54 protein-coding genes and 1 tRNA gene (2 of these 55 only partly in view) are annotated in these 56,734 nt (G+C 62.2%); 21 read left to right on the plus strand and 34 right to left on the minus strand.

All coding sequences use genetic code 11. The features are described from left to right. The 4 genes from Q4G20_RS00380 to Q4G20_RS00395 form a co-directional block, all read left to right on the plus strand. On the plus strand, positions 1-1,055 hold the 3' portion of the coding sequence (locus tag Q4G20_RS00380; protein WP_303341013.1) for an oligopeptide/dipeptide ABC transporter ATP-binding protein. The gene continues 52 nt to the left of window position 1, outside the view; 1,055 of the gene's 1,107 nt are visible here — the last part of the coding sequence; its start codon lies off the left edge, out of view; the stop codon is at positions 1,053-1,055. Next, positions 1,048-2,067, plus strand: coding sequence for an oligopeptide/dipeptide ABC transporter ATP-binding protein (locus Q4G20_RS00385; protein WP_303341014.1), 1,020 nt, complete (start codon positions 1,048-1,050; stop codon positions 2,065-2,067). The genes Q4G20_RS00380 and Q4G20_RS00385 overlap by 8 nt, the downstream gene beginning before the upstream one ends. Further along, positions 2,067-3,917 (plus strand): ABC transporter ATP-binding protein, encoded by a 1,851-nt coding sequence (locus Q4G20_RS00390; RefSeq protein ID WP_303341016.1) that lies wholly within the window; start codon positions 2,067-2,069, stop codon positions 3,915-3,917. Before Q4G20_RS00385 ends, Q4G20_RS00390 begins: the two co-directional genes overlap by 1 nt. Positions 3,918-3,988: 71 nt before the next feature. Next, complete coding sequence (locus Q4G20_RS00395) at positions 3,989-4,525, plus strand: GNAT family N-acetyltransferase (RefSeq protein WP_303341018.1); 537 nt, start codon at positions 3,989-3,991, stop codon at positions 4,523-4,525. On the opposite strand, the gene Q4G20_RS00400 is transcribed toward Q4G20_RS00395, so the two are convergent. Further along, a complete protein-coding gene (locus Q4G20_RS00400; RefSeq protein ID WP_303341020.1) occupies positions 4,526-6,109 on the minus strand; it encodes a lysine--tRNA ligase in 1,584 nt (527 codons plus the stop codon). Between the two features lie 84 nt (positions 6,110-6,193). On the opposite strand from Q4G20_RS00400, the gene Q4G20_RS00405 reads away from it, so the two are divergent. After that, a complete protein-coding gene (locus tag Q4G20_RS00405; RefSeq protein WP_303341021.1) occupies positions 6,194-6,616 on the plus strand; it encodes a tellurite resistance TerB family protein in 423 nt (140 codons plus the stop codon). Here the strand turns inward: Q4G20_RS00405 and Q4G20_RS00410 are convergent. The 5 genes from Q4G20_RS00410 to Q4G20_RS00430 form a co-directional block, all read right to left on the minus strand. Then, positions 6,613-7,977 carry a D-alanyl-D-alanine carboxypeptidase gene (locus Q4G20_RS00410; RefSeq protein ID WP_303341022.1) on the minus strand — a complete coding sequence of 455 codons (1,365 nt, stop codon included), beginning with the start codon at positions 7,975-7,977 and terminating at the stop codon, positions 6,613-6,615. The genes Q4G20_RS00405 and Q4G20_RS00410 overlap by 4 nt on opposite strands. Further along, on the minus strand, positions 7,974-8,573 hold the full coding sequence (locus Q4G20_RS00415) for a nicotinate-nucleotide adenylyltransferase (RefSeq protein ID WP_303341023.1): 600 nt from the start codon (positions 8,571-8,573) through the stop codon (positions 7,974-7,976). The genes Q4G20_RS00410 and Q4G20_RS00415 overlap by 4 nt, the downstream gene beginning before the upstream one ends. Before the next feature lie 57 nt (positions 8,574-8,630). Further along, positions 8,631-9,632, minus strand: coding sequence for a GGDEF domain-containing protein (locus tag Q4G20_RS00420; protein ID WP_303341024.1), 1,002 nt, complete (start codon positions 9,630-9,632; stop codon positions 8,631-8,633). Further along, entirely contained in the window at positions 9,632-10,186 is a 555-nt protein-coding gene (locus Q4G20_RS00425; protein WP_303341025.1) for a heme NO-binding domain-containing protein, read from the minus strand. The genes Q4G20_RS00420 and Q4G20_RS00425 overlap by 1 nt, the downstream gene beginning before the upstream one ends. Positions 10,187-10,280: 94 nt before the next feature. Further along, positions 10,281-10,571: a DUF3572 family protein gene (locus Q4G20_RS00430; protein ID WP_303341027.1), complete on the minus strand. Its 291-nt coding sequence runs from the start codon at positions 10,569-10,571 to the stop codon at positions 10,281-10,283. Between the two features lie 89 nt (positions 10,572-10,660). Here Q4G20_RS00430 and Q4G20_RS00435 point away from each other — a divergent pair, with 89 nt between their 5' ends. The 3 genes from Q4G20_RS00435 to Q4G20_RS00445 all read left to right on the plus strand — a co-directional run bounded on the left by Q4G20_RS00435 (position 10,661) and on the right by Q4G20_RS00445 (position 13,181). After that, entirely contained in the window at positions 10,661-12,010 is a 1,350-nt protein-coding gene (locus Q4G20_RS00435) for a diguanylate cyclase (RefSeq protein ID WP_303341028.1), read from the plus strand. Positions 12,011-12,084: 74 nt separating this feature from the next. Beyond that, on the plus strand, positions 12,085-12,489 hold the full coding sequence (locus Q4G20_RS00440; RefSeq protein WP_303341029.1) for a DUF983 domain-containing protein: 405 nt from the start codon (positions 12,085-12,087) through the stop codon (positions 12,487-12,489). Further along, positions 12,486-13,181 carry an NUDIX domain-containing protein gene (locus tag Q4G20_RS00445; RefSeq protein WP_303341031.1) on the plus strand — a complete coding sequence of 232 codons (696 nt, stop codon included), beginning with the start codon at positions 12,486-12,488 and terminating at the stop codon, positions 13,179-13,181. The genes Q4G20_RS00440 and Q4G20_RS00445 overlap by 4 nt, the downstream gene beginning before the upstream one ends. On the opposite strand, the gene Q4G20_RS00450 is transcribed toward Q4G20_RS00445, so the two are convergent. The 8 genes from Q4G20_RS00450 to Q4G20_RS00485 form a co-directional block, all read right to left on the minus strand. Beyond that, positions 13,178-13,945 (minus strand): enoyl-CoA hydratase-related protein, encoded by a 768-nt coding sequence (locus tag Q4G20_RS00450; protein ID WP_303341033.1) that lies wholly within the window; start codon positions 13,943-13,945, stop codon positions 13,178-13,180. The genes Q4G20_RS00445 and Q4G20_RS00450 overlap by 4 nt on opposite strands. A gap of 12 nt (positions 13,946-13,957) precedes the next feature. Continuing rightward, complete coding sequence (locus tag Q4G20_RS00455; protein WP_303341035.1) at positions 13,958-14,422, minus strand: cytochrome c-type biogenesis protein; 465 nt, start codon at positions 14,420-14,422, stop codon at positions 13,958-13,960. Further along, positions 14,419-16,383: a heme lyase CcmF/NrfE family subunit gene (locus tag Q4G20_RS00460; protein WP_303341038.1), complete on the minus strand. Its 1,965-nt coding sequence runs from the start codon at positions 16,381-16,383 to the stop codon at positions 14,419-14,421. The genes Q4G20_RS00455 and Q4G20_RS00460 overlap by 4 nt, the downstream gene beginning before the upstream one ends. Positions 16,384-16,474: 91 nt before the next feature. Beyond that, positions 16,475-16,978 carry a holin family protein gene (locus tag Q4G20_RS00465; RefSeq protein ID WP_303341040.1) on the minus strand — a complete coding sequence of 168 codons (504 nt, stop codon included), beginning with the start codon at positions 16,976-16,978 and terminating at the stop codon, positions 16,475-16,477. Beyond that, a complete protein-coding gene (locus tag Q4G20_RS00470; protein ID WP_303341042.1) occupies positions 16,969-17,580 on the minus strand; it encodes a holin-associated N-acetylmuramidase in 612 nt (203 codons plus the stop codon). Before Q4G20_RS00470 ends, Q4G20_RS00465 begins: the two co-directional genes overlap by 10 nt. 71 nt (positions 17,581-17,651) lie before the next feature. Continuing rightward, positions 17,652-18,107, minus strand: coding sequence for a cytochrome c maturation protein CcmE (gene ccmE, locus Q4G20_RS00475; RefSeq protein WP_303341418.1), 456 nt, complete (start codon positions 18,105-18,107; stop codon positions 17,652-17,654). A gap of 25 nt (positions 18,108-18,132) precedes the next feature. Beyond that, a complete protein-coding gene (locus Q4G20_RS00480; protein WP_303341044.1) occupies positions 18,133-18,945 on the minus strand; it encodes a glutamate racemase in 813 nt (270 codons plus the stop codon). 64 nt (positions 18,946-19,009) lie between these two features. Continuing rightward, positions 19,010-22,399, minus strand: coding sequence for an indolepyruvate ferredoxin oxidoreductase family protein (locus tag Q4G20_RS00485; protein ID WP_303341047.1), 3,390 nt, complete (start codon positions 22,397-22,399; stop codon positions 19,010-19,012). 157 nt (positions 22,400-22,556) lie between these two features. On the opposite strand from Q4G20_RS00485, the gene Q4G20_RS00490 reads away from it, so the two are divergent. From Q4G20_RS00490 to Q4G20_RS00510, 5 genes are all read left to right on the plus strand, one after another. Next, a complete protein-coding gene (locus tag Q4G20_RS00490; RefSeq protein WP_303341050.1) occupies positions 22,557-23,465 on the plus strand; it encodes a LysR family transcriptional regulator in 909 nt (302 codons plus the stop codon). A 246-nt stretch (positions 23,466-23,711) separates the two neighbouring features. Then, positions 23,712-25,892: a phosphoribosylformylglycinamidine synthase subunit PurL gene (gene purL / locus Q4G20_RS00495; protein WP_303341052.1), complete on the plus strand. Its 2,181-nt coding sequence runs from the start codon at positions 23,712-23,714 to the stop codon at positions 25,890-25,892. Then, the gene (locus Q4G20_RS00500; RefSeq protein ID WP_303341054.1) at positions 25,889-27,034 is read left to right on the plus strand and encodes a bifunctional 2-C-methyl-D-erythritol 4-phosphate cytidylyltransferase/2-C-methyl-D-erythritol 2,4-cyclodiphosphate synthase; all 1,146 of its coding nucleotides are present in this window, start codon (positions 25,889-25,891) and stop codon (positions 27,032-27,034) included. The genes purL and Q4G20_RS00500 overlap by 4 nt, the downstream gene beginning before the upstream one ends. A 1-nt stretch (position 27,035) precedes the next feature. Continuing rightward, positions 27,036-27,527 (plus strand): phosphatidylglycerophosphatase A, encoded by a 492-nt coding sequence (locus Q4G20_RS00505; RefSeq protein WP_303341057.1) that lies wholly within the window; start codon positions 27,036-27,038, stop codon positions 27,525-27,527. Then, entirely contained in the window at positions 27,524-28,009 is a 486-nt protein-coding gene (locus tag Q4G20_RS00510) for a CinA family protein (protein WP_303341059.1), read from the plus strand. The genes Q4G20_RS00505 and Q4G20_RS00510 overlap by 4 nt, the downstream gene beginning before the upstream one ends. Here Q4G20_RS00510 and Q4G20_RS00515 read toward each other — a convergent pair. The 12 genes from Q4G20_RS00515 to Q4G20_RS00570 all read right to left on the minus strand — a co-directional run bounded on the left by Q4G20_RS00515 (position 27,985) and on the right by Q4G20_RS00570 (position 39,205). Beyond that, positions 27,985-29,022 carry a low specificity L-threonine aldolase gene (locus Q4G20_RS00515; RefSeq protein ID WP_303341061.1) on the minus strand — a complete coding sequence of 346 codons (1,038 nt, stop codon included), beginning with the start codon at positions 29,020-29,022 and terminating at the stop codon, positions 27,985-27,987. The genes Q4G20_RS00510 and Q4G20_RS00515 overlap by 25 nt on opposite strands. Continuing rightward, the gene (locus Q4G20_RS00520) at positions 29,019-29,459 is read right to left on the minus strand and encodes a YcgN family cysteine cluster protein (protein ID WP_303341063.1); all 441 of its coding nucleotides are present in this window, start codon (positions 29,457-29,459) and stop codon (positions 29,019-29,021) included. Before Q4G20_RS00520 ends, Q4G20_RS00515 begins: the two co-directional genes overlap by 4 nt. Further along, complete coding sequence (locus tag Q4G20_RS00525) at positions 29,459-30,388, minus strand: bifunctional riboflavin kinase/FAD synthetase (protein WP_303341065.1); 930 nt, start codon at positions 30,386-30,388, stop codon at positions 29,459-29,461. Before Q4G20_RS00525 ends, Q4G20_RS00520 begins: the two co-directional genes overlap by 1 nt. Positions 30,389-30,418: 30 nt before the next feature. Continuing rightward, positions 30,419-30,862, minus strand: a complete 444-nt coding sequence (locus Q4G20_RS00530; protein WP_303341066.1) for a MaoC family dehydratase — start codon at positions 30,860-30,862, stop codon at positions 30,419-30,421. A 158-nt stretch (positions 30,863-31,020) separates the two neighbouring features. After that, complete coding sequence (locus tag Q4G20_RS00535) at positions 31,021-31,890, minus strand: TIGR01459 family HAD-type hydrolase (protein WP_303341068.1); 870 nt, start codon at positions 31,888-31,890, stop codon at positions 31,021-31,023. After that, positions 31,890-32,810, minus strand: a complete 921-nt coding sequence (locus Q4G20_RS00540) for a manganese-dependent inorganic pyrophosphatase (RefSeq protein ID WP_303341070.1) — start codon at positions 32,808-32,810, stop codon at positions 31,890-31,892. The genes Q4G20_RS00535 and Q4G20_RS00540 overlap by 1 nt, the downstream gene beginning before the upstream one ends. A 78-nt stretch (positions 32,811-32,888) precedes the next feature. Continuing rightward, complete coding sequence (locus Q4G20_RS00545) at positions 32,889-34,193, minus strand: Hint domain-containing protein (protein ID WP_303341072.1); 1,305 nt, start codon at positions 34,191-34,193, stop codon at positions 32,889-32,891. A 140-nt stretch (positions 34,194-34,333) separates the two neighbouring features. Further along, positions 34,334-34,843 (minus strand): CarD family transcriptional regulator, encoded by a 510-nt coding sequence (locus Q4G20_RS00550; protein ID WP_303341074.1) that lies wholly within the window; start codon positions 34,841-34,843, stop codon positions 34,334-34,336. Positions 34,844-35,134: 291 nt separating this feature from the next. Next, positions 35,135-35,473 (minus strand): ferredoxin FdxA, encoded by a 339-nt coding sequence (fdxA, locus tag Q4G20_RS00555; RefSeq protein ID WP_303341077.1) that lies wholly within the window; start codon positions 35,471-35,473, stop codon positions 35,135-35,137. A 26-nt stretch (positions 35,474-35,499) separates the two neighbouring features. Beyond that, positions 35,500-35,802 carry an RNA-binding S4 domain-containing protein gene (locus Q4G20_RS00560; RefSeq protein WP_303341080.1) on the minus strand — a complete coding sequence of 101 codons (303 nt, stop codon included), beginning with the start codon at positions 35,800-35,802 and terminating at the stop codon, positions 35,500-35,502. Then, the gene (locus Q4G20_RS00565; RefSeq protein ID WP_303341081.1) at positions 35,799-38,684 is read right to left on the minus strand and encodes a helicase-related protein; all 2,886 of its coding nucleotides are present in this window, start codon (positions 38,682-38,684) and stop codon (positions 35,799-35,801) included. The genes Q4G20_RS00560 and Q4G20_RS00565 overlap by 4 nt, the downstream gene beginning before the upstream one ends. Continuing rightward, positions 38,684-39,205, minus strand: a complete 522-nt coding sequence (locus Q4G20_RS00570) for a hypothetical protein (RefSeq protein ID WP_303341083.1) — start codon at positions 39,203-39,205, stop codon at positions 38,684-38,686. The genes Q4G20_RS00565 and Q4G20_RS00570 overlap by 1 nt, the downstream gene beginning before the upstream one ends. Positions 39,206-39,323: 118 nt before the next feature. Between Q4G20_RS00570 and Q4G20_RS00575 the strand changes: the two genes are divergently transcribed. Both Q4G20_RS00575 and Q4G20_RS00580 read left to right on the plus strand, forming a co-directional pair. Further along, the gene (locus Q4G20_RS00575) at positions 39,324-39,608 is read left to right on the plus strand and encodes an SCP2 sterol-binding domain-containing protein (RefSeq protein WP_303341084.1); all 285 of its coding nucleotides are present in this window, start codon (positions 39,324-39,326) and stop codon (positions 39,606-39,608) included. 19 nt (positions 39,609-39,627) lie between these two features. Then, positions 39,628-40,566 (plus strand): alpha/beta fold hydrolase, encoded by a 939-nt coding sequence (locus Q4G20_RS00580; RefSeq protein ID WP_303341086.1) that lies wholly within the window; start codon positions 39,628-39,630, stop codon positions 40,564-40,566. Between the two features lie 398 nt (positions 40,567-40,964). On the opposite strand, the gene glmS is transcribed toward Q4G20_RS00580, so the two are convergent. Beyond that, on the minus strand, positions 40,965-42,782 hold the full coding sequence (gene glmS, locus Q4G20_RS00585; RefSeq protein ID WP_303341088.1) for a glutamine--fructose-6-phosphate transaminase (isomerizing): 1,818 nt from the start codon (positions 42,780-42,782) through the stop codon (positions 40,965-40,967). After that, the gene (glmU, locus tag Q4G20_RS00590; protein ID WP_303341090.1) at positions 42,782-44,125 is read right to left on the minus strand and encodes a bifunctional UDP-N-acetylglucosamine diphosphorylase/glucosamine-1-phosphate N-acetyltransferase GlmU; all 1,344 of its coding nucleotides are present in this window, start codon (positions 44,123-44,125) and stop codon (positions 42,782-42,784) included. Before glmU ends, glmS begins: the two co-directional genes overlap by 1 nt. Before the next feature lie 113 nt (positions 44,126-44,238). Between glmU and Q4G20_RS00595 the strand changes: the two genes are divergently transcribed. Further along, positions 44,239-44,919, plus strand: coding sequence for an HAD-IA family hydrolase (locus Q4G20_RS00595; RefSeq protein ID WP_303341091.1), 681 nt, complete (start codon positions 44,239-44,241; stop codon positions 44,917-44,919). Here Q4G20_RS00595 and Q4G20_RS00600 read toward each other — a convergent pair. Next, the gene (locus Q4G20_RS00600; protein ID WP_303341092.1) at positions 44,903-45,223 is read right to left on the minus strand and encodes an antibiotic ABC transporter; all 321 of its coding nucleotides are present in this window, start codon (positions 45,221-45,223) and stop codon (positions 44,903-44,905) included. The two genes, Q4G20_RS00595 and Q4G20_RS00600, sit on opposite strands and share 17 nt — an antisense overlap. 150 nt (positions 45,224-45,373) lie before the next feature. Between Q4G20_RS00600 and pyrC the strand changes: the two genes are divergently transcribed. From pyrC to Q4G20_RS00615, 3 genes are all read left to right on the plus strand, one after another. Beyond that, complete coding sequence (gene pyrC / locus Q4G20_RS00605) at positions 45,374-46,417, plus strand: dihydroorotase (RefSeq protein WP_303341093.1); 1,044 nt, start codon at positions 45,374-45,376, stop codon at positions 46,415-46,417. Continuing rightward, a complete protein-coding gene (locus Q4G20_RS00610) occupies positions 46,414-47,085 on the plus strand; it encodes an orotate phosphoribosyltransferase (protein WP_303341094.1) in 672 nt (223 codons plus the stop codon). The genes pyrC and Q4G20_RS00610 overlap by 4 nt, the downstream gene beginning before the upstream one ends. Before the next feature lie 100 nt (positions 47,086-47,185). Beyond that, a complete protein-coding gene (locus tag Q4G20_RS00615) occupies positions 47,186-48,670 on the plus strand; it encodes a replicative DNA helicase (RefSeq protein ID WP_303341095.1) in 1,485 nt (494 codons plus the stop codon). Here Q4G20_RS00615 and Q4G20_RS00620 read toward each other — a convergent pair. From Q4G20_RS00620 to Q4G20_RS00640, 5 genes are all read right to left on the minus strand, one after another. Then, a complete protein-coding gene (locus Q4G20_RS00620; protein WP_303341097.1) occupies positions 48,667-49,443 on the minus strand; it encodes a transglutaminase family protein in 777 nt (258 codons plus the stop codon). The two genes, Q4G20_RS00615 and Q4G20_RS00620, sit on opposite strands and share 4 nt — an antisense overlap. Before the next feature lie 10 nt (positions 49,444-49,453). Continuing rightward, entirely contained in the window at positions 49,454-50,548 is a 1,095-nt protein-coding gene (locus tag Q4G20_RS00625) for a sensor histidine kinase (RefSeq protein WP_303341099.1), read from the minus strand. A gap of 127 nt (positions 50,549-50,675) precedes the next feature. Further along, positions 50,676-52,964: a Tex family protein gene (locus Q4G20_RS00630; protein WP_303341101.1), complete on the minus strand. Its 2,289-nt coding sequence runs from the start codon at positions 52,962-52,964 to the stop codon at positions 50,676-50,678. Positions 52,965-53,059: 95 nt separating this feature from the next. Further along, positions 53,060-54,466, minus strand: a complete 1,407-nt coding sequence (glnA, locus tag Q4G20_RS00635) for a type I glutamate--ammonia ligase (protein WP_303341102.1) — start codon at positions 54,464-54,466, stop codon at positions 53,060-53,062. Between the two features lie 53 nt (positions 54,467-54,519). Beyond that, a complete protein-coding gene (locus Q4G20_RS00640) occupies positions 54,520-54,858 on the minus strand; it encodes a P-II family nitrogen regulator (RefSeq protein WP_303341104.1) in 339 nt (112 codons plus the stop codon). 150 nt (positions 54,859-55,008) lie between these two features. Here Q4G20_RS00640 and Q4G20_RS00645 point away from each other — a divergent pair, with 150 nt between their 5' ends. Continuing rightward, entirely contained in the window at positions 55,009-56,661 is a 1,653-nt protein-coding gene (locus tag Q4G20_RS00645; RefSeq protein ID WP_303341105.1) for an NAD(P)H-hydrate epimerase, read from the plus strand. A gap of 45 nt (positions 56,662-56,706) precedes the next feature. Beyond that, positions 56,707-56,734 (plus strand) — tRNA-Leu (locus Q4G20_RS00650) (it continues 57 nt past the right edge of the window).

Here is a 56,734-nt window from a genome sequence, read left to right on the forward strand (position 1 = left end):
GCGAAGTGCGCGCCGTTAACAACGTCAACCTGTCGGTTCAGGCCGGGGAAACCATCGGCATTGTGGGCGAATCCGGCAGCGGCAAATCGCAATTGTCGTTTTCGATCATGGGCCTTCTGGCCCGCAACGGCCGCGCCACGGGCAGCGTCACATTCGACGGGCAGGAAATCCTGAACGCCCCGCCCAAGGTGCTGAACAAAATCCGGGCCGAACAGATCGCCATGATCTTTCAGGATCCGATGACCAGCCTGAACCCCTATATGCGGGTGGCCGACCAGATGGCCGAGGTGCTGACCCTGCACAAAGGCATCAGCCAGCGTCAGGCCGTGGCCGAATCCGTGCAGATGCTGGACGCGGTGAAAATCCCCGACGCCAAGGGGCGGGTGCGGCTCTATCCGCATGAATTTTCGGGCGGGATGCGGCAGCGGGTGATGATCGCCATGGCGCTGCTGTGCCGCCCGCGTCTGTTGATTGCGGACGAACCGACCACTGCGCTTGACGTGACGGTTCAGGCGCAGATCATGGCCCTGCTGGCCGATCTGCAACGCGATTTCGGCATGGCGATGATCCTGATCACGCATGATCTGGGCGTGGTTGCCGGGTCATGCGAACGGGTCGCGGTGATGTATGGCGGGCGCGTGCGGGAAACCGGGCCGGTGGGTCCGATCTTTGCCGAACCGACCCATCCCTATACCCAAGGCTTGCTGGACGCGATCCCGCGTGTGGATCAGGACGACGACCAATTGCGCGCCATTCCCGGATCGCCGCCCAATATGTCTCGCCCGCCCGCAGGCTGTGCGTTTGAACCGCGCTGCCCCTATCGTCACGGTCCCTGCGACACGCAAGACCCGGTTCTGACCGAATTTGCGCCGGGCCGCGCGCGGGCCTGTCATGCCTCGATCGCCGATGTGACCGCGCGTCGTCTGGCGGCGCAACTGCCCGATGCCGACCCTGTGGCCGATGGCGATGCACCGACCGAACAGGCCATTCCGCGCGGCGCCGTGGCCGGCGCAGGCGTTGCCGGAACCCCCAGCAAGGTGGACAGCCATGACTAAGCCATTGCTTGATGTGCGCGATCTGCGCGTGACCTTTCACATCCGCCGCGAAGGTGACATGCCGTGGACCAAACCCCGCGCGCTGCACGCCGTGGGAGGGGTGGATTTCACGCTGAACCCCGGCGAAACGCTGGGCGTTGTCGGCGAATCCGGTTGTGGCAAATCCACGCTGGCCCGTGCGCTGATCGGGCTGGTCCCGGCATCGGGTCAGGCGGAATGGATCGACGGGCGCGACCTCTTGTCGCTGTCGGCCAGCCAGATGATGAAATACCGCAGCGATATTCAGATGGTGTTCCAAGACCCCTTGGCGTCGCTGAATCCGCGCATGACCGTGGGCCAGATCATCGCCGAACCGCTGACCACGCATCACCCCGGCCTGTCGCGGGACGAGGTGAAAACCCGCGTCAAGGGAATGATGGAAAAGGTCGGCCTGCTGCCGAACCAGATCAACCGTTACCCGCATGAATTTTCGGGCGGCCAGTGTCAGCGGATCGGCATTGCCCGCGCGCTGATCGTGCAGCCCAAACTGATTATCTGCGACGAACCGGTGTCGGCGCTTGATGTGTCGATTCAGGCGCAGGTCATCAACCTGTTGATTGATTTGCAAAAAGAACTGGGGCTGTCGCTGGTCTTTATCGCGCATGACCTGTCGGTTGTGAAACATATCAGCGACCGGGTGATGGTGCTGTATCTGGGCAAGGTGATGGAGATCGCGTCGTCCGATGATCTCTATGCCGATCCGCAGCACCCCTATACGCAGGCGCTGTTGTCGGCGGTTCCCGTCCCCGATCCGGTGGTCGAGGCCGCGAAAACCGTCGTTCCGCTGCGGGGCGATTTGCCGTCGCCGCTGTCTCCGCCTTCGGGTTGTGTGTTCCGCACCCGCTGCCCGCGCGCGGCGGCGGAATGTGCGCAATCGGCGCCGCCTCTGCGCGGTGACGGCCATCAGGTCGCCTGCCATTTCCCCGGCCCCCTGACCCAAGCCGAGCTAACCCCCGAGGCCGCGACCGCCTGATGCGGCCCGACCCAACCGCGCCCAGCTATTCCGCACGCTGGGCGGCGCTGAAGAACATCCCGCCCTTTTTGCGCATGGTCTGGCAGGCCAGTGCGGGGCTGACGCTGGCCATGATCGTGCTGCGTCTGTGCCGGGCGGTCATGCCGGTGGCGATGCTGTGGGTCGGCAAGCTGATCATCGACACGGTGCTGGCGCTGTCGGCGCTGCCCGACGCGCCGGGCGATCTGGCCGGGTGGTGGACCAGCGGGCTGGCCGCGCCGCTGATCTGGCTGGTCGTGATCGAATTGGGTCTGGCCTTGGCGCAGGATATTCTGGGCCGGTTGGTCAGCTTTACCGACACGCTGTTGCAGGAAAAGCTGGTCATCGCCATCTCTACCCGGCTGATGGACCACGCCGCGCGTCTGGATCTGGCCACGTTCGAGGACGCGGGGTTTCAGGACCGTCTGGACCGCGCGCGGCGTCAGACGATGGGCCGCATCCCGCTGGTCAATCAGATCATGGGCCAGATGCAGGACGCCGTGACCGTCGCCAGCTTTGCCGTGGGCTTGGTGATCTACAATCCGTGGCTGGTGGTGCTGTTGGCGGTCGCGCTGATCCCGTCGCTGTTTGGGGAAATGCACTTTAACGCGCAAAGCTATGCCCTGAATTTCCGGCGCGCGCATGACCGGCGGGAACGCGATTATCTGCGCATGATCGGCGCCAGTGCCGAGACCGCAAAAGAGGTGAAGATTTTCGGCCTCAACCCATTCCTGCGCGACCGATACCTGACGCTGGCGCGACGGTTTTACGTCGAAAACCGCGCGATTCAGGCGCGGCAATTGTCGGTGATGGCGGTGCTGACGGCGGTTGGCACGCTGGCTTATTACGGGGCCTTTGTCTGGATCGTGGCGCAGGCGCTGACCGGCGGGCTGTCGATTGGCGATCTGACGTTTTTGTCGGGCAGCTTTCTGCGCCTGCGCGGCCTGATCGAAGGGTTGCTGAACGCCTTTTCCAACATGGCCGGTCAGGCAATGTATCTGGATGATTTGTTTCGGTTTTTCACCGAAAAACCCCGGATCGACAGCCCGCCCGACGCCCTGCCCGTTCCGAACCCCATCCGTCAGGGCTTTCGGTTTGAAAATGTCGGATTCCGCTATCCGGGGCGCGATGCGTGGGCGATTCGCGGGATGAGCTTTGACCTGACCGCCGGGGAAACCGTCGCCTTGGTCGGCGAAAACGGCGCGGGCAAAACGACCATCGTTAAGCTGCTGGCGCGGCTCTATGACCCCGACGAAGGGCGCATTACGCTGGACGGGCGCGATCTGCGCGACTATGATCTGGACCAGTTGCGCGACAGTATTGGCGTTATTTTTCAGGACTTTGTGCGGTTTTCACTGACGGCATCGGATAACATCGCCACCGGTCGCATTGACGCGCGCGACGACCGCCCGCGTATTCGCGCCGCCGCCGAACGCGGTCTGGCCGATCAGGTGATCGCGCGCCTGCCCGGCGGCTATGACCAAATGGTCGGCAAACGATTCGCGCATGGCTTGGACCTGTCAGGCGGGGAATGGCAGAAACTGGCGATTGCCCGCGCCTATATGCGTGACGCGCAGCTGCTGATTCTGGACGAACCGACCGCCGCACTGGACGCCCGCGCCGAATATGAGGTGTTTCAGCGGTTCAAAGACCTGATGACCGGCAAAACCGCCCTGTTGATTTCGCATCGTTTTTCATCGGTGCGCATGGCCGACCGGATCATCATGCTGGAAAATGGTCGCGTTGAATCGCAGGGCAGCCATGACGAATTGATCGCCGCATCAGGGCGTTACCGCGAATTGTTCGAATTGCAGGCGCAGGGCTATCGCTGATGCGGCGATATGCCCGCTTGATTGGTCAGGTTTTCTGTCCTATTTAACGCGCGTAACCCGATGGTGATGCCATGTCATTTCTGCGCCGCATTTTCTACGGTGAACCGCGCGGGCGCGCGTTAACCACCGACCGCCGGGTTGAACTGCGCGGCCTGACCCCGCATGATCAACCCCAGCACATCGACCACCTGTTGCGCCTGTCCGACAGCGACCGTTTTTCACGGTTTCATCACCGGATGGATGACGACCGCGTGCGCGCCTATTCCAATGGCTTGGATTGGCATAACGTGTTGATGTTCGGCGTTTTTGTGGATGGGACGCTGCGCGGTGTGGCGGAATTGCTGTTCAGCGGCAATCGCGACAACGCCGAAATCGCCATTTCCGTTGAACGCGATTGGCAGCACGAAGGCTTTGGCAAATTGCTGGTCCTGTCCGCGACCTTGGCCGCGCGCCGCATCGGGATCGCGGATTTGCATATGTCGTTTTTGCAAAACAATCACGGGATGCGTGGGCTGGCCCGTGATCTGGGCGCCGAGTTCGAGGCCGCCGATGGCGTCATCCTGACCCATCGGCACCTTGATGCGTTAACCAACCAGCCGCAGGCGTAATTACGCCCCGGCCAGTTCCCCACGCAGACCGCGCGCGATCAATTCGCGTGTTTCATCAACACCATAGAGCGCGACGAACCCGCCAAAACGCGGCCCCTGATCAGCACCCAGCAGCACCTGATACAGCGCCGCGAACCAATCGCGCAGGTTTTCGTAACCGTGATCTTTGCCCACGGCAAAGACCATCGACTGCAACGCCTCGGCATCGGCGGGTTGATCCCACGCCGCCAGACGGTCGGCCAGATCCTGCATCGCGGTTCGTTCGGCATCGGTCGGGGCGCGGAATTGGCGCGTCGGCGCGACGAAATCGGTGAAATAGCGCACGGCAAAACCCGCCGCCTGATCCAGTCCCGGATGCGTTTCCGGCGTTGCCTCGGGCGCATAACGGCGGATGAATCCCCACAGCCCGTCTTTGTCGCTGGCCCCGGCCACCGATGCCAGATTCAGCAACATTTGAAACGGCACCACCATATCGGACGTCGGCACCTGCCCGCTGTGAATATGAAAAACCGGGTTTGCCAATTGCTGATCCGGGTTTTGCGCCGGATAGGCGCGCAATTGCTGATGATATTCGTCAACCGCCTTGGGGATAACGTCGAAATACATGCGCTTTGCCGTTTTCGGCTTTTGATACATGAAATACGACAGGCTTTCCGTTGCGGCATAGGTCAGCCATTCATCAATCGACAACCCATTGCCTTTTGATTTACTGATTTTCTGGCCGTGCTGATCCAAAAACAGTTCATAGGTGAAATGTTCCGGCTTTTTCCCGCCCAGAATTTCACAAATACGGTCGTAAATCGGCGTATTTGTGCTGTGGTCTTTGCCATACATTTCAAAATCAACGTCCAGAGCCGCCCAACGAGCGCCAAAGTCCGGTTTCCACTGCAATTTCACATTCCCGCCGGTCACGGGCAGCGTGGTTTCCGTGCCGTCTTCGTCGTCGAAGGTGATCGTGCCGGCGCGCGGGTCGATGTTTTTGATCGGCACATACAGAACGCGGCCCGTGGTCGGGCTGATCGGCAGGAAACAGGAATAGGTTTGCTGCCGTTCTTCGCGCAGCGATGCCAACATCACCGCCATAATATCGTCGTATTTTTCGGTCGCCCGCATCAGCGTTTCGTCAAACTGACCGGATTTATAAAATTCAGTCGCGCTGATGAATTCATATTCAAACCCGAACGTATCCAAAAACCGGCGCAGCATGGCGTTATTATGATCGCCAAAGCTGTTATATTCACCAAAAGGATCGGGAACCGCCGTCAGCGGCAATTGCAGGTTTTTGTGCAACATGTCCTGTTGCGGGACGTTTTCCGGCACTTTGCGCATGCCGTCCATATCGTCGGAAAAACAAAAAAGACGCGTCGGAATATCGGAAATCATTTCAAAGGCGCGGCGGATCATCGTGGTGCGCGCCACCTCGCCAAAGGTGCCGATATGCGGCAGGCCGGACGGGCCGTAACCCGTTTCAAACAGGACATAGCCCTTGGCCGGGTCTTTCTTTTCATAGCGTTTCAGCACCCGGCGCGCCTCTTCGAACGGCCAAGCCTTCGACGTCATCGCGGCATCGCGCAAGGTGGTCATCGCAAATCTCCTGATTGTGGTGGGGTCGGCTTATTGAAACGGGCGCGCATCGTCAATAATCTGGCGTGGTGAAAGGAGCCGCCCATGACCGTTGAACTGCCCTCTTTGTCCCCGTGCGATGCTTTGGTCGCGGTGATGGTCGCTGTGTCGGCGTCGAATGCGACCATGCATATGTCGGAATTGGTCGCGATTCAGCGCATGGTCGATCACGCGCCGGTCTTTGCGACCTATGATCAGGACCGAATTCGCGCCGTCAGTCAAACCGTCATGACCCTGTTCGAGGAAGAAGAAGGCTTGGACGCCCTGTTTGGTCTGATTCTGGATGGACTGCCGGAAAAGCTGTATGAAACCGCCTATGCCTTGGCCTGTGATGTGGCGGCGGCGGATGCCCATCTGGACGAAACCGAGGCCGAGATGCTGGCCGAAATCCGGCATCAGCTGAACATTTCCCGCCTGCATGCGGCGGCGATCGAATTGTCGGCGCGGGTGCGTCATCTGACCGTCTAAAGCTTTGCTGCGAAACTGGTTAACAAATCCCGATGCAGCGCGCGCGCCTGACGGGTCCAGCTGACGACGCCCGCCGGATTTTCCTGCCCAATCGCTGCCGCACGCCGCGCCGGATCGGCGCAAATCAGGGCAAAGGCCGCGCTGCCGCCATCTGGTGCGGTCACATAACCCGCCAGATTTGATACGAAATTCAGCGTCCCTGATTTTGATGCCACCTGTGCGGCCAGCGGCCCATCATCCGGCAAACGCGTTTGCCGCAGCAGGGCCGCGATCCCCAATTCGCGCCCCGGCCCCTGCATCACCGCCGCCATGTCGCGCGCCGTCACGCGGCTGGCCTCCGACAGGCCGGAATGATCGGCCAGATGCAGGCCGCTGGCCACCGGTCCCAGCCACGCCTGCATCGCCGCCGCAGACGCGCCTAAATCCGCCGCGCCGCTGGCGTAGAGGCCCAAAGCCTCGGCCGTGATGTTGGTTGAAAACTCCAACATGTCGCGCAGCAGGATACCGGTTTCCGGGCTGGTATGATATGCGATTTCAACGCCTTGGGGCGGGTCGCGGGTGATTTCGGGCGCAGGCAGTGCCAGCCCCTGCGCGCGGCACAGCGTTTGAAACACATCGCCCGCGTAAACGGCGGGCAGGCGCACCGGCAACCACCGGCTGCCCGGCTGCGCCATGGCCGCGCGCGAAACGGTCCAGTATTCGCGCGCCTCATCCGCGCGATACCGAAACAGATCGCCATGATCCGCCGCCGCTGCGTTAATGGTAAAGGCGCGCGGGGTGTGACGTGCGGCCCGCGCCTCGACCGTCAGATCGGTGCCGCGCGCGCGCCAGCCCAGATGCACGCGGTTGAAATTCAGCATCATCCCCGAAATCGAGGGGTTATAGGGCAAATGCGCCGCCTGTTCCGGCGCAATCTGCGTCAGTTGCGGCAAGGCTCCGCCCCAGACCAGAAACCGGCGCGGCGGGGTGTCCCGCAAGCGCGGCGCGATATCAGCGGCCAGCACCGCCAGATCATCGGTGGACAGCACCGGATCGCCGCCGCCCGCCAAAATCAGAGCATCCCCCGCCAGAAAAACCCGCGTGCGGAACCGATGCGCGGCCCCCAACCGGTCCAGAACATACATCGCCGTCAATGCCTTCAGCGTGCTGGCGGGCGGCAGGGGCGTGTCGGCGTCACGCAACAGCGCATCGCCTCGCAGCGGCAAAACGGCATAGCTGACGATCCCGCGCAGTCCCGCCCGCGCCAGCACCTGATCCGGCGACGGCACGGGCCGCAGGGGCGGACGCATCGCCAGCGGATCGGCCCAAGCCGTGACGGGCGCGGCAATCACACCGCCCAAAAACAACCGCCGTGAAATCATGTTGCCCCCCGTTCCTGCCGGATCCGCGTTGATGATTCATCCGACATCGGCAGGTTGATCTGCACCCAGGCAGGGGGCGAGCGCATCGCCAGACTGCGCGCCTCGGCCTCTGGGACACGCGCATCGGCCAGCATCCGCGCCGTCACCGAAAACCGCGCGGCCATGCGCGAACCGGGGCGTGCCAAAACGCCAATCGGCACCCGTGCGGCAATGTCGTGCCAGCGGTCCCATTCGTGAAACTGCACCAGATTATCCGACCCCATCAGCCACACAAACCGAACCCCGGGATAGAGGCCCTGCAACGCCGCGATTGTGTCGGCGGTCATGCGGGTGCCAAGGCGCTGTTCAATCCCCGTCACAATCACGCGCGGGTCGTGCAGGATCGCGCGCGCCGCTGCAATGCGATCCTCCATCGGCGCAGGCCCGTGCGTTTTCAGCGGGTTGCCCGGCGAGACCAGCCACCACAGCCGGTCCAGCCCGAACCGACGCAGCGCAACCCGGCTGATCAGCACATGGCCGCTATGGGCGGGATCAAACGATCCGCCCAGCAGCCCGATCCGCTGCCCCGGCAGCGCCAAAGGAAGGTCATACCGCATCACATCCGCCTCTGAATCGTGCCCTTCAGATGGTCGCCCGCGCCGGAAAAGTAAAGGTTAACCATGTTTCGGCGGCACAATCACCGCGCGGCTGCGCCCTGCCCGTTTGGCCTGATACAGCGCGTCATCCGCATCGGACAGCATACATTCCGCCGCATCCGGGCCATATCCGCAAGACAGAACCACCCCAATACTGGCCGATACCGGCGGATAGCCCATATTCGCCGCCGCACGGTTGTTGATCGCGCTAATGATGCGCTGCGTCAGCCGGTCAAGCTCATGGGGGGTGTCCATGTCGCGCAGAATCAACACAAATTCGTCGCCGCCAATCCGTGCCGCCGTATCGGCTCCGCGCACGGCACCCTGCAACACCTCGGCCACCTGACGCAGCATGTCGTCACCAGCCGCATGGCCCAGCGTGTCGTTCACCGCCTTGAAGTTATCCAAATCCAGATGCGCCAAAGCGAACGGAACCGCCTCATGGCTGTTGGACGCATGCAGGGCCATATTCAGCGCGTTTTCCAAGCCCCGCCGGTTGGTTAACCCGGTCAGCGGGTCGGTCAGCGCCTCATCTAAGGCCGCGGCGCGCGCGCGTTCCAGTTGCGAGGTGAAATTTGACAATTCGGCCAAGGCGGCGCGGTTCGCCTCAAAGAGAAACAGAAACTCCATAGCCAAATCCGACGGCGCAAAATCGCCATCCGTCAGCTGCCCCTGCCGCACCGCATCGCGCAGTCCCAGACCAAAGCCCAAATTCACCAGAATCGACCCGTTGGCCACATTCGCGGCATGTCCACGCAGGGTCAGATTGCCCCCCACCGGGCGCAGAAACAGACGGTCGCCTTTGTCCGCAGCACGGCGGATATCGGCCATAATATCCTGATTTCGCGTCGGTCGGGCGTTGCTGACCATCCGGCTGATATGGCCCGCAGCTGGGGTGAATTTTGCCAGCAAGGGGCCGATGCTGTGCACCGTGCCGTCGGGATCAACCGCCATATGCATGGGCAGGACCGTTTGCAATGTCTGCACCGACAGGCAGACCCCGTTTTTTGAAATCATCATTATGAAACCGTTGCCTCTGACCCGCAGATGCGGAAATCCCGACCCGAACTAAAGCTGTCATCCAAGACCTGAACATGCACCTGAAACCCGATGGACTGGATCAGCCCCAATGCGCCAAAGTCATCGGCCATCGTGCGAACAACCCCCGCCAGCACCGGAGTCCAGGCGGTCGTGCTTTCCTCGACCGTCAGGGTGACGAATTGACCGCTGACCCGAAACACGCGCAGTTTGGGAAAGGCCAGACCCACCGCGATCAGCCGGACGCGGTCGGGCAGTTCCTCAAGGCTCAGCAAAAAGTCGATGAAATCGCGCCCCGAAAACCGCAACAGCCGGCGCACCGGTTCCAGCCGAGCCAGCCAGGCGCCGAAATCTTCGGACAGTTCCGCGCCGGGTTTGTTCAGCAGACAGGCCGCCGTCGCCAGCGTTTCCAGCCCCGCGATTCGCGCCACGTCATGCGCGGGGGCATAGGACGGGTTGACCGCTTTCTGCCACAGCGCATCGCCGTAGTTATTCTTGATGAATTCTTCGATTGCGCGCCCGACAAGTCTGTTCATGGTCCACCTTTCTGTCGGGACCAGTCCTAGCCGGATTCGGTAAACAAAGCCGTAACACCCGCCGGGAAAACGCTTAAAATCTTATCGAATTGGGTCAGTCGGCATCCCAGCCGAAACTGCCGGGACCGGCCAGCACCGTGCGCGCGGCCACGATATCGGCGGGTTTATGGCCCAGCTGGGCGGCGGCGGCCAGCAGGCGTTCGTCCTGTTCGATAAAGAAATCCAGCAGGTTCACAACCGCGTGCGGATCGCGGGCCATAGCGCGCAGATCCGCCAGATCGGCACCCGTCTGGGCCAGAAATTGCCCAGTCAGATCAGGGTCTTGCAGCAAATGCAGCAACAGATCGACGCCCAACCCCTGCGCCTGGGTTGCGGAATAGGCCATAGGAAATTCTTTCACAACAGGATGCTTCTAAACGGTTTGTTAACGATTTTGTGGAATGACTACCACCTGACAAACAGAGGATCGTCCGAATGACGGCGCGTATCATAGTGGCGGATGGCAACCCCACAACCCGCATCACCTTAAAGGTCAGGCTGGCAGCGGCCTGTTATCATGTGGCCGTGGCGCGTGACGCGGCGCAGGTGTTGGAAATGATGCGGGATTTTCAGCCCGACCTGTTGATTCTGGGGCGCGACCTGCCCGATGCCCGCCCGTCCGATATCTGCGCCGCGATCATGGCGGCGCCCGATACCGCCACGGTGCCGGTGGTCATGCTGGCATCCGCGACCGATCGCGGCGACGCGCTGAACAGCGGTGCGGCGGCGGTTCTGGACCCCAACATCAATGATCAGATGCTGTTGGCGCGCATCCGGGGCCTGCTGCGCGATTGCGATTTGCCGCGCGGCATGGCGGAACATGGCGCGGGTTTTCAGCATCACAACCCGTCGGTGACGCTGGTGGGGGATTGCGTGGCCCGCGCGCTTCGGTGGCGGCAGATGCTGGCGGGTGAACTGCCGTGGCGGTTTACCATCGCAACGCCGGATGAAACGCTGCAAACCGCCGCCTCGGGGGACACCACCGACCTCTATCTGATCGCGGCCGAGATTGACGGCCGCAGCCATGGACTGCGCTTGTTGTCGGAACTGCGCTCGCGGCCCGGATCGCGTCATTCGGCCTTTGTGATTGCGACGCCGCCGGAGCGCGACGATCTGGCGGCGATTGCCCTGGATCTGGGCGCGGGGGATGTGGTCGATCTGGACTGGCCGCGCAGTCGTGACACGGCGGTTGCGTTGCGCCGGCAGCTGGGGCGCAAAACCTCGAACGATCATCGCCGGGCCGAGGCCGCGCGCGACCGCGAATGGGCCATGACCGACCCGCTTACGGGATTGCGAAACCGCCGCTATGCCCTGCCCGGACTGGTGCAGATGGTCCAATCCGCGACGCAGCGCGTGGCGGTTCTGGTGGTCGATCTGGATCACTTCAAACTGGTGAATGACCGCTATGGCCACGCCGCCGGCGATCAGGTTCTGGTCGAGATCGCCCGTCGAATCGATGCCACAGCCGGGCGACGGGCGCTGACCGCGCGCCTTGGCGGGGAAGAATTTCTGATCGCCATGCCCGATGTGACACCGGCGCAGGCGCTGCAACTGGCCGAAACCTTGCGCCACGCTGTGGGTGGGCGCGCCGTCGATCTGGCCCCCGGATCGGGGGGTGGGCGCATCCATGTGACGCTGTCGATCGGCGTGGCGCTGTGCGACCATCATCCCGACGCCCAACAGGCCGTTGATGCCGTCGTCGAGCAGGCCGATCAGGCGCTGCGTCTGGCGAAATCGCTGGGGCGCAATCAGGTTCGGGTGTCAAATTCAAAATGTGCCGCCTGATGGTGCAAAACAAACTGGCGGGGCGCGATGAAATACCGCAATAATGGGCGACACCACATTTACGCAGGCTGACGATGACGGCACCCCAAATCACAAATGACCGCCCGACAAAACCGGCCTTGTTGCGCGGCGCGGTCGGGCGCTGTCCGGCCTGCGGTCAGGGGCGGATGTTCACCAGCTATCTGAAGGTCGCGGATCACTGCCCCGACTGCAACGAAGCCCTGCACCATCAGCGCGCCGATGACGGGCCGGCCTATCTGACGATCCTGATTGTGTCGCATATCATGGCGCCGCTGTTGCTGGCGTCCTATATGGCGTGGCGTCCGGGTGCGTTTACCATGATTGCGACCTTTGGGATTGGCTGTGTCGCGCTGTCGCTGGCGCTGCTGCCGGTGCTCAAGGGCGGGATGATCGGGTTCCAATGGGCGCGGCGGATGCACGGATTTGGCGGGCCGACGGGGTCGGGGGTGGCATCGTGACCATTGATCCCAAACAGCAAATTCGCAACGCGGCGACCATTATTTTGTTGCGCCGCCAGCCCGAAGGCGTGTCGGTCCTGATGGGAATGCGCGGTGCGGCGGCGGCCTTTATGCCGTCGAAATTCGTGTTTCCGGGCGGCGCGGTTGATGCCGATGACGGCGACCTGCCCCTGTCGCGTCCCTTGGCGCAGGTGCATCGCGACCGGCTGTTAACCGAACAGCGCGGCGATCATCCGATCAACCCCGACGCCGTGGCCGCCGCCGCCCTGCGCGAACTGGCCGAGGAAACCGGCCTGCTGATCGGCCAGCCCAGTGACGCGCCCGCCCATTGCGCGGGCTATCAAAACAGCGGACTGGCCCCCGACGCATCGGCGCTGAGCTTTGTGTTCCGCGCGATTACCCCGCCGGGCCGTCCGCGCCGGTTTGATGCGTTTTTCTTTGCCGCCGATGCCGCGCGTTTGTCGGTGGACGCGGACGATTTCAGCCGTGCCTGCGACGAACTTTCCCATCTGCATTGGGTGCCGCTGGCAGATGCGCGCGCCCTGAACCTGCCCTTTATTACCGAGGTGGTTCTGGCCGAACTGGCGCAGCTGGTGGCCGGAGTGCCGCATGACGCCGCCCTGCCGGTTCCCGCAACGGTGCCGTTTTTCGATAACCGCACCGAACAGCCGCGCTTTGCCCAGATTTCTTAACGCCCGGTAAAACGCGCAGGGCGTTTTTGCAGAAACGCCGCCACCCCTTCGGCAAAGTCGGCACTGGCCCCGGCGCGGCTTTGCAGGTCAGCCTCTAACGCCAGTTGCGCGGTCAGGTCGTTGTTGAACGACGCGCGCACGGCCTGACGCACGGACAGCAGCGCGGCGGTCGGTCCCTGCGCGATCCGCTGCGCCAGACGATCCACGCCATCCGCAAAGTCATCATCCGCCAGCACCTGCCAGATCATGCCCCAGTCTGCGGCCTGACGCGCCGGAACGGGATCGGCCAGCATCATCATACCCATGGCGCGTTGCGCGCCAACCATGCGCGGAATGACCCAGGTTCCGCCCGCATCCGGAATCAGCCCGATCCGCGTAAACGCCTGAACAAAGCTGGCGCTCTCGGTCGCGACGACCAGATCGGCGGCCAGTGCCAGATTGGCACCCGCCCCCGCCGCGACTCCGTTCACCGCCGCGATGACCGGCACGGGGCAATCCATAATCGCGCGCAACATCGGTTCATATTCACGCCGCAGCGTGCCGCCAATATCGGCCGCCGCCGCCGCGTCGGTCAAATCCTGACCCGAACAAAAGGCGCGCCCCGCCCCGGTGATGACGACGCAGCGCACCGCATCGGGCAGATTGGTTAACGCCTGCGTAATATCCGCGCGCATCTGGCTGGATAGCGCGTTCATTACCGCAGGCCGGTTCAGGGTCAGCGTTGCAATACCGCCGTTCACCGTAAAATCAATGGTTTCGGTCATGCGATCCCCCCGTCAATTCCCGCGCATAATATCATCCAGACGGCGCTGTTCGTCATCCGTCAGACGCGCGACCGGCGCGGCGGATGCCCGCGCCCGCCCGCGCAGAAACAGCCACGCCGACAGCGCCGCGATGATCGCCGCGACCGGACCGGCCAGATACAGGATCAGGTTGCCCCCCGTCGGGCGCGGTTCAAACAGCACAAATTCGCCAAACCGCGTCACGACGTTATCCATCACCTGCGCGTTTGTGTCGCCCGCAACCAGCCGTTCGCGCACATAAAGCCGCAGATCACGGCTGACCGGCGCGTTCGATTCGTCGATATTTTCACCCTGACAGACCGGGCAACGCAGATGCTGCGAAATCTGGCGGGCGCGGGATTCCAGCACGGGATCGTCCAGAACTTCGTCCGGTTGCACGGCCCAAGCTGCTGGAATCAGGGCAAATATCAGGCCGAGAGTTAAAATCAGACGCTTCATTCCGCAGGCACCCCCACGCCACGCGCGCGGCGACCGGCTCCGGCGGCCACGCGATACCGACGATCCGACAGGCTGACCAAACCACCCAAAGCCATCAGGATCGACCCGGCCCAAATCCAGTTGGCAAAGGGCTTGATATAGGTGCGCACCGCCCAGCCGCCATTCGGTTGCGGATCGCCGATGACCAGATACACGTCGCGGAAAAAGCCGTTATTGATCGCGGCCTCGGTCGTGGGCATACCTTGGACGGGGTAAACGCGCTTTTCCGGGGTCAGTGTCGCGACCGCGCGCCCGTTTTGCGCCACGTCCAGCGTCGCCATGGTGGAGATATAGTTCGGCCCCTGCACCTCATCCACGGAACGCAGGGTGATGTCATAGCCCGCGACGGTAAAGGGGGCGTCGATCTGGGCGACGCGGACATCCTCGACCTCCCACGCGATCAACAGGGACACGCCGATAAAGGTGATGCCCAAACCGCCATGCGCAATCGCTTTGCCCCAATCGGCGCGCGGCAGGCGGAACAGGCGCGACAGCCCCGATTTTCCCGTGCGGAACAGCAATTCCGCGCCCGCGCTGAACACCAGCCACGCGCCCAGACCCGCGCCGATGATCGCAATGGCCGAACGCCCGGTCGAGACCGACCAGATCAGCAGACAGGTGGCGGCGGTCAGGACCAGCGCGCCGCGCAGCGGGCGGAACGCCGCGCCGAGTGACCCGCGTTTCCACGGCATGATCGCCCCGAATGGCAGCGCAATCGCCAAGGCGATCATGAACGGCGTGAAGGCTTGGTTAAAGAAGGGCGGGCCGACCGACAGCCGCCGATCCCAGACCAGCTCCGCGACCAGTGGCCAGATCGTGCCGATAAACACCACAAAGGCCGACACGGCCAGCAGCACGTTGTTCAGCACCAATGCGCCTTCGCGGGATATGGGTGCGAACACGCCCTTGGCCGTCATTTCCGACGCGCGCGCAGCGTAAAGCGTCAGCCCCCCGCCCACGAAAAACGCCAGAATCGCCAGAATAAACACACCCCGTTCCGGGTCGCTGGCAAAGCTGTGGACGGATGTAATCACCCCCGACCGCACGATGAACGTGCCGATCAGCGAAAATCCGAACGCCATGATCGCCAGCAACATCGTCCAGCTTTTCAACGATTCGCGTTTTTCCACCACGATGGCGGAATGCAGCAGCGCGGCGGCCAGCAACCACGGCATAAAGGACGCGTTTTCCACCGGATCCCAGAACCAGAACCCGCCCCAGCCCAGTTCGTAATACGCCCACCACGACCCAAGCGCGATGCCGATGGTCAGAAACACCCACGCGGCCAAGGTCCACGGGCGCACCCAGCGGCCCCATGCGGCGTCCACGCGGCCTTCGATCAGCGCACCGATGGCGAAACTGAACGCCATCGACAGCCCGACATAGCCCAAATACAAAAACGGCGGGTGAAACGCCAAACCGGGATCCTGCAACAGCGGATTCAGGTCGCGCCCGTCAAAGGCCGGTTCTGCGATCCGCCAGAACGGATTCGAGGTAAAGATGATAAAGGCATAAAAAGCCACGCTAATTGACGCCTGCACCGCCAGAACGCGCGCCCGCAGCGTGGGCGGCAGATTGCCGCCAAACGCCGCCGCCGCCGCCCCAAACAGCGCCAGGATCAGCACCCACAGCAGCATCGACCCTTCGTGGTTGCCCCAAACGCCGCTGACTTTATACAGCATCGGTTTCGCCGTATGCGAGTTTTCGTAAACCAGCCGCACCGAAAAGTCTGACACAACAAAGGCATAGGTCAGCGCGCCGAAGGACACGATCATCAGCAGCAACTGCGCCATAGCGGCGGGGCGGGCGCTGTCCATCCAGCCCTGCCACCCCTTTGCCGCGCCAATCAGCGGCACGGTGGATTGAAACAGCGCCACCATCAACGCAAGGATCAGGGCAAAATGGCCAAATTCGACGATCATCAGGGCAACCTCCGGCTGGGTTGCACCATAGGGAACACGGTCGCGGGGCGAAAGTCCCCCTTCGCCCTGCGTGATCAGTTTTGCGTGCGTCCTAACGGCGCAGGCTGGCGGCCCAATCGCGCAAGGCCGCGTTATCGTTGAAGTTATCGCCCGGCGTCACCGGTTCGGGTTCGGGTGCCGGTTCGGGCGTTTTCGCCACGCGATGCCGGAAATGATGCGCTTCGCGCGCGCCGAAATAAAACCCGACAATCGCGCCCAGCAGCCACCACAGCGGTTCCGGCACCTGATGCAGCCCCGCCATGCGCAGGCCAAAGCCCGTCGGCTCCGCCATGGCATAGACGAACAGCCCGATCGTCCCCAAGGCCAACATGGGTCGAGGAAGCCGGTTCAAGCCATTGACAAAAATATCAAACCAGCCCTCTCTTGCGATCATGAATTCCTGCCCGTGCTGGGTCATGGCATGGGCATAGGCTTGTTCGTCCAGCTCCATCCGGCGGGTGGCGTTTGCGGTAAAGACCTCGGCCACGCCGGTCACGGCGCTGCCCAAGGCGGTGACGGTCGGCGCGGTGCCGATAATGCGGCTGATCATGCCCATTTTGCGGTCCTTTCACGATGCTGCGCGGCGGTCAGGTGGTAACGCGGGCTGATAAATTCCTCGGCCCGTGTGATCCAACCGCCTTTGCCGCCCTGACGGGTGCGCGCATATTTGCGGCTGGCCACGCGCTGATCGGCCAAGGCATAGTAATAATTCCGCCGCGCAATGCCGTAAGCGTCGGCGAGATGATCCGGCGCCGCCTTGGCCGCTGCCTGCGCCGCCGCAATGGTTAACGGGCCGATCACGCCGTCATCACGCGCGGGAAACCCCATGCGGGTGACCAGCCGTTGCAGGATTTTCACCGCATTTGCCCCCGCATTCACATACATATCAAACACGCTGGCCTGCACCGCGACCGGCAATTCGGCCAGACGCGGGCGGCGAAAGTAATGTTCAACGAAAATCTGTTCGGCCTGCGCGCGGGTCAAGGCGCGCACATCGGCGGCGTCGATGCGCCCGTCGCGGTTCAGGTCCATCCCCAGACTGCGCATGGTGCCGATGGTGACGCCGTATTTCGTGGCCCCGCCGGGATCGTCGGGGTCGTTCACATACCCCCCTTCGCGCGCGACGATGTGGCGCGCGATCTGTTCAACGCTGTGCATACTGCCCCCTTGGTCAAAGACGGGGGCAAGCTGCGCCTAAATGGTTAATGACCCGTTAACCCTGCGCGCGGTCACGAGTTTGGCTTATCGCCTTCCCAAACGCCGGTGGCCTTGAGCGTGTCAATCACTTCGCGCGGCATATAGGTTTCGTCGTGTTTGGCCAGCACCTCGCGCGCTTCGAACCGGCCGTTGCGATACCAGCCTTTCGCGATTGTGCCCTGCCCTTCGCTGAACAAATCCGGGCGCGGGTCACGGCCGATATAGCTGACGGGAATCTCATAGGCGCCGTCTGTGATCACAAAATCAAACTCGACCCCATCACGGTTCACGATTGACCCTTCAACGACCAGCCCGCCCAGTTGGAAAAATTCGTCAGGATCGGGCGTGGTTTCCACCACTTGGGACGGGGACCGATACAGGTTAATCCCGTCGCTGAAACCGTAACCAATCAACCCCGCCGCCACGACCAAGGCCATTGCCGCCCCGGCAATAACCTGAATACGGCGTTGTTTTTTCAGTGATTTCATACCGGCCATATCATGCCCCTTTCTGTCAGGCAGCCTGAAACTGGATCGGACGGCGCAGAAACTGCGTGGCTTTGCCAGACACCCGCACCGGGTCGCCCGTCGTCAGATATTTCGACTGCGTTCCCGAACCGATAAATTCGGGCCTGCGTGTAAGATAGTCAGCCAGGCTTTCCGCGACCAGCCCCGCCTGACTGAAAACCTGCACCTGCGGACCCAAAGCGCGCTGAAACGCGTCCTGCATCAGCGGGTAATGCGTGCAGCCCAAAATCGCGGCTTCGGGATGCGGCATCCGGCGCAGCAAGGCCTCGACATGGGATGTCACCAAAGCCTCGGCCAGAATTTCGTCACCCATTTCAATGGCATCGACGACACCGCCGCAGGGCTGCGCCTCGACATCCACCCCCACGGCGCGAAAGGCCAGTTCGCGTTGAAACGCACGGCTGGCCACGGTGGCGGGCGTCGCAAACAGCGCCACATTGCTGACCGCGACGCGACGGGGCGGCGAATTGTCGCCCCATGCGCGTTCGGTCAGTGCCTCGATCATGGGGACAAACACGCCCAGAACGCGCTTATCCGCAGGCAACCAGCTTTCCTGCATCCGGCGCAGAGCGGCGGCGGAAGCGGTGTTGCAGGCCAGAATGACCAGATCACATCCTTCGTCCCACAGCCGCGTCACGGCCTGACAGGTCAGGTCGTAAATATCGTCCGGCGTCCGCACGCCATAGGGGGCGTGCGCGTTGTCACCCAGATAGACCAGCGGCAGATCAGGCAACCGCGCGGCAATCGCCTGATGCACCGTCAGACCACCCAGCCCCGAATCAAAAACGCCAATCGCCATCACATCCCCCTGTCCTGCGCGGGTCTGTGGTAAGACACCGCGCGACAGAAGAAAATGACTTAGATCATTCGGCGGCCTCTTGCCGGGGCGCACCACCGGCCCGGAACCACGCCAGCAATTCGGCGCGGCGTTCGGCGGCCTCATCCGCGGCTTTGTCCTTGACCGGGCCATAACCGCGCACGGTCAGCGGCAATTCGGCCAGTTCTTGGGCCACCGACATGGTGGCAGGCGTGACCTTAGCCAGAACCTCGGCCATGTCGGCTTCGTATTCGCGGATCATATCACGTTCACGTTTGCGTTCGGGGTGCCACCGGAACGGGTCGATGATCGTGCCGCGAATCCCCTTGAGCGCAGCCAGAACGCGGAAACCGCGCAGCATCCACGGCCCGAATTCGCGTTTCGGCGGGCGGCCATCCGCGCCCGTGCCACCCATGATCGGCGGCGCAAGGTGATAGGACAGCTTCACATCGCCTTCCCACAATTCGGCCACGCGATCAGCGGTTGTCAGATGCAGGCGCGCGACTTCGTATTCGTCTTTATAGGCCAACAGCTTGTAATATCCGCGCGCCACGCTGTCGCGCAATTCCGCCGGGGCCTTATCAACCAGCTTGCGGAAACGCTTCGCCAGACGCGCGTTCTGATACCCGACCAGACGGTCGGCGCGATAATCCACCGGATCAACGGGCAAGGTCGCCACATCCGCAGGCCGCGCGATCTGGTCCGGGAAGGCAATCGCCCAGCGGCCAATCTGAAACGCGCGCTGATTTTCGGCCACCTTGGCGCCGTTCAGCTCAATCGCCTTCAGGATCGCGTCCTGTGACAGCGGCACCAGCCCCTGTTGCCACGCGGCCCCCAGCATCAGCATGTTGGAATAGATCGAATCGCCCAGCATACGCAGAGCCAGATCGCTGGCGTCAAAGAACGCGACCCGATCCTGCAACCGCGATTGCAGCGACAGTTTCAGCCGGTCCGCCGGCACCTGAAAATCACGGAGCCGGGTAAAGTCGCCGGTGATGATTTCGTGATCGTTCACCACGGCGCCGGTGCGGCCTTGGGTCATCAACCCGATGGTTTTGCCGCCCGCCGTCACGACCAGATCGCCGCCGATGATGCAGTCGGCTTCGCCCACGGCAACGCGGATGGCAGAAATATCTTCAGGGCGGTTCGCCAGACGCAGATGGATGTGAACCGCGCCGCCTTTTTGCGCCAGCCCGGCCATTTCCATCAGGCCCGCGCCCTTGCCGTCCATATGCGCCGCCTGCGCCAGAACCGCGCCGATGGTCACAACGCCGGTGCCGCCGACGCCGGTAATCACGACGTTATGCGTGCCGTTGATCGCGGGCAGCGAGGGCGTGGGCAGGTCAGGCAGATCGAACGCCTCGGCCTTGGGTTTGCGCAGCTTGCCGCCCTGCACCGATACAAAGCTGGGGCAGAAGCCTTTGACACAGCTGTAATCTTTGTTGCACGACGACTGGTCGATCTGGCGTTTGCGGCCCAGTTCGGTGTCCAGCGGCACGATCGACACACAGTTCGATTGCACGCCGCAATCGCCGCAGCCTTCGCAAACTTCGGGGTTGATCCAGATGCGGCGGTCGGGATCGGGGAAGTCGCCTTTTTTCCGGCGACGGCGTTTTTCGGCGGCGCAGGTCTGGATATACAAAATCGCGCTGACGCCTGTTCCCGTGGACAATTCCTGTTGAACATTCAGCATCTTATCGCGTTCTTCGAAACGCAGGCCACTGGGGAATTGTTTGCGGTCAACGTCTTCTTTTTCGTCATACACGACAACGACGGGGTTCACGCCCATGGCGACCAGTTCGCGCGCGATTTGCGGCGCGGTCAGGTCGCCTTCGTTCGGCTGACCGCCGGTCATCGCAACCGCATCATTATACAGGATTTTATAGGTGATGTTCGTTCCCGCAGCCAGTGCCGCGCGGATCGCCAAAATCCCCGAATGGTTATAGGTTCCGTCGCCAAGGTTTTGAAAAACATGGTTTCTGGTGCTGAACGGTGCTTCGCCGACCCAGTTCACGCCTTCGCCGCCCATTTGGGTGAAACCGTTGGTTTCGCGGTCCATCCACTGCACCATATAGTGACAGCCGATCCCGGCATAGGCGCGCGCGCCATCGGGCAGGCGCGTGCTGGTGTTGTGCGGACAACCCGAACAAAACCAAGGGGTTCGCGTCGCAATCTCAGGTGCGTTATCGTTGCGGCGCACATCGTTCAGGCGGTCGATCCCGGCGCGGATCTGGTCGGTGCCGCGGCCTTCTTCGATCAGGATGTTGCCGATTTTCTGCGCGATAATCACCGGGTCCAGGGCATAGCGCGTCGGGAACAGTTCTTCGCCCGTGCGGTCGTGTTTCCAGCCATGAATGCGGCGGCCGTGGCGGCTGTCAAAGATCGCCTCTTTGATCTGCACCTCGATCATCTTGCGTTTTTCTTCAACGCAGACAATTAGGTCAAGGTTTTCAGACCATTCTTGCATAGACTTCATGTCCAGCGGCCAGGTCTGCCCAACCTTATAGGTGGTGATGCCCAGCCGTTCGGCCTCGGCCTGATCAATGCCCAACAGGGACAGCGCATGGACCAGATCCAGCCAGTTTTTCCCCGCCGCGACAAAGCCGATTTTCGCGCCCGGCTTACCCCAGACCTGACGGTCAATGCGGTTGGCGCGGGCGAATGCCTCGGCGGCAAAGCGTTTATAGTCGATCATCCGCGCCTCTTGGGCGACGGGGGTGTCGCCGGGGCGGATGTTCAGCCCGCCTTCGGGCATAACAAATTCGGGGGTGACAAACTTCAGGCGGAACGGGTCGCCGTCCACAACGCTGGTCACCTCGACCGTGTCTTTCATGGTTTTCAGGCCGGTCCAGACGCCCGCAAAGCGCGACATGGCGTAACCATACAACCCGTAATCCAAGATTTCCTGAACGCCTGCGGGCGACAGAACCGGGATATAGGCGTCAATCATCGCCCAATCCGATTGGTGCAACACGGACGAGCTTTCGCCGGTGTGGTCGTCGCCCATGGCCATCACCACGCCGCCATGCGGGGACGAACCGGCCATATTCGCGTGGCGCATCACATCGCCCGACCGGTCAACGCCCGGACCTTTGCCATACCACAGACCGAACACGCCGTCATATTTGCCTTCGCCGCGCATTTCGGCCTGCTGCGCGCCCCAGATCGCGGTTGCGGCCAGATCTTCGTTCAGGCCGGGCTGGAACAGCACATTCGCCGCCGCCAGCCGTTTGGTTTCGCGCGCCATTTGCAGATCGACGCCCCCCAAGGGCGACCCGCGATAGCCCGTGACCAGACCCGCCGTGTTCAGACCCGCCGCCTGATCGCGCGCCGCCTGCATCAGCATCAGCCGGACCAAAGCCTGCGTCCCGTTCAGCAAAACCTGCGATTTGGTCAGATCGTAACGATCGGCCAGCGAAAATTCTTGCTTGCTCATGCGGTGTTCCTCCCTTGTGGCGCGCTGCTTTGCATTATAGGTCAGAACTGTTGACCGATGAAAGCAAAAATCTTGACATAATGGTCATGCCGCGTAAACGGCTGTAACGTAATGTCTGCAAAAACTGCATGGCCGTTATGACAGGATTGTAACACGAATGGATTGGGACAAGCTAAGGATATTTCACGCGGTTGCGGATGCGGGCAGTTTGACCCATGCCGGCGACACGCTGCACCTGTCCCAGTCGGCGGTCAGTCGCCAGATCCGCGCCCTGGAAGAATCACTTGGCACGACCCTGTTTCACCGCCACGCCCGCGGCCTGATTCTGACCGAACAGGGCGAATTGCTGTTCGAAGCCACATCGACCATGGCGCGCAAATTGGAAAGCACCTCGGCCCGGATCAGGGACAGCGAGGATGGCGTTTTCGGCGAATTGCGCGTGACCACGACGGTGGGGTTCGGGTCGCTGTGGCTGGCGCCGCGTCTGGTCAAACTGTATGATAAATACCCTGATCTGCGCATCGACCTGATGCTGGAGGAACGCCTGCTGGACCTGCCCATGCGCGAAGCCGACGTCGCCATCCGCATGAAGGAACCGAACCAGTCCGATCTGATCCGCCGCCGTTTGCTGAATATCCGGATGCGGCTTTATGCCAGCCCCGACTATATCGCGGCCAAGGGCATGCCGAAGACGCTGGCAGATCTGGATCAACACCGGCTGATTTGTCAAAAGCCGAACTTGCCGCAGGTGGCGGCGGGCGCTGATCTGGTGCAACAGATCATGACCCATCCCATCGGGTCCACGCTGACGGTGAACAATTACTTTGGCGTGGTTCAGGCGACCTTGGCCAATCTGGGCATCGGCGTGATGCCCGCCTATCTGCTGGCCGATTATCCGCAACTGGTGCGCGTTCTGCCCGATCTGGAATCCGACGAAGTGCCTGTTTTCCTTGCCTATCCCGAAGAACTGCGCCAGACCCGCCGCGTCGCCGTATTCCGCGATTTCGTGTTAGAGGAAATTCAGTCCTTCCGCCGCCACCTGACTGAAACCGGCATCACCACCTGACAGCCATTCGGTCAGCGCATGTCGGCTATGCTGCACTTGCAGCATAAAAAGGTTGATTCCGACATGGCATGTAAATATGTCACCCTCAGAAGGTTGTGGCTTATTCTGCCCGGCTTTCTACCTCCCTGTTGGACTTAGGCCGGGCGTTTTGCCCGGCTTTTTTTTATCCCGCGCCCTGCCCCCTTTCCATAGCTGCGCCAAAGCCATAAAAGGCCAGAAATCTGTCAGCGCAAAAAGGGCCGTAACATGCAGGAACCCACGATCACCCCCGACCTGATCGCCGCGCACGGGCTGAAGCCCGACGAATACGACCGCATCCTGCACATCATCGGGCGCGAACCGACCTTTACCGAACTGGGCATTTTTTCTGCGATGTGGAACGAACATTGTTCCTATAAATCGTCGAAAAAATGGCTGCGCACGCTGCACACGACCGGCCCGCAGGTGATTTGTGGCCCCGGTGAAAATGCCGGCGTGGTGGATATTGGCGACGGTCAGGCCGTTGTTTTCAAAATGGAAAGCCATAACCACCCGTCCTATATCGAACCGCATCAGGGCGCAGCGACCGGGGTTGGCGGCATTTTGCGCGACGTGTTCACGATGGGCGCGCGCCCGATTGCCGCCATGGACGCGCTTTCCTTTGGCCGCACCGACCATCCCAAAACCCCGCATCTGGTCAAAGGCGTGGTCGAAGGGATCGGCGCCTATGGCAACGCGTTCGGCGTGCCAAATGTCGGCGGAGAGGTGCGGTTTCACCCCGCCTATGACGGCAACTGTCTGGTGAACGCCTTTGCCGCCGGTCTGGCCGATGCGGATAAGATTTTCTATTCGGCGGCGTCGGGCGTGGGGATGCCGGTTGTGTATCTGGGCGCGAAAACCGGCCGCGACGGCGTGGGCGGCGCGACCATGGCATCCGCCGAATTTGACGACACGATCGAAGAAAAACGCCCCACCGTTCAGGTCGGCGATCCCTTCACCGAAAAATGCCTGCTAGAGGCGTGCCTGGAACTGATGACGACCGATTCCGTCATCTCGATTCAGGATATGGGCGCCGCCGGTCTGACCTGTTCCGCCGTCGAAATGGGCGACAAAGGCGGGCTGGGCATCAAACTGGTGCTGGATCACGTCCCGCAGCGCGAACGCGCGATGACCGCCTATGAAATGATGCTGTCCGAATCGCAGGAACGCATGTTGATGGTCCTCAAGCCCGAAAAAGAGGCCGAGGCCCGCGCCATCTTTGAAAAATGGGATCTGGACTTTGCCATCGTTGGCGAAACCATTGCCGAAGATCGCTTCCTGATCCTGCATGGCAATGACATCGTGGCCGATCTGCCGCTGTCGAAACTGTCCAGCAGCGCGCCGGAATATGACCGCCCGTGGATCGAAACCCCGGCGGCGGAACCGCTGACCGAACTGCCCCAGATCGCCCCGATTGCGGCCCTGCGCGCGCTGATCGGATCGCCCAACTACGCCAGCAAACATTGGGTTTGGGAACAATATGACACGCAGGTCGGTGCCGACACGATCCGCCGCCCCGGAATGGGCGCGGGCGTGGTGCGCGTGCATGGCACGACCAAAGCCCTTGCCTTTACCAGCGACGTGACCCCGCGTTACGTCAAGGCCAACCCTGTCCAAGGTGGCCGCCAAGCCGTGGCCGAGGCGTATCGAAACCTGACCGCCGTTGGCGCCACGCCGCTGGCCACGACCGACAACCTGAATTTCGGCAACCCCGAAAAGCCCGAAATCATGGGCCAATTCGTCGGCGCGATTCAGGGCATTGGCGAAGCCTGCCGCGCATTGGACTTCCCCATCGTGTCGGGGAACGTGTCGCTGTATAACGAAACCGACGGTCGCGCGATTTTGCCGACGCCCACGATTGGCGGTGTTGGCCTGATCGCGGATCTGAACGACCTGATCGCGGGCCTGCCCGTCGCGGGCGATGTGGCCGTGGTGATCGGCGAAACGACCGGCCATCTGGGGCAATCCGCGCTTGCAGCCGAGGCCTTCGGCATCGAATCCGGTGACGCCCCGCATGTCGATCTGAGCGCCGAACGCGCGCATGGCGAATTTCTGCGCGCACATCGCGGTCTGGTCAATGCGGCGACCGATCTGTCCGATGGCGGGCTGGCCTTGGCCGCGTTCGAAATGGCCGACGCCGCACAGATCGGCGTGACGCTGGACAGCGCCGACATCGCGCAACTCTTTGGCGAAGATCAGGCCCGCTATCTGGTCGCCTGTGCGCCGACACAAGCCGATGCGCTGATCGCGGCGGCGGCTGAAGCCGGTGTGCCGGTCGCGCGCGTGGGTCAGTTCGGCGGCGAAGTGGTCACGCTGGGCGGCGACGCCGCGCCCTTGGCCGATCTGTCGCGCCTCTATCGCACGGCGTTTGCGGCGGCGATTGGCGGCGACACGCCCGATCACGCATGACGCTGCGCGCACCAGCAGGCTTTGCCGCCATTATCACGGCGGCAGGGCGCGGCACCCGTGCGGGCGGCGACCGCCCCAAACAATGGCAAATGCTGCGCGGCCAATCGGTTCTGGCGCGCAGCATCGCCGCCTTTGCGGGCTTTGACCGCGTTATTCTTGTGGTGCATCCCGACGATCTGCCCGACGCGATCACCGAATTCGCCGGTCCCGTCACGATTGTCACGGGGGGAGAAACGCGCTCCGCCAGCGTCCTTGCCGGGCTGAACGCGCTGAACGGTCAGGCCAGCCATGTGCTGATCCATGATGGCGCGCGCCCGCTGGTCAGCGACGCGGTGATCCAAGGCGTGATCGACGCGCTGCAATCGGGGGCCGATGCCGCAGCCCCCGCCCTGCCCGTGTCGGACGCGTTATGGCGCGGCGAAAACCAGACCGTAACCGGCACCGCCGCGCGGGACGGTTTGTATCGGGCGCAAACGCCGCAGGGTTTCTCTTGTGCAAAAATACTCATGGCGCATCGGCAAAACCCACAGGGCGCGGCTGATGATGTGGAACTGGCGCTGAGGTCCGGCATCGCTGTGACCATCACACCGGGCAGCGAAGACAATCTGAAAATCACCTATCCCGCCGATTTCGCGCGGGCGGAACGCATTTTAGGGGGCGACATGGATATTCGGCTGGGCAATGGATACGACGTTCACGCCTTTGGTCCGGGGGATCATGTCTGGCTGTGCGGCGTGCAGATCGCGCATGAGGCGGGGTTGGTTGGTCATTCCGACGCCGATGTGGGGATGCATGCGCTGACGGACGCGATTTATGGCGCCTTGGCGCAGGGCGATATTGGCCGCCATTTTCCCCCGTCCGATCCGCAATGGAAAGGCGCCGACAGCGCGATTTTCCTGCGCCACGCCGCCGATCTGGCCCGCGCGCAGGGGTTCCGCTTTGGCAATGCCGATGTGACGCTGATCTGCGAGGCCCCGAAAATCGGCCCCCATGCCGCCGCGATGCAGGCGCGACTGGCCGAGATCATGGACATCGACCCCGCCCGCATCAGCGTCAAGGCCACGACATCGGAACGGCTGGGCTTTACCGGACGGCGCGAAGGCATCGCCGCAATCGCCACCTGCGCGCTGATCGGGGGCTGATATGGAACGGCTGTTGTGCATCTGGTTCGGCGCGGGCCTTTTGCGCCCCGCCCCCGGCACGTGGGGGTCCGCCGTCGCGGTTGTCATGGGGCTGCTGATCCACCGGATCGGGCATTTCCCCTTGCTGGCACTTGCCACCGTCGCGGTGACCGCCGTCGGGTTCTGGGCCGTTGCGCGCCACACCGCCGGCATGGCCGACCCCGACCGCAGCGAAATTGTCATCGACGAAGTCGCCGGTCAATGGCTGGCCCTGTGCTTTCCGTCCTTTGGCTTCTGGATGATGGGCCTGCCTGCGGACAGCTTTCCCTATCCGGGATGGGTCGCGGCGTTCCTGTTTTTCCGCCTGTTCGACATTTGGAAACCGTGGTTGGTGGGCCGCGCGGATCGGCGCGGCGATGCGGCGGGGGTGATGCTGGACGATCTGTGGGCCGGGCTGTTCGCGGGTCTGGCCACGATGGCCGCCGCCGCCATCAGCCACGGATTCCTGATGTGACCGCCGCCCGCGTTCTTAATGCCGCGCGCAAACGCGGCGTGATGATCGCCACGGCCGAAAGCTGCACGGGCGGGCTGATCGGTGCGGCGTTAACCGATATTGCCGGGTCGTCGGATGTGGTGGATCGCGGCTTTATCACCTATTCCAATGCCGCGAAAATGCAGATGCTGGGCGTGTCGGCGCAGACCTTGGCCGATCATGGCGCGGTCAGCGAAGAAACCGCCGCTGAAATGGCCTCGGGCGCGTTGCGGGCCTCTGATGCGGGGATCGCGGTGTCGGTGACGGGCATCGCAGGCCCCGGCGGGTCCGATCACAAACCCGAAGGCCGCGTGTGCTTCGGGATCGCCACCCCCGCAGGCACCAGCACCGAAACCGTTGATTTTGGGGCGCTTGGCCGCGCCGGGGTGCGCGCGGCAACGGTGAACCACGCGCTGAACCTGTTGCTGGCGGCTTTGGATCAGGACAGCAGCGCCGCCATCTGATGCACCATATCGTCGGGCGTGTCCCATGCGCAGACCAATCGCACGGCAACCGGATTCACCCCGTCCGGCGCATCATCAGACCACAGATGGTAACGCGCCCCCGCCGCCTGCGCGCGGGTATGGGCCGCGGCGGGGATCGTGGCGAACACCGCGTTCGACTGGACCGGAGCCAACAACGCGCCCCCGCCCGCCACGACGGCATCGGCCAGATAAGCCGCTTTGGCATTGGCCTGCGCGGCGATCGTTAACCATAAATCATCGGTCATCAACGCCAGCATCTGCGCCGCCAGAAACCGCGATTTCGAAAACACATGCCCCGATTGCTTGCGCCGGAAATCAAAGCCCACGGCGTGATCGGGGTTAAAGAACACCACAGCCTCGGCCCCCATGGCACCGTTCTTCGTGCCGCCGAAACACAGCGCATCCACCCCGGCGCGCCATGTCAGATCCGCCGCCGAACAGCCCAGATACGCCGCCGCATTGGCAAACCGCGCGCCATCCATATGCAGCACTAACCCCGCGTCATGGGTTACGCGCGCAATCGCCGCGATCTGTTCGGGGTCGTAAACCGTCCCCCATTCGGTCGCATTGGTGATCGACACCATGGCGTTTTGCCCCACATTCAGACCGCCCGCCGCGCCTGCGCTTATCGCCTGCGCCAGATCATCGGGCGACATGCGACCATCCGCGCCCGGCAGCGTCACCAGTTTCGCGCCATGGGTGAAAAATTCCGGCGCGCCGGATTCGCTGGTTTCGATATGCGCGTCGTGATGGGCGTAAATCCGGCCATAGGGCGGCGCCAATTGCGCGCAGACCAGTGCATTCGCCGCCGTCCCCGTCGAAATGAATCGCACCACGGCGTCGGGCGCCTGCAACACGTCGCGCACCGCATCCGCCGCGCGTTCCGTCACCGGGTCCGCGCCATAGCCCATCACCGCCCCGTCATTTGCATCGGACAAGGCCCGCAAAACCGCCGGATGCGCGCCCCAGGAATTGTCGGATGCGAAATTCATGACAGGTCTTCGATGATGTGGTCTTCCCAATCGTCTTCGGTCACGGTCAATTCGCTGACGGTGCGGCCACGCATACTGATGCCCGCGCGATGCACCGATTCGGGATCACCGGAAATCAGCGGGTGCCAATCGGCCAAGGGCTGCCCCTGATGCCGCAGACGATAGGCGCAGGTGCCGGGCAGCCACCACGCAATTTCCTTGATTTTTTCGGGGCTTAGCACGACGCAATCCGGCACGAAATCATGCCGGTTGGCATAGCTGCTGCACCGGCAGGCGTGGTCATCCAACAGCTTACAGGCGACGCGGGTAAAGGCCAGTTCGTTCGTATCTTCGAACTCGATTTTATTCAGGCAGCATTTGCCGCAGCCGTCGCACAGGGCCTCCCACTCATCGGGGGTCAGTTTGGTTAACGGCAATTCCCAGAATTTTTCCCGCATCACAGCCCCGCCAGAATGCTGCGCGCCTGCGCCGCGTCGTTTTCGATATGGCGGATCAGCGCGTCGATGGTGGTAAAGTTGACCTCATCGCGCAGAAATTCAATCAGCGCGACGGACAGATGCTGACCGTATAAATCACCATTGAAATCAAACAGATGCGTTTCCAGATTGGGCGCGTTTTCGCCAAACATCGGCCGCACCCCAAGGCTGGAGACCCCGCGATAGGTGCCGCGATCCGGCCCGGTCAGAATATCGACCAGCACGGCATACACGCCCAGACGCGGCAGATGCAGCCCGTCCATGCGCATATTCGCGGTCGGCCAGCCCAATTTGCGGCCCCGTTTTTCGCCGTGGATCACCTCGCCCTCGATCCGGTGCCAATGGCCCAGCATGGTTTCCGCATCGCGCGGGCGGCCATCAGTCAGCGCCTGCCGGATCGCGGTTGAACTGAAATCCGCGCCGCCGTCGCCCACCAGCGGCACCACGGTGACGCCAAAACCGAACTGCTGCCCCAAATCGTGCAGCGTCTGCGCCGTCCCCACGCGCCCTTTACCGAAACAGAAATCCGCGCCGACCGTGACATGCGCCACGCCCAGCCCGTTCACCAACACATCACGGGCAAACCCCTGCGGCGTCAGTCCCGCCATGACCGCGCCAAAGGGCAGCTCATACAGATGCTGCACCCCCAGACGCGCCAGCCGGTTGGCCCGCGATTCGGCGTTCATCAGCCGAAAAGCCGGCGCGTCGGGGGCGAAAAACTGGCGCGGATGGGGTTCGAATGTGATCACACCTAACGGCGCATCCGCCGCGTGGCGCGCAATGTCGATGACCGCGCGATGCCCGCGATGAACGCCGTCGAAATTGCCCATTGCCACGGTTGCGCCGCGCGCATGGGGCGATATTCCGGTCCAATCAGAGTGGATATGCAACGGCGCCCCCAATGCGGCGCGGCCCGCGCCCTAGTCGAATTTGCGGCTTGGGGCCAGCACGACCGCCTCGCCCTTCAGCACGACCGTATCGCCCACCAAGCAGCGGGTTGCAAGCGTCACCCGCCGTTTGGTGTGGTCGATAGCGTCCACCGTCACCTCGGCCCGGACAAGATCGCCGGGGCGCACCGGCGCCATGAATTTCAGCGTCTGCCCCAGATAGACCGTGCCATGCCCCGGCAGTTGTTCGCCAATCACCGCCGAAATCAACCCGGCGGTCAACATGCCATGCGCAATCCGCCCCTGAAAAATCGTGTCGCGGGCATAGTCATCATCCAGATGCACCGGGTTTCGGTCGGTCGATACCTGCGCGAACATGTCAATGTCCTGATCGGTCACCTGCTTTTGCAGATGGCGGGTCATGCCCAGTTCCAAATCCTCAATCACGATGGTGCCGCGGGGAAGGTTATCCAACATTCCGACCTCCTATGGGATAATGCTGCATAGCAGCATTGCGGCGTAGGTGCAAGATAATTACGTTGGCGCACACTTGTGCGGCACAATGTTGCGCACCCTGCCCCAGACATAAAAACGCCCGGACAATGCCGGGCGTCGCAAGGCTCATGTGGCGCAGATCAGCGCAATCGGCCAATTGCATAGGTCGGGGCCATCTCTTGCACCGCCAACCAATCGCGCAGCAAATCCGCATCGGGGTTTTCAACGTCAGCGCCCAAAGCCTCGGCCGCCAGACCGCCGGTGACAAAAATCGAATCGATGCCCTGATCCCGCGCGCCTTTAACGTCGGTCATGATGCCGTCGCCCACGGCCAGAACCCGCGCGTCGTCGCCCAGCCCCATCAACCGCCGCGCGCGGTCATAGATCGGCGCATGGGGTTTGCCGAAATACAGCGCCTTGCCGCCCAGATTTTCGTAAAACTCGGCCAAGGCACCGGCGCAATAAATCCGGTGTTCGCCCATATCCACGACAATATCGGGATTTGCGCACAGCATCGGCAAACCGCGATCGCGGGCAAAGATCAGACGGTCGCGGTAATCTTCGGGCGTTTCGGTCATTTCGTCGAACGGCCCGGATGCCACGATCCCCTGCGCCTGATCCAATTCGACGCGCTCCATCACCGCCGGATTCACCAGATCATCGGGAATGTCGGTGAAAAAACCGTCATCTTTTTCGGTGCCGATATGCCAGACCTTGTTCCCGACCGCGCCCGCGAACATCGCATCCTGCGCGGCGTCGCCGGAACTGACGACCAAATCCCACGCATCGCGCGGCACGCCCATGCGGTCCAGTTGCGCGATGACGTAATGCCCCGGACGCGGCGCATTGGTCATCAGACAGACCCGCCCGCCCTGCGCGCGAAACGCCTGCAACGCCGCGACCGCCGCCGGATAGGGGGACTGCCCGTTATGCAGACAGCCCCACAGATCGCAGAACAGCACATCATAGCTGGCCGAGACATCGGCCAGCGACTGAATAATCCGCGTCATCAGATCGCCAGAGCCGGGATGATCTGTTTCTTACGGCTCATGATGCCGGGCAGAACAACGCTGTCGCCGGTTACGGTGGCGGCAAAGCTGCGTTCCGCGACCTGTTTCACAAAGTCGTTCGGGACCAGCAAGGTCGCCTCTTCGCGCAGGATGTCCACGATGAACAGAAGCACTTCGTCGGCGCCGTCAGCCGCAGCAACGGCGGGCATGGCGGCGATCAGCGCGGCTTTGCGGTCCAGCAGAACCTGCGGTGCCGTGGTTTCCAGAACCGAAACGCGCAGCTGTTTGCCGCCCAATTCGTATTCTTTGCTGTCCATACGCAGCAAGGCGTCGTCGCTGAACGCGCTGACATCCGACTTCGCGGCGAACATTTCGGTCGCGTAATCGGTGATGTTCAGGCCCAGATCGGCGGCCAGCTTTTCCGCGACAGCGCGGTCATGCGGGGTCGTGGTCGGGCTGCGGAATTCCAGCGTGTCCGACAGAATACAGGTCAGCATCACGCCTTTGATCGCTTCGGGCATCCGCGCCATGTCATCGCCGATCAGGTCATGCATGATCGTGGCGGTGCAGGCCAGCGGGCGGATGGTGATGTTGATCGGCGTGCGGGTTTTGATGCCGCCAGCCAACAGGTGATGGTCAATGATTTCAATAACTTCGGCGTCATTGATGGACGCCGGCAATTCCGCCGGGTTGTTGGTGTCCACGATCACGCATTTGTCGCCGGCGGCAACATCGGTGATGAATTCCGGCTTGGCCAGATCCCAGCGGTGCAGCATCCAGTTGGCTTCGGTGTTCGGTTCGCCTTGCAGCACCGCCTTGGCCGGTTGTTTGCGACATTCGTTCAGATACCACGCCCAGATAATGGGCGAGCCGGTCGAATCCGTGTCGGGGGAGGTGTGGCCGAAAACCTTGATCGTCATAATACGCCTCATGCGTTGCAGTTGCCGCGCTTATAGGGATCGCTGCCGGTTTTGTCCACGCCGCAGCCCGCCTGATGGTTAACCGATCAGGCTTTTGCTGTTGCGGGCGTGGCGGTCGGCCAGCTTGCGCGCGACCCGGCCCGCGACCATCGGACGCGCGGGAATGGCCTGATAATCACGGTCGCGCAGTTCCGGGAACAGGCTGAAAATCTCATCCCGCGCCGCCGGTCCGACCGACTGCAGCGCCTGCGGCCCGGTGAGCAGGCTTTCGGTCTGCGCACCATTCGACATCACGATTTCATGCCGTTCGAACAGCAGGTGAAAATATTCAACCTGATCCGCGCCATCTTCCACGCTGATCCCATCCAGCCCGCAGAGTTGTTTTGCGGCGACCAGAACTTCGTTGGTGCCAAACATCCGCTGGGCGATTTTGGACCGCACCAGAATCCGGTGCTGCGGGCTGACCAGCAAATCGGCAGCCGGAATGTGCGGCCCCAAGGCACCGGCGGAAATGCGGATCGGCGCGAATTGTTTTAATTCACGCAGATTTTGCACCAGTTTCCGGCCAATCCAGCGGATCGGCTGCAATCCGTGGTCGCGGGTCTGGACCAGATCACCGACGAACAAATCCTGAACCGCCACAGGTCCATCTTCGGTCAGAATCTCGGTGTCGCGGGCAAAGCAGATCGGGACGAATGACGCATTGCTGATAAAAACACTTTGCTGCCCGGCCGAGCCCGCATAACCCGCAGGGGGTTCTTGCGAATAAAACACTTCGATCCGCGAAATGCTGCCGCCGCTTGGTCTGGTTATCGAAACGTCAACCCATCCGTTCGGATCGAGCCTGTTGCCGCGCGTGCCATCGGAATAAAACGACACACCGTCGCGCGTGTCGTGCCCGTCAACGGTTTGATAATCGAAACGCTCAAGATAGGCGGTGCCGTCATCAGCGCGCAAAACATTTTCGCCCAGTGTCGAACGGATCGACTCATCGCCCAACATGTTGCCGTCATTGTCATAGGCGACAACGCGGACAACCGGGCGATTCACAATGTTCAGGACCGATCCGCTGAGAATATTCTCGATTCGGAAGTTAAATTCATGAACACTCTGCGCAGCGCCCGAGAACGTATAGGTAACCTTTGCAACGCCGCCCTTGCCGTCGCTGCCCCCGCCACCGTTCGCCAAGTTGAGAGCATCGCCAAAAGACCCACCAATCCCAGCATAGGGCCTGACGAAGCCAGCGTCATTGTTAAAGATATTATAATCGGCCGTCTGAACGCGAACGATGTATTCGCCATCATCGCCCGCTTGGAACGAAAAACCGTCCGAGTTCTGAGTCGCCGTGGATTGCGTGCGATTATGACTAAACGATACGGACATGCGGACACCTTCCTACACTCATTAAGCTATTGACACCTTCAAGAGTGATTTAGACCGCCTGTAACCCCGATTCGACAACCTATTTAAATAGCCAATTTTAATCAAAAAATCCGCAATGCGGCGCCCCGAAGGGCGCCGTTTCAGGCCGCGCGGCTGGTCAGAACGTCATCGACGCATTTTTGCGCCGCGCCTTCGTCCAGCCCCTGAACGGCGGCCACTTCGCGGGTCAGGCGGTCCAAGGCGGCTTCATAAAGCTGGCGTTCGGAATAGGATTGTTCGCGCTGATCGTCGTTGCGGTGCAGGTCGCGCACCACCTCGGCAATGGCCATCAGGTCGCCGGAATGGATTTTCTGTTCATATTCCTGCGCGCGGCGCGACCACATGGCGCGCTTCACGCGGGCCTTGCCTTTCAGCGTTTCCAGTGCCTTATCAATCATGGCCTGACTGGACAGGCCGCGCATCCCAATTTCGGATGCCCGCGCGGTCGGAACGCGCAGCGTCATTTTATCCTTTTCAAACGAAATCACGAACATTTCCAGCCGCAGTCCCGCGACCTCTTGTTCCTCGATCGACACGATCTTGCCCACGCCATGCGCGGGATAGACGACAAAATCATCGGGGCGGAATTCGTTTTTCTTGGTTTTCGACATGTGGCTTCCTCTGGCAGCGCCCCGGTGGGACGCAAAAAACCCGGCAGCGGCATGGGCCGCGTCGGTCAGATCCTTATGTTGTCATGAACCACGCCCGGCAGAAGGCGCAGCGATAGCAGCGTGACCGCAGTTCAATTGCCTGACACTCCGATCAGATGCGACAGCCCTTTATAACATAAAAATGACGCTTGCGAAAGCGGTATGATTCGCCACCCCATGCGGGGGGCGAATCCGGGAATTGTGTTTTCTGTCAGCGGATTGCGCGATTAACGCAGATTAATCCGCCGCGAATCAGTCGCCCTGCCCCGGCGCCTCGGAAAAGTATTTATCCAGTTTCCCGGCCACGCCATCCATTTCGGCGGCGCTGTCCATCGGGTCTTTCTTGCGGGTGATGACCGGCCACAATTCGGAATATTTGCGGTTGAATTCAACCCACTTATCCATATCCGGTTCGGTGTCCGGGCGGATAGCATCGGCGGGACATTCGGGTTCACACACGCCGCAGTCGATGCATTCATCGGGATGGATGACCAGCGTATTTTCGCCTTCGTAGAAACAATCAACGGGGCAAACTTCGACGCAATCCGTGTATTTACACATGATGCAATTGTCGGTCACAACATAGGTCATCGGCGCATTCCTTGGGTTTCCGGGCTTCACCTAATCCCTTGGGCGGGATCAATCAAGCCATCGGTCAGATCTTGGTATAATTGCTGCGCCTCGGATGCGGGGCCACGACGGGCGCCCAAGCCCAGAACGCGCAGCGCCCGCACATTCCCATGCGCGGACACGGTGATTTCGTCGCCAATGCGCAGCGATTTGCCGGGTTTGCGGCAGGGTTGGCCGTTCACACGCACGCCCCCGCCTTCGATCCGGGCCATGGCCAAAGCGCGGGTTTTGAACACCCGCGCAAAGACCAGCCATTTATCCAATCGCAGCGCGTCCGGCGCGTCGGTCACTGACGATCCTTGAGCTGCGCCAGAATGGCGAAGGGGCTGTCAGGATCAGCCTTTTTTTCGGGCCGAGCGGTAAAGGTCTTGGCGCCCTGCCCGCCTTTATGGTCGGGTTTGCCGCCCTTTTTTGGGCCTTTGCCGCGCGGTTTACCACCGTCGCCGCGTTCGCCCTGCGGTTTGCTGTCGCGCTGACCATCCCGGCCACCGTCGCGGCGCGGGCCACGGCGTTCCCCCTGCGGACGGTCGCCGCGTTCGGCGCGGTCGCCCTGCGGGCGGCGGTTGCCGCGCGGTTTCGGTGCCCATTTGAAGGTGTAAAACACCTCAACCTCGGGCGCGGCCTCGGCCTCATCCGCCACAGATTCGTCGCTGTCGCCGGACTCGGCCGCGCGTTTTTCGGCTTGTTCAGCTTCCCATTTGGCACGGGTTTCAGCGGCCAGAACCGATTCTTCTTCGGTCATCGGCGCGTCATGGCCCACACCTTCGGGGGCGGGTTGCACGACCGGCGTTTCCGCGCTGCGCGCCTTGGGGCGTTCGCCCTTTTCGGCGGCATAGCCCAAACCTTCCATCAGGCCCGCAAATTGTTCCAGCGTCATGCCGGTGATCGACAGCATGTCGGGATTGGCCTCAAAACCGCCGCGCGTGTCCTGCGCGCGCAGCAGGTCGGCCAGACGTTCCAGCATGTCGATGCGAATCGCGCGGTCGCCTGCGGGGCGATAACCCGACAGGATATAGACCTGATCCGGGACGACCGGCACATGCGGGATCGTGACCAGACCGGGGGGCGGGCTTTCGGGGAATTCGTCCAGACCTTCGGCCAGCGACCACAGCACCAGACGCAACCGCGTGGGCGCGGGTTTCAGAAGCGCGGGCATGAAAATCGTGAACTGACCAAAGCGAACGCCATGCTTGCGCAGCATCCCGCGCGCGTCCTGGTCCAGTTCTTTGACCTCGGCGGCGACGGCTTCGCGCGGGATCACGCCCAGCGATTCGACCAGACGGAACGCAAAGCCGCGCGCAAGCCCGGTCAGCGTTTCATCCCGCTGCATCGTCAACAGCGGTTCAAACTGCGCCGCAATCTTGCGGTCGATGAAATGTTGCAGGCGGCGCTTGACCTTATCCGCGATGTCGGTGCCAGCCTCTTCGTCCACAAACACCTGAATCTGCGGGGTCAGCGGATCGGCGCCCTTCACCAGTTTGCCAACCGCCTGATCGCCCCACATCAGGCCACCTTGTTCGGTGAAATCCAGTTCGGTATCCGGCGCGTTATAAAAACGGTCGGCGCGCAGGTGAAATTCCGGGCGCAGAGCGTCATAGCTGGCGCGGTTCAGCATTTTCGCCTCGTCCGCCGTTGCGGTTTGGTCGGGGCGGAACCGGAATCCTTCCAGACGGCCGGCAAATTCGCCCTCAACCGTCACTTCGCCCTTATCGTTCACTTCGGCCACGAGGCTCTCCTTTTGGTTGAGCCGGCGCAGCAAAACAGACGTGCGCCGGTCCACAAATCGTTGAGTCAGCGCCGCATGCAGCGCATCTGACAGGCGATCTTCTACAGCGCGCGTTTCGCCGCGCCAATGCTTTTCGTCATGAACCCAGCCGGTTCTTTGCGCGACATAGGTCCATGTGCGGATATACGCCAAACGTTTGCTAATCGCGTCGATGTCGCCATGGGTCCGGTCGATGCGTTTGATCGCCCGGTCCAGCCAATCCGACGGAATCGTGCCTTCCTGCAAAAACCCGTAAATCCGGGCCAGCAACCCGGCATGTTCGGTATGCGAAATGCCGCGGAAATCCGGCACGCGGCACACATCCCATAACAGCCGCACATCTTTGCCGCCCTGAACACGGTCTTGAATCTCGGGCATCTGGTGCAGCAATTTCAGCGCAGTGATGTCATCGGCTTCACGCCCCCGGCCCAGCAATTCACGCCCCGAACCCGCTTCGAGGCTGGCAATCAGCCGGTCAATCGTGCCAAATTCCAGCCGGGAATTGCGCCAGGTCAGCCGCTGAATCGGGGCAAAGCGGTGATTCTCTAACGCGTCGATCAGCCCGTCATCCAATGGCCGCACATCGCCGGTAATCCCGAATGTGCCGGGTTCCGTGTGCCGCCCGGCCCGTCCGGCGATCTGGCCCAGTTCATGCGGGAACAATTCGCGCACCCGGCGCCCGTCGAATTTATGGGTGGCGCTGAAGGCGACATGCCGGATGTCCAGATTCAGCCCCATGCCGATGGCGTCGGTGGCGACCAGATAATCGACCTCGCCCGCCTGATACATCGCGACCTGCGCGTTCCGCGTGCGCGGGGACAGCGCCCCCATCACGACCGCGCAGCCGCCCTTTTGCCGCCGGATCAGTTCAGCCGTGGCATAGACCTGATCCACACTAAAAGCGACAATTGCCGATCGCGCGGGCATCCGCGACAGCTTTTTCGACCCGGCATAGGTCAGGGTGCTGAACCGGTCGCGCCGCGTAAACTGCGCATCCGGGACCAGAGCCGCAATCGCCGGGCGCATGGTGTCGCTGCCCAGAAACAGCGTTTCCAGATGCCCCCGCATATGCAGCAAACGGTCGGTGAAAACATGCCCGCGTTCCGGGTCCGCACACAGTTGTATTTCGTCAATCGCCACGAAATCGGCGGCAATATCGGGCATCGCCTCGGTCGTGGCGACCCAGTATTGCACGCGATCCGGCACGATCCGTTCTTCGCCGGTGACAAGCGCCACCACCGACGGCCCGCGCGCCTTGACGATGCGGTCATACACCTCGCGTGCCAGCAGACGCAGCGGCAGGCCGATCACCCCGGTGCGGTGATTCAGCATCCGTTCAATCGCGTAATGCGTTTTGCCGGTGTTCGTGGGGCCAAGAACAGCGGTGATCCGCCCGTGAGTCATCATCAGATCCCGATCCCCTGACCGCGACGTTCCAGACGCGCCACGGCGTCGATCGCCTCTTGCTGGTGGGGGTGAATTTTCAGGCTTTCGCGATAGGCGGTCAGCGCGCGGTCATCGTCGTTCATTTCCTCTAACATGGCACCCAATTGGGTCAGCGCGGCGAAATGGCGCGGCTGCAAATCCAAAGCCCGCGCCAGATCCGCCGCCGCCGGCCCATAATACCCCGCCGCGGCATAGGCCGCCGCCCGCGCCTGCCAGCCCGCCGCGAAATCGGGCGCATGATCGGTCAGCGCGGTTAAATGACCGATGGCGGTTGGAATATCGCCATCGTCCAAAGCCTGTTCCCCACGCCGCAGCAACAGATCCATGGACGCCGACCCCGACCGCGACCATTCCCGCAACAGATCCGATTCTGCGATGCGCCACCCCTCACCCGGCTGGCTGAGACGGTCATACGCGTCTTCGGCGTCAAAGTCTTGGGCAAAAAGCGGCGCATTTGAGACAAAAAAGATGCAAATCGTCATCAAGAAATGACGGCTTGCCGTAAGGATATTATAGAAATCGTAATTATTCCGGCCCATAAGGTTCGGTGTAACCACCGCGCCGGTCGGGCGCCAGCCTTGTTGCGATGAAAGGAAGAACATGAGCGAAGTTGTGAATGGTGCTGTGCAGGTGCTGAACGAAAAACTGGGCAGCTTTGGCGCCAGTGCGAAATTTGTCATCACCGGCGAAGGCAGTGTCGTGATTGACGAAAACGGCGCCCGCGCCGGCGACGACGAAACCGATGTGACCCTGACCGCCAGCGTCGAAACCTTTGAAGGGATCATCAACGGCACCGTAAACCCCACCGCTGCCTTTATGATGGGGAAACTGAAAATCGACGGATCGCTGCCCGTTGCGATGCAGCTGGGCGCGGCGCTGTCCTGATCTGCGCCTGATCTCTGGCATGGAACCCGCCCCGTTTCATCAATTGCCCGGCGATAGCTGCGCCCCGGCGCGTGCCTTTTGGGTGCGCGCCGATGATGGGGTGCGGTTGCGGCTGGCCTTATGGGCGGCGGATGATCCGCGCGGAACGGTCCTGCTGTTTCCGGGGCGGACGGAATATGTCGAAAAATACGCCGCTGTTGCGCGTGATCTGAATGCGGCGGGCTGGTCGGTGCTGGCCATCGACTGGCGCGGTCAGGGCATGTCGGACCGTCTGCAACCCGACCCCCGCCCCGGCCATATCGGTGAATTCAGCGATTATCAGCGCGACATCGTGGAAATGGTGGTCGCCGCCAATGACCTGAATCTGCCGCGTCCGTGGAACCTCTTGGCCCATTCGATGGGCGGCTGTATCGGTCTGGCCGCGCTGCATGGCGGGCTGGACGTGGCGCGCGCGGCCTTTTCCGCGCCGATGTGGGGCATCAATCTGCGGCCACTGCAACAGGGGCTGGCCTTGGGCATCGCCTATCTGGCCGGACGCATGGGCCGCGGCGGACGCAGCGCGCCGGGCAGCAGCCGGTCGCCGCGCACCTATCTGCTGGACGAAGCCTTTTCGACCAATCTGCTGACCAGCGATGTGGACATATGGGCGCGCCTGCTGCGCGAGGCGGCGACATGGCCCGACCTGACCATCGGCGGCGCCAGCTTTGACTGGGTGGCCAAGGCGCTGAACGAATGCACCCGCCTGTCGCAGATGCCCGCGCCGCCCATTCCGGCGCTGATTTCGCTGGGCGGGGATGAAAAAATCGTGTCACCGCAGGCGATCCGCGACCGCGCCGCGGCATGGCCCGATGCGCGCCTGCTGAACATCCCCGGCGCGCGGCATGAAATCCTGATGGAACGCCCGCCCCTGCGCGCGGCCTTTATGGATGCGATGCTGAGCCATTTTGCCGCGTCCTGATTCACGGCACCCTGATTATCTTCTGTGCAAAAATATCCCGGGGTGAGGCCCCTTCAGGGGCCGAGGGGCTGGCCCCTCAGAACCCAACCACAGGCGTGACAGAATGATGAAAACCGCCGTCCGCAACACAGCTATCAAACACCCAACCGTTTTAGACCACCCTTTGCACCGCCGGAACCAATCAGGCGCAGCTATGCCGCAGCCCGCTGATTACGATAACAAAATCAGTTTAGCCCCGCCGCCATCTTTCCCGCATCAACCAACCTCGACAATCTGCATGGCCCGTCGATTTTTGCGCGTTTGACGACGGCGCTGCAACGGCGCGCATATTTCATGGCCTCAGTGACGACACATGATCCCATTCGCGACGCGGGGCCGCGTCACAGCCCCGCGCCCCCTTACTCCACCGTCACCGACTTCGCCAGATTCCGCGGTTGGTCCACATCAGTGCCTTTGGCAACGGCGGCGTGATAGGCCAGATATTGCATCGGCACGGCATACAGGATCGGCTGGAACAGCCCGCCGCCGCTGGGCATTTCCAAGGTCGCGGTCACTCCATCCCCCGCCGCAGCGATCCCCTGCGCGTCGGAAATCAACAGGATCTGACCGTGGCGGGCCATCACCTCTTGCATGTTCGACACGGTTTTATCGAACAGCGCATCATAGGGGGCCAGCACGACCACCGGCAAATCCCGGTCAATCAGCGCGATCGGGCCGTGTTTCAATTCACCCGAGGCGTAGCCTTCGGCGTGGATATAGGACAGCTCTTTCAGTTTCAGCGCGCCCTCAAGCGCGACGGGATACAGCGCGCCGCGGCCCAGATACAGAACGTCCGAGGCCTGCGCCAACCAATCCGACAGGTTATGGCAGGCGTCTGACACGTTCAGCGCCTGTTGCAGCAGGCCGGGGATCGACCGCAGATCGGCCAGATGCGCGGCCAGTTGATCATCGGTGATCCGCCCACGATCCTGCGCGGCCTTCAGCGCCAGAATGGCCAGCACGGTCAACTGGCAGGTAAACGCCTTAGAGGACGCCACGCTGACTTCGATCCCCGCGCGGGTCGGCAAGGCGATGTCGCTGTCGCGCGCAATGGCGGACGTGCCGACATTCACAATACCCAGAGTGCGCGCCACATGCGGTTTGGCGTAATGCAGCGCGGCCAGCGTGTCGGCGGTTTCGCCCGATTGGCTGATCGACACAAACCAACTGTTCGGGGACAGAGGCGGTTCGCGATACCGAAATTCCGACGCCACATCCAGATCGCAGGGCAACCCGGCCAGATGTTCAAACCAATACCGCGCCACATGCCCCGCCAGAAACGCGGTGCCGCAGCCAACCAAGGTCAGGCGGTCGGCACCCGTGAAATCAATGCCTTCGGGCAGGACGATCCGGTTATCTTTGACATAATGCGTCAGAACATCGCCCAGAACGACCGGTTGTTCGGCAATTTCCTTGGCCATGAAATGACGATAGCCGCCTTTGTCGATGGCGGTTGACCCAACGTCGATGCGCGCTTCGGGGCGGTTCGCAGGCGCGCCGTCGGCGTCGAAAATCTGCGCGCCGGCACGGGTCAGAACGGCGTGGTCGCCATCCTCAAGATAGGTGATGCGGTCGGTGAACGGCGACAGCGCCACGGCGTCCGATCCGACAAACATTTCGCCATTGCCGTGACCGATGGCCAGCGGGCTGCCCTTGCGCGCGGCGATCATCAGGTCACCTTCGCCGTCAAACAGAAACGCCAAAGCAAAGGCCCCATGCAGCCGCGCCAAGGTCGCGCGCGCCGCATCCACCGGCGATTTGCCCTGATCCAGATAATACCCCGTCAGCAGCGCGACCGTTTCCGTATCGGTCTGCGATTGCGGCGTAATGCCATAGCCCGCCAGTTCGTCGCGCAAGTCGCGGAAGTTTTCGATAATCCCGTTATGCACCACAGCCACGCGGCCGAATTGGTGGGGATGGGCGTTCACCTCGGTCGCGGGGCCGTGGGTGGCCCAACGGGTGTGACCGATGCCCGATTGCCCGGTCAGCGGCGCATGAACCAGACAATCCGACAGGTTCACCAATTTGCCAACCGCGCGGCGGCGGTCCAGCCGCCCGTCATCATCCACCGTCGCCACGCCCGCGCTGTCATAGCCGCGATATTCCAACCGCCGCAACGCATCGACCAATTGCGGGGACACCTGATGTTTGCCTAAAATGCCAACAATACCGCACATCAGCGTTTTTCCTTTTTCGCGCGCAGGGTTTCGAACAGACGCACCGCAAGCCCCGGTTTCGTGACCTGTTTTGCGCGCCCCAAGGCCAGCCCGCCATCCGGCACATCGTCCGTAATCACCGACCCCGATCCGGTCAGCGCATCCGCACCCACACGCACCGGCGCGACCAGCATGGTGTCACTGCCGATAAACGCGCGCGCGCCGATTTCGGTGCGGTGTTTGCCCACCCCGTCATAATTGCAGGTCACGGTTCCCGCGCCGATATTGGCGCCTTCGCCCACATGCGCATCGCCCAGATAGGTCAGGTGGCCGACCTTAACCCCTTCGTCCAGAACGGCATTTTTGATTTCAACAAAGTTCCCGACATGCACATCGCCGCCCAGTTCCGCGCCGGGACGCAGGCGGGCAAAGGGGCCAACCGTCGCGCCGGACGACACATGGCAGCCTTGCAAATGGCAAAAGGGCAGGATTTCCGCGCCCGATTCCACCGTGACGCCGGGGCCGAACACGACATTCTGGCCGATGATCGCATCGCGCCCAATGACGGTATCCAGCCCGAAATACACCGTCGCCGGATCGGACAGCGTGACGCCGTTTTCCAATGCCTGACGGCGGGCGCGGGTTTGGAAAATCGCCTCGGCCGCGGCCAGTTCGGTGCGGGTGTTGATGCCCAGCGTTTCGTCTTCGTCGCAGGTGACGACATCGGCGCGGCGTCCTTCGGCCCGGGCAAAGGCGACAAGATCAGTCAGGTAATATTCGCCCGCCGCGTTGTCATTGCCCAGCCGCGTGATCAACTGACGCAGCAAATCGGCGTCCAGTGCCATCACGCCGGAATTGCACAACACGATCTGGCGGGTGGCGTCATCCGCGTCTTTGTATTCGACGATGCGTTCCAGCCCGCGATCGGTGACCACCAACCGGCCATAGCGACCGGGATCCGCCGCCTCGAACCCCAGAACGACCAGATCGGCGGGGTGACTGGCCATGGCGGCCAGCGTGTCGTCGCCAATGAACGGCGTGTCGCCATACAGGATAATGACCTTGCCCGCGAACCCTTCCAATTGCGGCAAGGCCTGCGCGACGGCGTGGCCGGTCCCCAGCTGTTCCGATTGCAGCGCAAGGGTCGCCTCCGGGTCCAGGGCGGCAACTGCGCGCCCCACCTGTTCGGCACCATGGCCGGTCACAACGATGATCTGTTCCGGTTCCAGACGGCGCGCCGTGGCCAATGCGTGACCCACCAACGGAACCCCGGCCAGACGGTGCAGAACCTTGGGCAAATCCGACTGCATCCGGCTGCCCTGCCCTGCTGCCAATACGACAACTGCCACGGGATGATCTGTCATTTTACCCTCTTACGCGGTTTGCAAATGTTCAGCGGCGTTCTATGCGGGATGTGATAGCGGGAAAAGCCTGTTGTCGCTCAAGATTGTTTTCGGATCGTAACAAAGGGGCAGCTATGGGAACGGTGGTTTTTGATCTGGACGGGACGCTGGCCGACACCTCGGGCGATTTGGTCGCGGCGGCAAATGCCTGTTTTCGTGGGCGCGGCTTGGGCGATTTGCTGGATCCGGTGGCCGACGCGCTGATTGCGTTTCAGGGCGGGCGGGCGATGCTGAACGCCGGTTACGCACGGATGCCCGCCGATTATCTGCTGCCGCCCGGCGCGGTTGAGGATGATTACGCGCGCCTGCTGGGCCATTACGGCGACCATATCGCGGTTCATACGCGGCTGTATCCGGGGGTTCTGGACGCCCTCGACCGGCTGGACGGGATGGGCCTGCGCCTGTCGGTCTGCACCAACAAACCGCAGGGGCTGGCCGATACGCTGCTGCGCGAACTGGGGATTCGCGACCGCTTCGGCGCTTTGGTCGGGGCCGATACGCTGCCGGTGCGCAAACCCGATCCGCGCCCCTATCAGTTGGCGGTCGAACAGGCGGGCGGCACCGTGGCACGGTCGTTTTTGGTGGGCGACACCGATACCGACCGCAAAACCGCCGCTGCCGCCGGGGTGCGCGTCGCATTGGTCAGCTTTGGCCCCGAAGGCGCAGGCATCGCCCGCCTGAGCCCCGACGCGCTGCTGGCGCATTACGACGATCTGCCCGATCTGGCGGCGAAATGGTTCAGCGACGCGCCTTAACACTGCCTAAACGGCGCGAATTGGCCCGCGTGCGTTTGCCATAGGGGCGCAGCGCCGCCGACATGACGCGTTCCGGGCTTTTGCCGCGCGACATCGCGTTACTGGCGGCAAACATTGATTCGGCCATGGCCGCCTGTTTTTCCGCCACCATGCGGAACGGTTCGCCCGGATGTTGGGATGTGACGCCCATCATACCCAGCATCCGCAGCCCGATCACCATTTGCGATTCGAACATCAGGCGGGTCATCTGCATCATCAGACGCCCCATTTCGGCATGGACCGTCACGGTCATCAAAGGTTTCATTATCAGCTTTCCTGTTGGCGCGAACCTGTCATTAGCGCAGAACTGTTAAAATGAGGTTACCGTAACCAATCCACAAGCGGGCTTTTGGTTGCTTATATCAAATTTTATCCACCCGCTTGGCAAACTCGCCGCGCACTGTATGAAGGTGACATGACCGACATCATCACGATTGCCCGCCCCGACGATTGGCACCTGCATCTGCGCGACGGCGCGATGTTGGATGCTGTGGCCCCGCACTCTGCCGGCTTTGGCCGCGCGATTATCATGCCCAATCTGGTGCCGCCCGTGGTGACCGGCGCGCAGGCGGCGGCCTATCGCGACCGTATTCTGGCGGCGCTGCCCGAAGGCGCGGCGTTGCAGCCGCAGATGACGCTGTATCTGACCGACGGGACCGACCCGGCCGATGTGGTGGCCGCGCATCGCGACGGGATCATCCGCGCGGTCAAACTGTATCCGGCGGGCGCGACCACCAACAGCGCCAGCGGCGTGACTGATTTCGACCGCGTGCGCCCGGTGCTGGAGGCTATGGCCGACGCCCGCATCCCCCTGTGTGTTCATGGCGAAGTGACCGATCCCGACGTCGATATTTTCGACCGCGAAGCCGTGTTTATCGACACGGTGCTGGACCCCATCCGCCGCACAACGCCGGGGCTGCGCGTGGTGATGGAACATATCACGACGCGCGACGGGGTGGAGTATGCGCGATCAGGCGGCGATGATCTGGGCGCGACAATCACCACGCATCATCTGGTGATTAACCGCAACGCAATTCTGGCCGGGGGGATCCGCCCGCATTATTACTGCCTGCCGGTCGCGAAACGCGAAACGCACCGGCTGGCCCTGCGCGATGCCGCCACCAGCGGCGAAGCGCGGTTTTTCCTTGGCACCGACAGCGCGCCGCACCCGGACCGCGCGAAACTGCAACCCTGCGGCTGCGCGGGCTGCTTCACGGCGCCGAACACCATGTCGATTCTGGCGCAGGTGTTTGAACAGGATGGCGCACTGGACCGGCTGGAATCCTTCACCAGCCGCAATGGCGCGGCGTTTTACGGCCTGCCGGTCAATACCGACAAAATCCGTCTGGTGCGGCGCGATACGCCCGCCGAATATCCCGCAACCATCACCGCAGGCGATGAAACCGTGACCGTGTTCGACCCCGGCTTTCCCCTGTTCTGGCATCTGGAAAACGCATGACCCTGACCTTTCCGTCCCGCGACGAAATCGCCCGCCTGTCCGCCCGTATGCTGTTGGAAATCAAGGCGGTTGATTTCAACGCCGAAACGCCGTTTACCTATGCATCCGGGTTGAAGGGGCCGACCTATGTCGATTGCCGCCGGATCATCAGCTTTCCGCGCGTGCGGCAAACTCTGCTGGATTTCATGGCCGCAACGGTGATGCGCGACGCCGGGTTTGAGGCGTTCGACAACATCGCGGGCGGCGAAACGGCGGGCATCCCCTTTGCCGCCATGGTCGCAGAGCGTCTGGGCCTGCCGATGACCTATGTGCGCAAAAAACCCAAAGGCTACGGTCGCAACGCCCGGATCGAAGGCGTGATGACCGAACACCAGCGGGTCTTGCTGGTCGAGGATCTGACCACCGATGGCGGCAGCAAGCTGTCCTTTGTGGACGCCATCCGCGACACCGGCGCGACCTGCGCGCATACGGCGGTGATTTTCTATTACGGGATTTTCCCCGAAACCACGCAGCGTCTGGCCGATCATGGGGTCGCGCTGCATTATCTTTGCACCTGGTGGGATGTGCTGGCCGAGGCGCGGGAACAACACGCCTTTGACAACGCCACACTGGCCGAGGTGGAATCGTTCCTGAACGATCCCCGCGCTTGGCAGGCGGCGCATCCCTGACAGGCGTTTTCCACAGACCTGTCCCCCGAAAAATCGGCCCGCGACATTTATTGCGGGCCGGTTCCGATCTAAGATGACCCATCAGGCAGAGAGGCACCCCATGACCGGATTGCGCGTCATCACCCCCGGCGAAAATGCGGATGACACCGCGACGATCCCCTTTTCGCTGGAAGCCGAACAGCAATTGCTGGGCGCGCTGCTGACAAATAACGATGTGTTCGATCGCGTCAGTCAGATCATCAAATCCGATCATTTCTATCACCCCGTTCATGCCCGTATTTTCGACATTTGCGGCGAACGCATCCGTAAAAATGCTCTTGCCAGTCCGGTGACGATCAAGGCGTTTTTGGAACATGACGACGGCTTGCGGGAACTGGGGGGACCGGCCTATCTGTCGCGCATGGCGGGGGCGGCGATTTCGGCCTATGCCGCGCGCGATTACGCGCAGATGATCCGCGAATTCGCGCTGCGCCGCGAATTGATGCAGCTGGGGCGCGACATCTCATCCCGCGCATCGACGGTCGAGGTGGGCGACGACGCCGAAGAACAGATCAAGGCCGCCGAACAAACGCTGTATAAGCTGGGCGAACAGGGCGTTGCCGAACGCGGCTTCCAAAGCTTTCTGAAAGCCGCGACCGGCGCCGTTCAGGCCGCCAATGCCGCCTATCAGCGCGACGGGAAATTATCGGGAATTTCCACCGGACTGATTGATCTGGATGGGAAAATGGGCGGTCTGAACAATTCCGACCTGATTATTCTGGCCGGTCGCCCGTCGATGGGGAAAACATCGCTTGCCACGAATATCGCGTTCAACGTCGCCAAGGCGCATAAGATGGGCGAAAAATCCGATGGTACGCATGGCACGATTGACGGCGGGATTGTCGGGTTTTTCAGTCTGGAAATGTCCGCCGAACAATTGGCCGCGCGCATCCTGTCCGAAGCCGCCGAAGTGCCATCCGAACGCATCCGCAGCGGCAATATGGACGAAGCCGAGTTCCGCCGCTTTGTCGAGGCGGCGCATGCCCTGCAAAACTGCCCTCTTTATATCGACGACACCCCTGCCCTGCCCATTAACCAATTGGCGGCGCGGGCGCGGAAACTGAAACGCACGCATGGGCTGGACGTGCTGATGGTGGACTATCTGCAACTGCTCAAGGCCGCATCCGCCAAAGACAGCCGCGTGAACGAAGTCAGCGAAATCACGCAGGGGCTGAAGGCCGTCGCCAAGGAACTGAACATCCCCGTCATCGCTCTGTCGCAGTTGTCGCGTCAGGTCGAAAACCGCGACGACAAACGCCCGCAACTGTCCGACCTGCGGGAATCGGGGTCGATCGAACAGGACGCCGACATTGTGATGTTCGTGTTCCGCGAAGAATATTACCGCGAACGCGAAAAGCCCGCCGATCACGAACTGGACAAAATGGCCGCATGGCAACAGGTGATGGAGGCCTGCCACGGCAAAGCCGAGGTGATCCTGGGCAAGCAGCGCCACGGTCCCATCGGCACCGTCGAATTGTCGTTTGAAGGCCAGTTTACCCGCTTCGGCAATCTGGCCAAGGATCGCCAATCGCAGCAATGGGATTAAGCGGGCGTCACCTCGACGCGCAATTCGCAGAACTCGGCATCCGTCATCGTGGTTAAGAAGGCCACATCGGTCGCGTCGCGGCCCACGGCGATAATCGCCATGTCATCGGCCTGCGCCATGCCGGTGGGGTCGGCCAGATGCCATGCGCCGTCCAGATAAATCTGCGCAACCGCATGAAAATCCTGCGGTTTCACATGGGGCGAATACACGGCGGCGAACCGCGCCGGGATCTGCGCCGCGCGGCACATCGTGATAAGCAGATGCGCGTAATCGCGGCACACGCCGCGCCGGTCCACAAAGGTATCAATCGCGGTCGTGTCGGCATTGCTGGCACCGGGGACGTAATCCAAACTGTGTTCCACCCAGTCGCGCATCGCCGCGACCTTAGCCCCGCCCGCCAGATGCCCGAACCGAGACGCCACAAAATGCGCCAGCCGTTCCGCATAGCAATAGCGCGACGACAGCAGATAGCGCAGCGCCTCGCCCGGCAGATGTTCGACATCAACCGCAGCCAACTGGTCCCAATCGGGCCGCGGGCGGGTCACGGTCACGATCGCGTTGTAATCGCAGGTCAGCCGGTCGCGCGCGTGCAGCACCAGCCGTTCCCCGATCCCGTCATCGGCGGCGATGCGCGCGAAATGGTCGCCGTCGCCCAGATGAATTTGCGCATCCTGCACGATCTGGCCGTCGCAATCGGCGGCCTGCACAACCACAATCGCCGCCCCCGGCTGGTTCAGGCGATAATCCAGCCGGACCTGAATCTGCATCTTCATCTGCGCCCCCTCAGACGGGTTCCAGCATGGCCGAGACCGCGAACCGCGCGCCCCCCAGCGGTGATGGCCCGTGTTCCATCACGCCGCCCAGTTGTTCAGCATAGACCGCGCAAATCTGCATCCCCAGCCCGGTGCCATTGCCGGGATCGAACCCTTCGGCCAATCCGGGGCCATCGTCGTCAACCGTCAGATGCAGCGTGGTGCAATCTTCGCCACAGGTGAATCCAACGGCAATCCGGGGCGCGCGGTCGCCGCCCGCATGTTTGATCGCATTCGCCACCAATTCGGCCAGCACCTGCCCCAAAGCCGCCGCCTGCGTCGGTTTCACCCGGATCGGTTCGTCCGGCATATCCGATTGCGTGATCTGCCCCGCGGCCCCATCCGCCAAATCCGACACCAGCACGCCGATGTAATCCTGCAACACCACGCTGCCCGATTCCGGGTCCAGATGCAATTGATCATGCACCCGCCCCAGCGTCTGCACCCGCCGGGCCGCCGCCTGCAACAGATCCGCCGCCGGGCTGTCTGCGTAAAACCGCGCCTGCAACCGCAACAGCGCCACGACCGAGGCCAGACTGTTTTTGACCCGATGATCCATCTCTCCCATCAGGATACGCTTTTGTTCCAGCGTATCGTCCAGACGCCCGACCTCGGCCGCCATGTTCACGGCACGCATTTCTAACAGGCGGCGGGTCTCTACGGCCTCGGTGATGTCGCGCGATGTGGCCAGAACGACGCGCACCGTGCCATCGGCGGCAAAAACCGGGGCGACGGTCACGGACCACCACCGGGGCGTGCCTGCGGCGGTGGGGCAAAACGCCTCGAACCGGCAGACATCGCCGTTCAGAGCCTGCGCCACGGCATCGCGCACCTGCCCCGCGCTTTCACGCGGCCAGACCGAATGCCACGGCTGCCCGATGATATTGGCCGGGTCGTCAATCTGCATGATCCGCAGCCCGTTGCGGTTCATATAGACGACCTCGCCCGCGCGATTTACGACCTTGATGCAGTCCGGGGAACTGTCCAGCAGCGATTGCGCCAGCCCGGTGTCATCCTGCATCACGCAGCCATACGATTGCACATCCATATCAACTGATGGGATCACGACACCACCCTGACCAAAGTGTGAAAATCTGCGCGAACTGGTCGCAGATCAGTGACCGTGCTGTCAACCAATAAAGCCCTTGAAAAACAAAGATCAATTCCGCGTGATATGACCCATGGTAAACCCGTCATCGTCTGCGCAGCGCATCGGCCAAGGCCGCGCCAAATGCGCCCTGCGATGACGCGCCCTGTGGTTTGGCCTGTGCGCCGCGCGCGACCTTAGCCGCCGGTTTGTCGCCGCGCGGGGGTGTCGCCGCGCCGTCTTTGCGCATCGACAGCCCGATGCGTTTGCGCGGCACGTCAATTTCGGTCACGCGGACCTTGACCACATCGCCGGCCTTGACGATTTCGTGCGGGTCTTTGACGAAACGGTCGGCCAGTTGGCTGACATGGACCAACCCGTCCTGATGCACGCCAATATCGACAAAGGCGCCAAAAGCCGCGACATTGGTCACCGTGCCTTCCAACATCATGCCGGGGCGCAGGTCTTTGATGTCCTCGACCCCATCCGTGAAACTGGCGGTCACAAAGCCGGGGCGCGGGTCACGGCCGGGTTTTTCCAGTTCCGCCAGAATGTCGCGCACGGTGGGCAGGCCGAAATGATCATCGACGAAATCTTCGGCCCGCAGGCGTTTCAGGGCCGCGCCGTCGCCCATCAGCGCCCGCAGATCGCGCCCGCAGGCATCGACGATCCGGCGCGCCACGCCGTAAGCTTCGGGGTGAACGGCGGATGCGTCCAGCGGTTCGGCCCCGTCGCGGATGCGCAAGAACCCCGCGCATTGTTCAAAGGCGCGCGGCCCCAGCCCCGTCACCTTTTTCAGCGCCGCGCGCGAGGCAAAGGCCCCGTTCGCGTCCCGATGCGCCACAATCGCCTGCGCCAGCGACGGCCCCAGCCCGGCAACATGCGCCAGCAGAGGCGCGGATGCGGTGTTCAGGTCAACGCCGACCGCGTTCACAGCGTCTTCGACCACAGCTTCCAGTGTTTTGGCAAGCTGGCGTTGATCCACGTCATGTTGATACTGGCCCACGCCGATGGATTGCGGCGGCACCTTGACCAATTCGGCCAGAGGATCCTGCAACCGCCGCGCAATCGACACCGCCCCGCGCAGCGACACATCCAGATCGGGAAATTCGCGCGCGGCCAGTTCGGATGCGGAATAAACCGACGCGCCCGCCTCGGACACGATGACCTTGACGGGGGCTTTCGTCCCCTTGGGGATCACGCGCAGAACATCCGCGACCAGCCGTTCGGTTTCACGGCTGGCGGTGCCGTTGCCAATCGCGATCAGGTCCACATTATGCCGCGCGATCATCGCCAGCAGCGCGGCACTGGCCCCGGTCAGGTCGTTTTTCGGCTGGAACGGATACAGCGTCGCGGTGTCCAGCAATTTGCCGGTGCTGTCCACCACGGCCAGTTTGACACCCGTTCGGATGCCGGGGTCCAGCCCGATCGTGGCGCGCGGGCCAGCCGGTGCCGCCAGCAGCAAATCGCGCAGATTGCGGGCGAATACGCGGATCGCCTCATCATGGGCGCGTTTGCGAAGTTCGGTCAGCAGGTCGATATACATCGTGTTCGACAGCCGCACCCGCCAGGTCCAGCCCGCGACCTGACGCAGCCACTGATCCCCCGCGCCCTGCCCGCGCGGTCCTAACGCTTGGGTCACGATGCCTTCGGCGCGGGCGGTGCCGGTGTCGGGATCGGGGGAGATGTCGATGGTCACGATGTCTTCTTTTGCGGCGCGCAGGATGGCAAGCGCGCGATGCGACGGAATATCGGCCCATTTTTCGCGGTGATCGAAATAATCGCTGAATTTCGCGCCGTCCTGTTCCTTGCCCGCAATCACGCGGGCGGCGATGAAGGCATCGCGGCGCATGAAGTCACGCAAAGCGCCCAAAACGCCCGCATTTTCCGACAGTTCTTCGACCAGAATATCGCGCGCGCCGTCCAAGGCGTCCTTTACCGTCGCCACGTTTTCGGTGATGTATCCCGCAGCCAGCCCCGCCGGGTCCGCCGCGCCATCGGCCTGAATTGCACGCAACAGCGGTTCCAGCCCGTTTTCGCGCGCAATCATCGCGCGGGTGCGGCGCTTGGGTTTGAAGGGCAGGTAAATATCTTCCAGCGTGGCTTTCGTGTCGGCCTGCGCAATGGCGCGGGCCAGATCATCGGTCAGTTTGCCCTGTTCGGTGATGCTGGCCAAAATCGCCGCGCGCCGGGTTTCCATCTCGCGCAGATAGGTCAGCCGTTCGGCCAGCATCCGCAATTGCGTGTCGTCCAGCCCCCCCGTCACCTCTTTGCGATAACGGGCGACAAATGGCACCGTCGCGCCGCCGTCCAGCAATTCCGCGGCAGCGTTCACCTGCGCCGGGCTGGCAGAGATTTCAGAGGCGATCTGGCGGGCAATACGGGCGGCGTCCATGCGTGACCTTTCGTGCAAACGGGGCGCCGTCATAGCGCGTTATCCCGCCCGCGCCAAGCGACAAAGGGGCGCCCGGCTGGGGCGCCCCGATTTGGTTAGCAGCTGTAATACAGTGCGTATTCAATGGGATGCGGGGTGTGTTCAAAGGCATACACCTCTTCCCATTTCAGCGCGATGAAGGATTCCAGCTGATCGCGGGTAAAGACATCGCCCGCCAGCAGGAAATCCATATCCTTTTCCAGTTCCTCAAGCGCTTCGCGCAGCGAACCGCAAACGGTCGGGATTTCGGCCAGTTCTTCGGGCGGCAGATCATACAGATCCTTATCCGATGCCGGGCCGGGATCAATTTTGTTCTTGATGCCGTCCAAGCCCGCCATCAGCAGCGCCGCAAAGGCCAGATAGGGGTTGGCCGCGGGATCGGGGAAACGCGCCTCGACCCGTTTTGCCTTGGGCGATTCGGTCCACGGAATACGGACACAGCCCGAGCGGTTGCGCGCGGAATAGGCGCGCAGCACCGGCGCCTCGAACCCCGGAATCAGGCGTTTATAGCTGTTGGTGGACGGGTTGGTCAGCGCGTTCAGCGCCTTGGCATGTTTCAGGATGCCGCCGATGAACCACAGCGCCTCTTGCGACAGGTCGGCGTATTTATCGCCTGCAAACAATGGCTTGCCGTTTTTCCAGATCGACATATTAACGTGCATCCCCGACCCGTTATCGCCTTTGATCGGCTTGGGCATGAACGTCACGGTCTTGCCATAGGCGTGGGCGACGTTGTGGATGACGTATTTGTATTTCTGAATGTTGTCAGCCTGTTCGGTCAGACCGCCAAAAATCAGGCCCAGTTCGTGCTGGCCGGTCGCAACTTCGTGGTGGTGTTTGTCCACCTTCATGCCCATGCGTTTCATCGTGGACAGCATTTCGCTGCGGATGTCCTGACCGGCATCAATCGGGTTGACCGGGAAATAGCCGCCCTTCAACGGCGCGCGATGCGCCTGATTGCCCATTTCATATTCGGTATCGGTGTTCCACGCCGCGTCCGAGGCATCGACCTGATACGACACTTTTTGCGGGGTGACCGAATACCGCACATCGTCGAACATGAAAAATTCAGCTTCGGGACCAAAGAACGCCGTGTCACCGATGCCCGTGGATTTCAGATAGGCTTCGGCCTTCAGCGCGGTGCCGCGGGGGTCGCGGCTGTAGGCTTCGCCCGTGTCGGGTTCCGCGACATTGCAATGAATACACAGGGTTTTTTCGGCATAAAACGGGTCGATATAGACCGAAGCCGGGTCCAGCATCAGCTTCATGTCGGACTGGTCAATGGATTTCCAGCCGGCGATTGAACTGCCGTCGAACATAAAGCCTTCTTCGAACAGGTCTTCGTCCACCAGATCACGGTCCAGCGTCACATGCTGCAATTTCCCCTTGGGATCGGTAAAGCGCACATCGACATAGGCGATGTCCTGTTCTTCGATCATTTTTAACACGTCTGCGGCGGTCATGTCGTCCCTTTCTGCGGTCTGATTACGCGGGAATGATGGATATTTCGTTAACGTCACACGGCGTCGTCGCCGGTTTCGCCGGTGCGGATGCGGATGGCCTGTTCGACCGGCATCACAAAGATCTTGCCGTCGCCGATTTTTTCGGTGCGGGCGGCGCTGATGATGGCCTCGACGGCGGTATCGACCAGATCATCGGGCAACACCATTTCGATTTTCACTTTGGGCAGGAAATCAACGACATATTCCGCCCCGCGATACAGTTCAGTATGCCCTTTTTGACGGCCAAAGCCCTTCACCTCGGTCACGGACAGACCTTGGACGCCGACCTCTTGCAGGGCCTCTTTGACGTCGTCCAGTTTGAACGGTTTGATGATCGCCTCGATTTTTTTCATCGCGCCAACCTTTGATTAACTTGTCTGGGTTATGGGTGGCGTGATTAGTTTGCGGGGTAAACAAGGATGCGTGGGAAATGGCGGCAGATCGATGAAAAGCCGGGGTTTTGCACAAATTTTACGCAACATGCGTAAAGAATAGGCAGCGCGATGATCGACGGCACCCAAATCCTGACCTCGGCCGAAATGCGGGCCATCGAATCCGCCGCGATTGACAGCGGCACGGTCACGGCGGCGGGCTTGATGGAACGCGCGGGCGCCGCCGTTTTTGTCGAGATTGAAAAACGCTGGCCGCAGCCGGGGCGCGCCTGCGTGCTGTGCGGGCCGGGGCATAATGGCGGCGACGGTTATGTGATCGCGCGGCTTCTGGCGCGGGCGGGGTGGGACGTGATCGTGCTGGGCGTGCCGACGGTCAGCCCGGATGCGGCGGCGATGCGGGCGAAGTGGACCGGGCCGGTCGGGTCGCTGGATTATCCGACATTCTACCGAATTGGGACGTGCGACCTGTTTGTCGATGCGGTTTTTGGCACCGGCCTGACGCGCCCGCTGGACGGTGAGATTGGCGACATCATGCGTTACATCGGCGGGTCCGGCGGCGATAGCGGATATTTTGGCCCGCGTGTGGTGGCGGTCGATGGACCCAGCGGCCTGTGTCTGGACAGCGGGCGGTTGCTGGGTCAGCACCGCAGCAGCGATTATGACCCATATGTGCGGCTGACGGTGACGTTCGACAGCCCGAAACCGGGGCATCTGATCGGAATGGGGCCTGATCTCTGCGGCGAATTGGTGGTTGCCGATATTGGGCTGGAATCGTGGCGGGCCAAAACGCGGCCCAGCATCACCGCAAACTGGCCTGATTTTAACATTCCGGACACGCGGCGATATACGACGACCCCGGAAAAGCGCGCCGCGTGGTTAACAAAACATGACGAACAGGGGCATAAATACACCCATGGTCATGCGGTGATCGTGTCGGGTGGCGTGGCGCGTGGCGGTGCGGCACGATTGGCGGCGCGGGGGGCGCTGCGGATTGGCGCGGGTCTGGTGACGCTGGCCCCGCCCCGTTCGGCCCTGATGGACGCGGGCGGGCCGGATGCGCTGATGCGGCGCGGGGTGGATGATGCGGATGCCTTTGCCGAGTTGATGGCGGATGAACGGGTCAGCGCGATTTGCCTTGGCCCCGGTTGCGGGGTGGATCGCGCGGCGGCGCTGTTGCCGGTGGCCTTGGCCAGCAAACGCCCGCTGGTTCTGGATGCCGACGCGATCACCGCATGGGCGGACAGCGGCCTGCCCCTGCACGGCGATTGTGTGCTAACCCCCCATGCGGGCGAATTTGCGCGCGCCTTTCCCGATCTGGCGGAACGCTGGCAGGGACCGCCGCGGCCCGGAAAACGGACCCAAGACCCGACCCATTGGCAGGCCGCCATGGCCGCATCGCAAGCCTATCGCGACGCCATGGAACGGGAAACCGGCCCCGCCTATTCCAAACTGGACGCCGCGCGGGATGCGGCGGCGCGATGCGGGGCTGTGGTGGTTTTGAAAGGCGCTGATACGGTCATTGCAACGGGTTACCACGTTACCATCCATTCGGCCTTTGACGTGCCGTGGCTGGCGACCGCCGGGTCGGGCGACGTGTTGGCCGGGATCATCACCGGCCTGATGGCGCGCCGATTAATGCCGTCCGCCGCCGCCAAAACAGGGGTTCAAATCCACGGCGCCGCCGCGCGCCGGTTTGGCCCCGGCCTGATCGCGGATGACCTGCCCGACCAAATCCCCGGCGTCTTTCGTGATTTCAGCGCGTAATACCCTTTGCACCCGGCAAAACGGTTTGCTAAGACGCGCGACGTTGCGGGTGTGGCGAAATTGGCAGACGCAC

The organism is Paracoccus sp. (in: a-proteobacteria) (genome assembly GCF_030538495.1).
GTDB lineage: Bacteria > Pseudomonadota > Alphaproteobacteria > Rhodobacterales > Rhodobacteraceae > Paracoccus.

Coding starts and splice junctions, on each gene's coding strand:
- Q4G20_RS00385 (WP_303341014.1), top strand. CDS start 1,048: ATGACTAAGCCATTGCTTGATGTGCGCGATCTGCGCGTGACCTTTCAC.
- Q4G20_RS00390 (WP_303341016.1), top strand. CDS start 2,067: ATGCGGCCCGACCCAACCGCGCCCAGCTATTCCGCACGCTGGGCGGCG.
- Q4G20_RS00395 (WP_303341018.1), top strand. CDS start 3,989: ATGTCATTTCTGCGCCGCATTTTCTACGGTGAACCGCGCGGGCGCGCG.
- Q4G20_RS00400 (WP_303341020.1), bottom strand. CDS start 6,109: ATGACCACCTTGCGCGATGCCGCGATGACGTCGAAGGCTTGGCCGTTC.
- Q4G20_RS00405 (WP_303341021.1), top strand. CDS start 6,194: ATGACCGTTGAACTGCCCTCTTTGTCCCCGTGCGATGCTTTGGTCGCG.
- Q4G20_RS00410 (WP_303341022.1), bottom strand. CDS start 7,977: ATGATTTCACGGCGGTTGTTTTTGGGCGGTGTGATTGCCGCGCCCGTC.
- Q4G20_RS00415 (WP_303341023.1), bottom strand. CDS start 8,573: ATGCGGTATGACCTTCCTTTGGCGCTGCCGGGGCAGCGGATCGGGCTG.
- Q4G20_RS00420 (WP_303341024.1), bottom strand. CDS start 9,632: ATGATGATTTCAAAAAACGGGGTCTGCCTGTCGGTGCAGACATTGCAA.
- Q4G20_RS00425 (WP_303341025.1), bottom strand. CDS start 10,186: ATGAACAGACTTGTCGGGCGCGCAATCGAAGAATTCATCAAGAATAAC.
- Q4G20_RS00430 (WP_303341027.1), bottom strand. CDS start 10,571: ATGGCCTATTCCGCAACCCAGGCGCAGGGGTTGGGCGTCGATCTGTTG.
- Q4G20_RS00435 (WP_303341028.1), top strand. CDS start 10,661: ATGACGGCGCGTATCATAGTGGCGGATGGCAACCCCACAACCCGCATC.
- Q4G20_RS00440 (WP_303341029.1), top strand. CDS start 12,085: ATGACGGCACCCCAAATCACAAATGACCGCCCGACAAAACCGGCCTTG.
- Q4G20_RS00450 (WP_303341033.1), bottom strand. CDS start 13,945: ATGACCGAAACCATTGATTTTACGGTGAACGGCGGTATTGCAACGCTG.
- Q4G20_RS00455 (WP_303341035.1), bottom strand. CDS start 14,422: ATGAAGCGTCTGATTTTAACTCTCGGCCTGATATTTGCCCTGATTCCA.
- Q4G20_RS00460 (WP_303341038.1), bottom strand. CDS start 16,383: ATGATCGTCGAATTTGGCCATTTTGCCCTGATCCTTGCGTTGATGGTG.
- Q4G20_RS00465 (WP_303341040.1), bottom strand. CDS start 16,978: ATGGGCATGATCAGCCGCATTATCGGCACCGCGCCGACCGTCACCGCC.
- Q4G20_RS00470 (WP_303341042.1), bottom strand. CDS start 17,580: ATGCACAGCGTTGAACAGATCGCGCGCCACATCGTCGCGCGCGAAGGG.
- ccmE (WP_303341418.1), bottom strand. CDS start 18,107: ATGAAATCACTGAAAAAACAACGCCGTATTCAGGTTATTGCCGGGGCG.
- Q4G20_RS00480 (WP_303341044.1), bottom strand. CDS start 18,945: ATGGCGATTGGCGTTTTTGATTCGGGGCTGGGTGGTCTGACGGTGCAT.
- Q4G20_RS00485 (WP_303341047.1), bottom strand. CDS start 22,399: ATGAGCAAGCAAGAATTTTCGCTGGCCGATCGTTACGATCTGACCAAA.
- Q4G20_RS00490 (WP_303341050.1), top strand. CDS start 22,557: ATGGATTGGGACAAGCTAAGGATATTTCACGCGGTTGCGGATGCGGGC.
- purL (WP_303341052.1), top strand. CDS start 23,712: ATGCAGGAACCCACGATCACCCCCGACCTGATCGCCGCGCACGGGCTG.
- Q4G20_RS00500 (WP_303341054.1), top strand. CDS start 25,889: ATGACGCTGCGCGCACCAGCAGGCTTTGCCGCCATTATCACGGCGGCA.
- Q4G20_RS00505 (WP_303341057.1), top strand. CDS start 27,036: ATGGAACGGCTGTTGTGCATCTGGTTCGGCGCGGGCCTTTTGCGCCCC.
- Q4G20_RS00515 (WP_303341061.1), bottom strand. CDS start 29,022: ATGAATTTCGCATCCGACAATTCCTGGGGCGCGCATCCGGCGGTTTTG.
- Q4G20_RS00520 (WP_303341063.1), bottom strand. CDS start 29,459: ATGCGGGAAAAATTCTGGGAATTGCCGTTAACCAAACTGACCCCCGAT.
- Q4G20_RS00530 (WP_303341066.1), bottom strand. CDS start 30,862: ATGTTGGATAACCTTCCCCGCGGCACCATCGTGATTGAGGATTTGGAA.
- Q4G20_RS00535 (WP_303341068.1), bottom strand. CDS start 31,890: ATGACGCGGATTATTCAGTCGCTGGCCGATGTCTCGGCCAGCTATGAT.
- Q4G20_RS00540 (WP_303341070.1), bottom strand. CDS start 32,810: ATGACGATCAAGGTTTTCGGCCACACCTCCCCCGACACGGATTCGACC.
- Q4G20_RS00545 (WP_303341072.1), bottom strand. CDS start 34,193: ATGTCCGTATCGTTTAGTCATAATCGCACGCAATCCACGGCGACTCAG.
- Q4G20_RS00550 (WP_303341074.1), bottom strand. CDS start 34,843: ATGTCGAAAACCAAGAAAAACGAATTCCGCCCCGATGATTTTGTCGTC.
- fdxA (WP_303341077.1), bottom strand. CDS start 35,473: ATGACCTATGTTGTGACCGACAATTGCATCATGTGTAAATACACGGAT.
- Q4G20_RS00565 (WP_303341081.1), bottom strand. CDS start 38,684: ATGATGACTCACGGGCGGATCACCGCTGTTCTTGGCCCCACGAACACC.
- Q4G20_RS00570 (WP_303341083.1), bottom strand. CDS start 39,205: ATGACGATTTGCATCTTTTTTGTCTCAAATGCGCCGCTTTTTGCCCAA.
- Q4G20_RS00575 (WP_303341084.1), top strand. CDS start 39,324: ATGAGCGAAGTTGTGAATGGTGCTGTGCAGGTGCTGAACGAAAAACTG.
- Q4G20_RS00580 (WP_303341086.1), top strand. CDS start 39,628: ATGGAACCCGCCCCGTTTCATCAATTGCCCGGCGATAGCTGCGCCCCG.
- glmS (WP_303341088.1), bottom strand. CDS start 42,782: ATGTGCGGTATTGTTGGCATTTTAGGCAAACATCAGGTGTCCCCGCAA.
- glmU (WP_303341090.1), bottom strand. CDS start 44,125: ATGACAGATCATCCCGTGGCAGTTGTCGTATTGGCAGCAGGGCAGGGC.
- Q4G20_RS00595 (WP_303341091.1), top strand. CDS start 44,239: ATGGGAACGGTGGTTTTTGATCTGGACGGGACGCTGGCCGACACCTCG.
- Q4G20_RS00600 (WP_303341092.1), bottom strand. CDS start 45,223: ATGAAACCTTTGATGACCGTGACGGTCCATGCCGAAATGGGGCGTCTG.
- pyrC (WP_303341093.1), top strand. CDS start 45,374: ATGACCGACATCATCACGATTGCCCGCCCCGACGATTGGCACCTGCAT.
- Q4G20_RS00610 (WP_303341094.1), top strand. CDS start 46,414: ATGACCCTGACCTTTCCGTCCCGCGACGAAATCGCCCGCCTGTCCGCC.
- Q4G20_RS00615 (WP_303341095.1), top strand. CDS start 47,186: ATGACCGGATTGCGCGTCATCACCCCCGGCGAAAATGCGGATGACACC.
- Q4G20_RS00620 (WP_303341097.1), bottom strand. CDS start 49,443: ATGAAGATGCAGATTCAGGTCCGGCTGGATTATCGCCTGAACCAGCCG.
- Q4G20_RS00630 (WP_303341101.1), bottom strand. CDS start 52,964: ATGGACGCCGCCCGTATTGCCCGCCAGATCGCCTCTGAAATCTCTGCC.
- glnA (WP_303341102.1), bottom strand. CDS start 54,466: ATGACCGCCGCAGACGTGTTAAAAATGATCGAAGAACAGGACATCGCC.
- Q4G20_RS00640 (WP_303341104.1), bottom strand. CDS start 54,858: ATGAAAAAAATCGAGGCGATCATCAAACCGTTCAAACTGGACGACGTC.
- Q4G20_RS00645 (WP_303341105.1), top strand. CDS start 55,009: ATGATCGACGGCACCCAAATCCTGACCTCGGCCGAAATGCGGGCCATC.